General features: G+C 64.1%; 52 protein-coding genes, 1 pseudogene and 1 riboswitch. Of the genes and pseudogenes, 24 read left to right on the plus strand and 29 right to left on the minus strand.

The genetic code is table 11. The features are described from left to right. From BraRD5C2_RS18645 to BraRD5C2_RS18655, 3 genes and pseudogenes are all read right to left on the minus strand, one after another. A pseudogene (locus tag BraRD5C2_RS18645) lies at window positions 1-89 on the minus strand (isoprenylcysteine carboxylmethyltransferase family protein); the annotation flags it as partial. A gap of 153 nt (window positions 90-242) precedes the next feature. Next, window positions 243-686: a hypothetical protein gene (locus BraRD5C2_RS18650; RefSeq protein ID WP_223970351.1), complete on the minus strand. Its 444-nt coding sequence runs from the start codon at window positions 684-686 to the stop codon at window positions 243-245. A gap of 123 nt (window positions 687-809) precedes the next feature. Beyond that, window positions 810-1,127, minus strand: coding sequence for a Kazal-type serine protease inhibitor family protein (locus BraRD5C2_RS18655; RefSeq protein ID WP_223970273.1), 318 nt, complete (start codon window positions 1,125-1,127; stop codon window positions 810-812). A gap of 233 nt (window positions 1,128-1,360) precedes the next feature. On the opposite strand from BraRD5C2_RS18655, the gene BraRD5C2_RS18660 reads away from it, so the two are divergent. Beyond that, a complete protein-coding gene (locus BraRD5C2_RS18660; RefSeq protein WP_223970275.1) occupies window positions 1,361-3,013 on the plus strand; it encodes a fumarate hydratase in 1,653 nt (550 codons plus the stop codon). Continuing rightward, window positions 3,010-3,684, plus strand: a complete 675-nt coding sequence (locus BraRD5C2_RS18665; RefSeq protein ID WP_223970277.1) for a DUF429 domain-containing protein — start codon at window positions 3,010-3,012, stop codon at window positions 3,682-3,684. Before BraRD5C2_RS18660 ends, BraRD5C2_RS18665 begins: the two co-directional genes overlap by 4 nt. Before the next feature lie 10 nt (window positions 3,685-3,694). Here BraRD5C2_RS18665 and BraRD5C2_RS18670 read toward each other — a convergent pair whose 3' ends face one another. The 5 genes from BraRD5C2_RS18670 to BraRD5C2_RS18690 all read right to left on the minus strand — a co-directional run bounded on the left by BraRD5C2_RS18670 (window position 3,695) and on the right by BraRD5C2_RS18690 (window position 7,420). Further along, complete coding sequence (locus BraRD5C2_RS18670; RefSeq protein ID WP_097676020.1) at window positions 3,695-3,991, minus strand: hypothetical protein; 297 nt, start codon at window positions 3,989-3,991, stop codon at window positions 3,695-3,697. A gap of 133 nt (window positions 3,992-4,124) precedes the next feature. Beyond that, window positions 4,125-4,679, minus strand: coding sequence for an inner membrane-spanning protein YciB (locus BraRD5C2_RS18675; RefSeq protein WP_223970279.1), 555 nt, complete (start codon window positions 4,677-4,679; stop codon window positions 4,125-4,127). Window positions 4,680-4,737: 58 nt separating this feature from the next. Beyond that, window positions 4,738-5,313: a hypothetical protein gene (locus tag BraRD5C2_RS18680; protein ID WP_223970281.1), complete on the minus strand. Its 576-nt coding sequence runs from the start codon at window positions 5,311-5,313 to the stop codon at window positions 4,738-4,740. Window positions 5,314-5,455: 142 nt separating this feature from the next. Beyond that, on the minus strand, window positions 5,456-5,869 hold the full coding sequence (locus BraRD5C2_RS18685; protein ID WP_223970283.1) for an MAPEG family protein: 414 nt from the start codon (window positions 5,867-5,869) through the stop codon (window positions 5,456-5,458). Window positions 5,870-6,016: 147 nt separating this feature from the next. Then, window positions 6,017-7,420, minus strand: coding sequence for a carotenoid oxygenase family protein (locus BraRD5C2_RS18690; RefSeq protein WP_223970285.1), 1,404 nt, complete (start codon window positions 7,418-7,420; stop codon window positions 6,017-6,019). 113 nt (window positions 7,421-7,533) lie between these two features. On the opposite strand from BraRD5C2_RS18690, the gene BraRD5C2_RS18695 reads away from it, so the two are divergent. Beyond that, the gene (locus BraRD5C2_RS18695) at window positions 7,534-8,256 is read left to right on the plus strand and encodes a TetR/AcrR family transcriptional regulator (protein ID WP_223970352.1); all 723 of its coding nucleotides are present in this window, start codon (window positions 7,534-7,536) and stop codon (window positions 8,254-8,256) included. Between the two features lie 25 nt (window positions 8,257-8,281). Here the strand turns inward: BraRD5C2_RS18695 and BraRD5C2_RS18700 are convergent, their stop codons facing one another. Then, entirely contained in the window at window positions 8,282-8,884 is a 603-nt protein-coding gene (locus BraRD5C2_RS18700) for a hypothetical protein (RefSeq protein ID WP_223970286.1), read from the minus strand. Window positions 8,885-9,049: 165 nt separating this feature from the next. Between BraRD5C2_RS18700 and BraRD5C2_RS18705 the strand changes: the two genes are divergently transcribed. Further along, window positions 9,050-9,772, plus strand: a complete 723-nt coding sequence (locus tag BraRD5C2_RS18705; RefSeq protein ID WP_223970288.1) for an SET domain-containing protein — start codon at window positions 9,050-9,052, stop codon at window positions 9,770-9,772. Window positions 9,773-9,803: 31 nt separating this feature from the next. Here BraRD5C2_RS18705 and BraRD5C2_RS18710 read toward each other — a convergent pair whose 3' ends face one another. Beyond that, window positions 9,804-10,238, minus strand: coding sequence for an RrF2 family transcriptional regulator (locus BraRD5C2_RS18710; protein ID WP_223970290.1), 435 nt, complete (start codon window positions 10,236-10,238; stop codon window positions 9,804-9,806). 83 nt (window positions 10,239-10,321) lie between these two features. On the opposite strand from BraRD5C2_RS18710, the gene BraRD5C2_RS18715 reads away from it, so the two are divergent. Together BraRD5C2_RS18715 and BraRD5C2_RS18720 are read left to right on the plus strand one after the other, a co-directional pair. Next, window positions 10,322-10,783, plus strand: a complete 462-nt coding sequence (locus BraRD5C2_RS18715) for a group III truncated hemoglobin (RefSeq protein ID WP_223970291.1) — start codon at window positions 10,322-10,324, stop codon at window positions 10,781-10,783. Then, a complete protein-coding gene (locus BraRD5C2_RS18720) occupies window positions 10,780-10,938 on the plus strand; it encodes a hypothetical protein (RefSeq protein WP_223970292.1) in 159 nt (52 codons plus the stop codon). Before BraRD5C2_RS18715 ends, BraRD5C2_RS18720 begins: the two co-directional genes overlap by 4 nt. A gap of 59 nt (window positions 10,939-10,997) precedes the next feature. On the opposite strand, the gene BraRD5C2_RS18725 is transcribed toward BraRD5C2_RS18720, so the two are convergent. Together BraRD5C2_RS18725 and BraRD5C2_RS18730 are read right to left on the minus strand one after the other, a co-directional pair. Next, window positions 10,998-11,396, minus strand: coding sequence for a hypothetical protein (locus BraRD5C2_RS18725; RefSeq protein ID WP_223970293.1), 399 nt, complete (start codon window positions 11,394-11,396; stop codon window positions 10,998-11,000). A gap of 26 nt (window positions 11,397-11,422) precedes the next feature. Further along, window positions 11,423-11,647: a hypothetical protein gene (locus tag BraRD5C2_RS18730; RefSeq protein WP_223970294.1), complete on the minus strand. Its 225-nt coding sequence runs from the start codon at window positions 11,645-11,647 to the stop codon at window positions 11,423-11,425. 94 nt (window positions 11,648-11,741) lie between these two features. Between BraRD5C2_RS18730 and BraRD5C2_RS18735 the strand changes: the two genes are divergently transcribed. From BraRD5C2_RS18735 to BraRD5C2_RS18745, 3 genes are all read left to right on the plus strand, one after another. Beyond that, window positions 11,742-12,566 carry a helix-turn-helix domain-containing protein gene (locus BraRD5C2_RS18735; protein WP_097676035.1) on the plus strand — a complete coding sequence of 275 codons (825 nt, stop codon included), beginning with the start codon at window positions 11,742-11,744 and terminating at the stop codon, window positions 12,564-12,566. A 62-nt stretch (window positions 12,567-12,628) separates the two neighbouring features. Then, window positions 12,629-13,294 (plus strand): DsbA family oxidoreductase, encoded by a 666-nt coding sequence (locus BraRD5C2_RS18740; protein ID WP_223970295.1) that lies wholly within the window; start codon window positions 12,629-12,631, stop codon window positions 13,292-13,294. Between the two features lie 85 nt (window positions 13,295-13,379). Further along, window positions 13,380-14,018 carry an NIPSNAP family protein gene (locus tag BraRD5C2_RS18745; protein WP_223970297.1) on the plus strand — a complete coding sequence of 213 codons (639 nt, stop codon included), beginning with the start codon at window positions 13,380-13,382 and terminating at the stop codon, window positions 14,016-14,018. A gap of 247 nt (window positions 14,019-14,265) precedes the next feature. Here BraRD5C2_RS18745 and BraRD5C2_RS18750 read toward each other — a convergent pair whose 3' ends face one another. The 4 genes from BraRD5C2_RS18750 to BraRD5C2_RS18765 all read right to left on the minus strand — a co-directional run bounded on the left by BraRD5C2_RS18750 (window position 14,266) and on the right by BraRD5C2_RS18765 (window position 18,665). Continuing rightward, window positions 14,266-15,099, minus strand: a complete 834-nt coding sequence (locus tag BraRD5C2_RS18750) for a transglutaminase domain-containing protein (RefSeq protein ID WP_223970299.1) — start codon at window positions 15,097-15,099, stop codon at window positions 14,266-14,268. Window positions 15,100-15,136: 37 nt separating this feature from the next. Next, a complete protein-coding gene (locus BraRD5C2_RS18755) occupies window positions 15,137-16,369 on the minus strand; it encodes a GNAT family N-acetyltransferase (RefSeq protein WP_223970301.1) in 1,233 nt (410 codons plus the stop codon). Window positions 16,370-16,562: 193 nt separating this feature from the next. After that, complete coding sequence (locus BraRD5C2_RS18760) at window positions 16,563-18,134, minus strand: alpha-L-arabinofuranosidase B (RefSeq protein WP_223970303.1); 1,572 nt, start codon at window positions 18,132-18,134, stop codon at window positions 16,563-16,565. Window positions 18,135-18,233: 99 nt separating this feature from the next. Next, the gene (locus BraRD5C2_RS18765; RefSeq protein ID WP_223970305.1) at window positions 18,234-18,665 is read right to left on the minus strand and encodes a hypothetical protein; all 432 of its coding nucleotides are present in this window, start codon (window positions 18,663-18,665) and stop codon (window positions 18,234-18,236) included. A 180-nt stretch (window positions 18,666-18,845) separates the two neighbouring features. On the opposite strand from BraRD5C2_RS18765, the gene BraRD5C2_RS18770 reads away from it, so the two are divergent. The 3 genes from BraRD5C2_RS18770 (at window position 18,846) to BraRD5C2_RS18780 (ending at window position 22,730) form a co-directional block, all read left to right on the plus strand. Next, window positions 18,846-19,073, plus strand: a complete 228-nt coding sequence (locus BraRD5C2_RS18770; protein WP_097676049.1) for a hypothetical protein — start codon at window positions 18,846-18,848, stop codon at window positions 19,071-19,073. A gap of 129 nt (window positions 19,074-19,202) precedes the next feature. Then, window positions 19,203-20,633, plus strand: a complete 1,431-nt coding sequence (locus BraRD5C2_RS18775) for a caspase family protein (protein WP_223970307.1) — start codon at window positions 19,203-19,205, stop codon at window positions 20,631-20,633. A gap of 72 nt (window positions 20,634-20,705) precedes the next feature. Continuing rightward, window positions 20,706-22,730 carry a pyrroloquinoline quinone-dependent dehydrogenase gene (locus BraRD5C2_RS18780; protein ID WP_223970309.1) on the plus strand — a complete coding sequence of 675 codons (2,025 nt, stop codon included), beginning with the start codon at window positions 20,706-20,708 and terminating at the stop codon, window positions 22,728-22,730. 332 nt (window positions 22,731-23,062) lie between these two features. Here the strand turns inward: BraRD5C2_RS18780 and BraRD5C2_RS39410 are convergent, their stop codons facing one another. After that, window positions 23,063-23,287, minus strand: a complete 225-nt coding sequence (locus BraRD5C2_RS39410; RefSeq protein WP_308444434.1) for a DUF1127 domain-containing protein — start codon at window positions 23,285-23,287, stop codon at window positions 23,063-23,065. A 163-nt stretch (window positions 23,288-23,450) separates the two neighbouring features. Between BraRD5C2_RS39410 and BraRD5C2_RS18790 the strand changes: the two genes are divergently transcribed. Continuing rightward, complete coding sequence (locus BraRD5C2_RS18790; RefSeq protein WP_223970313.1) at window positions 23,451-25,010, plus strand: winged helix-turn-helix domain-containing tetratricopeptide repeat protein; 1,560 nt, start codon at window positions 23,451-23,453, stop codon at window positions 25,008-25,010. A 199-nt stretch (window positions 25,011-25,209) separates the two neighbouring features. Next, on the plus strand, window positions 25,210-26,190 hold the full coding sequence (locus BraRD5C2_RS18795) for a catalase family peroxidase (protein ID WP_223970314.1): 981 nt from the start codon (window positions 25,210-25,212) through the stop codon (window positions 26,188-26,190). Between the two features lie 975 nt (window positions 26,191-27,165). On the opposite strand, the gene BraRD5C2_RS18800 is transcribed toward BraRD5C2_RS18795, so the two are convergent. After that, window positions 27,166-28,143, minus strand: a complete 978-nt coding sequence (locus BraRD5C2_RS18800; protein ID WP_223970315.1) for a Bug family tripartite tricarboxylate transporter substrate binding protein — start codon at window positions 28,141-28,143, stop codon at window positions 27,166-27,168. 205 nt (window positions 28,144-28,348) lie between these two features. Beyond that, entirely contained in the window at window positions 28,349-28,828 is a 480-nt protein-coding gene (locus BraRD5C2_RS18805; protein ID WP_223970316.1) for a hypothetical protein, read from the minus strand. Window positions 28,829-29,114: 286 nt separating this feature from the next. Between BraRD5C2_RS18805 and BraRD5C2_RS18810 the strand changes: the two genes are divergently transcribed. After that, window positions 29,115-29,408, plus strand: coding sequence for an HdeA/HdeB family chaperone (locus BraRD5C2_RS18810; protein WP_223970317.1), 294 nt, complete (start codon window positions 29,115-29,117; stop codon window positions 29,406-29,408). A 59-nt stretch (window positions 29,409-29,467) separates the two neighbouring features. Here the strand turns inward: BraRD5C2_RS18810 and BraRD5C2_RS18815 are convergent, their stop codons facing one another. After that, window positions 29,468-29,929, minus strand: coding sequence for a PaaI family thioesterase (locus BraRD5C2_RS18815; protein WP_223970318.1), 462 nt, complete (start codon window positions 29,927-29,929; stop codon window positions 29,468-29,470). 46 nt (window positions 29,930-29,975) lie between these two features. Beyond that, window positions 29,976-31,451 (minus strand): amidase, encoded by a 1,476-nt coding sequence (locus BraRD5C2_RS18820; protein WP_223970319.1) that lies wholly within the window; start codon window positions 31,449-31,451, stop codon window positions 29,976-29,978. Window positions 31,452-31,645: 194 nt separating this feature from the next. Between BraRD5C2_RS18820 and BraRD5C2_RS18825 the strand changes: the two genes are divergently transcribed. From BraRD5C2_RS18825 to BraRD5C2_RS18835, 3 genes are all read left to right on the plus strand, one after another. Next, a complete protein-coding gene (locus tag BraRD5C2_RS18825; protein ID WP_223970320.1) occupies window positions 31,646-31,777 on the plus strand; it encodes a peptidylprolyl isomerase in 132 nt (43 codons plus the stop codon). 72 nt (window positions 31,778-31,849) lie between these two features. Further along, a complete protein-coding gene (locus BraRD5C2_RS18830) occupies window positions 31,850-32,158 on the plus strand; it encodes a hypothetical protein (RefSeq protein WP_223970322.1) in 309 nt (102 codons plus the stop codon). A 99-nt stretch (window positions 32,159-32,257) separates the two neighbouring features. Next, window positions 32,258-32,488, plus strand: coding sequence for a hypothetical protein (locus BraRD5C2_RS18835; RefSeq protein ID WP_223970324.1), 231 nt, complete (start codon window positions 32,258-32,260; stop codon window positions 32,486-32,488). A gap of 22 nt (window positions 32,489-32,510) precedes the next feature. Here BraRD5C2_RS18835 and BraRD5C2_RS18840 read toward each other — a convergent pair whose 3' ends face one another. After that, window positions 32,511-32,717 carry a hypothetical protein gene (locus tag BraRD5C2_RS18840; protein ID WP_097676058.1) on the minus strand — a complete coding sequence of 69 codons (207 nt, stop codon included), beginning with the start codon at window positions 32,715-32,717 and terminating at the stop codon, window positions 32,511-32,513. Between the two features lie 1,593 nt (window positions 32,718-34,310). On the opposite strand from BraRD5C2_RS18840, the gene recA reads away from it, so the two are divergent. The 3 genes from recA (at window position 34,311) to BraRD5C2_RS18860 (ending at window position 37,541) form a co-directional block, all read left to right on the plus strand. Then, window positions 34,311-35,399: a recombinase RecA gene (recA, locus tag BraRD5C2_RS18850; RefSeq protein WP_223970326.1), complete on the plus strand. Its 1,089-nt coding sequence runs from the start codon at window positions 34,311-34,313 to the stop codon at window positions 35,397-35,399. A 157-nt stretch (window positions 35,400-35,556) separates the two neighbouring features. Continuing rightward, window positions 35,557-36,537 carry a hypothetical protein gene (locus BraRD5C2_RS18855; protein WP_223970328.1) on the plus strand — a complete coding sequence of 327 codons (981 nt, stop codon included), beginning with the start codon at window positions 35,557-35,559 and terminating at the stop codon, window positions 36,535-36,537. 17 nt (window positions 36,538-36,554) lie between these two features. After that, window positions 36,555-37,541, plus strand: a complete 987-nt coding sequence (locus tag BraRD5C2_RS18860; RefSeq protein WP_223970330.1) for a hypothetical protein — start codon at window positions 36,555-36,557, stop codon at window positions 37,539-37,541. Window positions 37,542-37,569: 28 nt separating this feature from the next. Here the strand turns inward: BraRD5C2_RS18860 and BraRD5C2_RS18865 are convergent, their stop codons facing one another. From BraRD5C2_RS18865 to gcvT, 4 genes are all read right to left on the minus strand, one after another. Beyond that, complete coding sequence (locus BraRD5C2_RS18865) at window positions 37,570-38,001, minus strand: acyl-CoA thioesterase (protein ID WP_223970332.1); 432 nt, start codon at window positions 37,999-38,001, stop codon at window positions 37,570-37,572. A gap of 181 nt (window positions 38,002-38,182) precedes the next feature. Next, a complete protein-coding gene (gcvP, locus tag BraRD5C2_RS18870) occupies window positions 38,183-41,056 on the minus strand; it encodes an aminomethyl-transferring glycine dehydrogenase (protein ID WP_223970334.1) in 2,874 nt (957 codons plus the stop codon). Between the two features lie 22 nt (window positions 41,057-41,078). Further along, window positions 41,079-41,444, minus strand: coding sequence for a glycine cleavage system protein GcvH (gene gcvH, locus BraRD5C2_RS18875; RefSeq protein ID WP_223970335.1), 366 nt, complete (start codon window positions 41,442-41,444; stop codon window positions 41,079-41,081). A 20-nt stretch (window positions 41,445-41,464) separates the two neighbouring features. Then, complete coding sequence (gene gcvT / locus BraRD5C2_RS18880; protein WP_223970336.1) at window positions 41,465-42,610, minus strand: glycine cleavage system aminomethyltransferase GcvT; 1,146 nt, start codon at window positions 42,608-42,610, stop codon at window positions 41,465-41,467. A gap of 140 nt (window positions 42,611-42,750) precedes the next feature. Next, window positions 42,751-42,839, minus strand: a riboswitch (glycine riboswitch). Window positions 42,840-43,042: 203 nt separating this feature from the next. Between gcvT and alaS the strand changes: the two genes are divergently transcribed. Both alaS and BraRD5C2_RS18890 read left to right on the plus strand, forming a co-directional pair. Then, window positions 43,043-45,715, plus strand: a complete 2,673-nt coding sequence (gene alaS, locus BraRD5C2_RS18885; protein ID WP_223970337.1) for an alanine--tRNA ligase — start codon at window positions 43,043-43,045, stop codon at window positions 45,713-45,715. 11 nt (window positions 45,716-45,726) lie between these two features. Beyond that, window positions 45,727-46,977 (plus strand): cyclic nucleotide-gated ion channel, encoded by a 1,251-nt coding sequence (locus BraRD5C2_RS18890; protein WP_223970355.1) that lies wholly within the window; start codon window positions 45,727-45,729, stop codon window positions 46,975-46,977. 94 nt (window positions 46,978-47,071) lie between these two features. Here the strand turns inward: BraRD5C2_RS18890 and BraRD5C2_RS18895 are convergent, their stop codons facing one another. The 3 genes from BraRD5C2_RS18895 to BraRD5C2_RS18905 form a co-directional block, all read right to left on the minus strand. After that, window positions 47,072-47,572, minus strand: coding sequence for a DUF3455 domain-containing protein (locus tag BraRD5C2_RS18895; protein WP_223970338.1), 501 nt, complete (start codon window positions 47,570-47,572; stop codon window positions 47,072-47,074). A gap of 36 nt (window positions 47,573-47,608) precedes the next feature. Continuing rightward, on the minus strand, window positions 47,609-48,823 hold the full coding sequence (locus tag BraRD5C2_RS18900; RefSeq protein WP_223970339.1) for an NADP-dependent isocitrate dehydrogenase: 1,215 nt from the start codon (window positions 48,821-48,823) through the stop codon (window positions 47,609-47,611). 196 nt (window positions 48,824-49,019) lie between these two features. Next, a complete protein-coding gene (locus BraRD5C2_RS18905; RefSeq protein WP_223970340.1) occupies window positions 49,020-50,747 on the minus strand; it encodes an alpha/beta hydrolase family protein in 1,728 nt (575 codons plus the stop codon). Between the two features lie 306 nt (window positions 50,748-51,053). Here BraRD5C2_RS18905 and BraRD5C2_RS18910 point away from each other — a divergent pair. Continuing rightward, the coding region (locus BraRD5C2_RS18910) for an RNA methyltransferase (protein ID WP_223970341.1) at window positions 51,054-51,981 on the plus strand (928 nt) is incomplete at its 3' end.

The raw sequence follows: 51,981 nt of genomic DNA on the forward strand, positions 1-51,981 counted from the left end.
GGCCAGTGCAGCGTGCCGGCGAAGGCAAACAGCAGCGCGGCCATTGCGACGACGAAGAAAGTATTCTGCAGGAGGAGCTTTGCGATCATGGGCGGGCTCCGTGATTCCAGCCACGATTATCGCACCGTTTTCCGGCAAACATGCGACCGCAATTATCAACTTTCGGAGCGGGAGGAACGTTCCGGTGCGGCCCCTGCGTTGACAATTATATAGGCAACATTGGCGTGCCGTGATGCGGCTGGTCACTCGTTCTTGCCGCGACGCACCGTGATCGAGGCATCGGTCCGGTTGCGCGTACATTCGAGGTTGAGGCGGCGATAGCGCATCGTGATGGTGTTGCCGCGCAGGATGCCCATGCGCTTCAGGCAGCGCGAGGTGCCGGTGGCGGCGTCGTCCTTCGGCACGGTGAAGACCAGTGCGGTGGCGGAGCCGACCAGGTTGAAGAACTCGGGCTTCATTTTGCGATCGGTCTTGGCAAAGAGCTCGATCGAATAATCCTTGCCGCGGCAGCCGAGCGACAATTCCTTCGCCGCCGGATGTGTGAGGTATGTGATGTTGGCGGCGCTGAAATTGACCTTCAGCCCGTCGATCTGGCCGGCGAGCTGCTTGGCGATGTCCTCGCAGGGATCGGCATGCGCCGGCGCGGCAGTGAAGGCTGTCGCCAGCGCGATCAGCGCGGCCGGCATGATGGAGCGGATGCTCAAGGGAAAGCGTCGGCGCAACGGTGCTGTCACGAAATACCCCCGCGGTATGAAAATACGCGAAGTTACATGCAGGCTCCCGCGCAGCGCGTCAATACGGCCGGTCCGTCAGGATGCGCACTTGCCGTCCTGCGCCTTGGAGGCGCCGGCAGCGCGGCGTTCGCAATCATTGCCATAGGTCTTGCCGTCGCAGCCGCACACCGGCTTGAAGATCTTGTTGCAGATCGTCGGCCGGAACGCGCAGCTGCCGGTCTGGTCGGCACGGCCGCATTGTCCCGGCTTGAACTGGCAGAACTGGCCGCTACGGCTGCATTGAACGCCGGCAAGGCCGCCGCACGACTTGCCGAGGCGGGCCGCGTCGGCGCCGGTCGGGACCGCGATCAACAAGGCCAGCGCCGCAAACCAGACGAAAAGCGCTGTCTTCATGATGGTCTCCCGATGACTTTCTTGACCGCTTCGCGGATCGCTGAAGCGTTGTGGCAACCAGAGATTACCGACGGATGAAAGGTAACACATGGATTGCCGGTCCCGTGCATGGCTGGAAGGCGGCCGGCTTCCCTTTCCTTTGGCCGAAAAAGGCTTAGAACGGCTCTACATTCCGGCGGCCGCACGGCCGGACCGGCCCCACGAACCCGACCTGCAAGCCCAAAGAGCAGCTCATGAACGCCCCCTCAGCCTTCCCCGACCAGAAGCCCGTTCCGCCCTACAAGCACACCCCGCTGTTCCCGCTGGGGGCCGATACCACGCCCTACAAGAAAGTGACGAGCGAGGGCGTCCGGGTCGAGAAGGTGTTGGGCAAGGACATGCTGGTGGTGTCGCGCGAGGCGCTGCGGGCGCTGTCAGAGGCCGCCTTCGGCGACATCAACCACTATCTGCGGCCGGGCCATTTGAAACAGCTGCGCTCGATCCTCGAGGACAAGGAAGCCAGCGACAACGACAAGTTCGTCGCCTTCGACTTCCTGAAGAACGCCAACATCGCCGCCGGCGGCGTGCTGCCGATGTGCCAGGACACCGGCACCGCGATCATCATGGGCAAGAAGGGCTGCAACGTCATCACCGACGGCGACGACGAGGCCGCGCTCTCCGAAGGAGCGCGCGACGCCTATCTGCGCCGCAATCTCCGCTATTCGCAGGTCGCTCCCTTGTCGATGTATGAGGAGAAGAACACCGCCAACAACATGCCGGCGCAGTGCGAGATCTACGCCGAGGGCGACGACGCCTACAAGTTCATGTTCATGGCCAAGGGCGGCGGCTCCGCCAACAAGAGTTTTCTGTTCCAGGCGACGCCCTCGGTGCTGACCAAGGACCGGCTGCTGGCGTTCCTGAAGGAGAAGGTGCTGACGCTCGGCACCGCCGCATGTCCGCCGTACCACCTCGCGATCGTGATCGGCGGCACTTCGGCTGAGCTCTGCATGAAGACCGTGAAGCTTGCTTCCGCGCGCTATCTCGATGCGCTGCCGACCCACGGCTCGGCTGACGGCAACGCGTTCCGCGATCTCGAGATGGAGCAGGAAATCCTCAAGATGACGCAAAGCCTGGGGGTCGGCGCGCAGTTCGGCGGCAAGTATTTCTGCCACGACGTGCGCGTGATCCGCATGCCGCGCCACGGCGCCTCGCTGCCGATCGGGCTCGGCGTCTCGTGCTCGGCGGACCGCCAGGTGCTCGGCAAGATCACCAAGGACGGCGTTTATCTCGAGGAGCTCGAGCATAACCCGGCGCAGTATCTGCCCGCGATCGAGCAGTCGCTCGGCGGTGAGGTCGTCAAGATCGACCTCAACAAGCCGATGAAGGAAATCCTCGCGACGCTCTCGCAATATCCGATCAAGACCCGCGTCTCGATGACCGGCACCATGATCGTGGCGCGCGATTCCGCCCACGCCAAGCTGCGCGAGCGGCTGGAGAAGGGCGAGCCGCTGCCGGATTATTTCAAGAACCATCCGGTCTACTATGCCGGCCCGGCCAAGACGCCCGATGGCTACGCCTCCGGCGCGTTCGGCCCGACCACGGCCGGCCGCATGGATTCCTTCGTCGACCAGTTCCAGGCCGCGGGTGGATCGATGGTGATGGTCGCCAAGGGCAACCGCGCGGTCGCGGTGCGCGAGGCCTGCAAGAAGCACGGCGGCTTCTATCTCGGCTCGATCGGTGGTGCTGCGGCGAATCTTGCCGAGCACTGCATCAAGAAGGTCGAGGTGGTCGAGTATCCCGAACTCGGCATGGAAGCGATCTGGCGCATCGAGGTGGTCGACTTCCCGGCCTTCATCATCATCGATGACAAGGGCAACGACTTCTTCAAGGAATTGAATCTGGGTTGATTGCGGTCGGCCTCGACGGATTCTCCAAAGGCTGGGTCGCCGTCAGCATCGACGGCGACCGGCGCACGCTTTCCTTTCACAGCAATATTGCCGACGTGCTGGCGCATCCGTTCGATCGCGCCGGGATCGATATCCCGATCGGCATGACCGAGGACGGCAGGCGCGATTGCGACCTGCTTGCCCGCGCGTGGCTGCGCCCGCACACCTCGCGCGTCTTCACAGGTGCGCGGCGCTGGCTGTGGCAAGAGTTCGACGATCCCGATGCGGCGAACCGTGAAGCGCTGCGCCGCGGCCAAACCCGCGTCTCGCGCCAGCTCTGGCATCTCGGCAACAAGATCATGGAGGTCGACGCGTTCGTCCGCGCGAACGCCGCACGCGATATCCGCGAGGTGCATCCCGAACTGGTGTTCCTGCGGCTGAACGGCGGCGAGCCCTTGCCGCGCAAGAAGTCGGAGGAGGGCGACGCGCTTCGCCGCAAGCTCTTGAAGCGTGCCGGCTTCAGCGAGATCGATCGCTGGCTGACCGAAGCGCGGATCGGCACCGGCGCGAAGCGCGACGATGTGCTGGATGCCTGCGCCGTGGCGCTGGCTGCTCATGAACCAAGCGGCTGCGTTCCCGGGGGACCGCAGCCGCTCGATGCGCATGATCTGCCGATGCAGATCTGGTTCTAGACGGGGACGCTTACGCCCGCGTGCCGGTGAAGGGGAAGCTGCCCATCGGGCCGATGCCCATCTCGCCGGAGATGCCGTCGCCTGCGACCTTGCCGGAGAATTCGAGCGTCAGCGGCATCGGATTGGTGATGGAGACCTTCCAGGCGACGCTGTCGCCGTTCACGGTGCCGTCGAAGATTTCGGTGGAGTTGCCCTCGGCACCCTGCGTGCCGGTGAGCGTCCCGCCGGAGCTTGCCAGCGACAGCGTCGCCTTGCGCTCGCCCATCGGCGTCGTCATCGTGAGATTCCAGTTTCCGTCCACCGCCATTGATGTCTCCCCTCCAGGTGAAAGCGTTTTCAAGCGAAGTGGCTACCGGTTCGCGTGAAGAAAACGCGTCAAACCAGAGCGTGCGCGGGTATAGCCCATCTTGCCGCGCGCGCCTAGTTCGCGGCTGCGGCGATCAGGCGCGGGCGGCGGCGCGCAGCCGGTTGCCGACCAGGAAGCGGAAAGCGACATACTGGATCGCGAAAGCGGCGATCTTGGCGCCGACCAGCACCACCGACACGTAGAACGCCCACAGCTTCATGTCGCCGGTTGCTGCGATCGCGATGGTGCCGGCGGCGAGGATGAACATCAGCCCGGCCCAGGCGTAGCCGGCGAGGGTGGCGTATTCCGGAATGGTCTCGGTCACGATCGGCGGCAGATAGCGCAGCATCCAGCCGCGTTTGAGCATGATCGCGCCGATCGCGATGTGGCCGATCGCGGGTTTCGCCAGCACGAAGCGCGGATCGTTGGTGAGCAGCGTCGCGCCGCCGAGCACGATCACCAGCCCAAGGCTCGCCCAGGTCATGTAGCCGAGCGCCTGTCCCTTCACGCGCGCATAGACCACTTGGGCAATCGCACCCACGATCGCAACAGCGGTGGCGATCAGGACATTGTCGGTGGCGAGATAGACCACCAGGAACACGATGGTGGAGAGGAAGTCGCTCGCGAGCCTGGCAAATACGCTCTTCATCGTCGTGGTTTCCGTTTCGTCGGGCAGGATGATCGTTGTGATGTTGCTATTGCAGCGTCTAGCGTGACGGCAGTGCGCCCGTAGGCGGCGTCCCGTACTTGGCCGCGCGATATTGCGGATACCAGCGGGTGAAGTACACCGCGGCATTGCGCGCGGCGAAGGCGATCAAGAGGCCGGTCCACAGCGGCAGGGCGGGCACATAGAGCACCGTGATGTTGCCGATCAACATCAACAGCGTCGCAGCGGTCCAGGCTCCGGTGATCAGGTAGTTGGCATAGAGGAAGCCCGGCTGCTTCGCGATCTCGGCGTCGACCTGTTCGAGCGCATATTGCCGCGTGAAGGGATGGCCGATCAGGATCGAGGCGAACGACACCAGCAGGATGCCGGCATCGACAGCGATCTTCACCGCGATGGTGCTTGGCGTCGCATCGATGAAGGTGAGGTAGCTGCCGACTGCGGTGAACACGATCACCGAGCCGACGCCGAGGATCTTGATGCTGCGGCCGCGCGCGATATCGAACGCGATGACGGCAAGGCAAATCAGTGCGGCAGCGAGCAGGCTGACCGTGGCCGAGGTCACCAGCATCAGTGTGGCGAAGGCGCCGTAGGGAGCGAGGATCAGGAAGATCGTCATTAGGAGCCTCGAAGGCTGATCTTTACACTGTAAAGATAAGCTAGGGGTGGGCAGGGTAAGCGTCAAGTGAAATCTTTACAGTGTCAAAATCGTGATGGATAGAAGGAAAAATAAGACTTATCAATGAGTTGCTCGCGAGCAATCAATTCATGCCGCCCGAACTGATCCGCGACAGCGTCGTCACGGCACAGGTGATGAGCAGGCCGATGGTGATGAAGATGCCGCCGGCCCGCCCGATCGAGAACCGCAGCGAGCCGGCCGCCGCAGACATCCCGAGCGGATGAATAAGCCGCGACAGCAGCAGCGCCGCCATCAGGAGGTGCACGCGCGACGGCGATGCTCCCGCCATCTCGAGGAATGCGACCATCAGCGTGATGATCGGAACATACTCCATGAAATTGGCATGGACACGGATCGCGTTATGCAGCGCGAGGTTGCCGCCGTCGCTGAACGGCGCTCGGCTGCTTCGCCGCAGCCGGATCACCTGCAAGGCGAGGACCGCGTAGAGCAGGGCGAGGATTGCAAGGTAGCCTGCCGTGATCGAAGGCATGTGCATGCGAACCTCCTCGGTGCGTCGTCTACATGTCCCCCACAACGTCATTCCGGGGCATCGCACAGCGATGAACCCGGGATCTCTTGACCGACAATCTCCGGCTTCCGGGTTCAACTCTGCGGGCTGCCCCGGAATGACGGAGGTGGGACGCTACTCCGCTCCCACCCAATTGCCATGGAATCCATCCGGCACGCGGTGGCCGAGATGAACCAGCGCCGTCGGGCCCGCTTCGACGTCGGTGGCGTTGAAGACGGCGAGGTCGCTGCGGTTTTCGCGGGCGCGCCAGACCACCGCGAGCAGCCAGCCGTCGCCCTCGGCCGCGTCAGCACTACGCTCGACGAACACGGGCTCGGAGATGGTGTCGCCGGCAGGCAGCAGATAGTGGCCGAGCCGCTTGCCGCGGCCGTCGACATGCACGATGCCCGACAGCGCACCGAACATCGGCAGGTCGGGGTTGGCGCAGGCGTACCAGCCGTGATTGCTCGCAAATCCTGCGCGGCGATCGTCGACGCGGGGGAATTCGCCGGTGAGATCGTCGAGATAGGTTTGCGTGAAGCGGTCGGTATTGCCGGAGAGATCGAACGTCCAGCGGCAATAGCGCGCGCGGTTCTTCTTCGGATCGGTCTGCGAGCCGTCGGGATGGTTGAACAGCGGCGCTTCCTCGAACTGCATTACGTCGGCGATGATGCGGTTGCCGTCTTCCCACGCGTTCATGACATGGAAGACGTAGCAGGTCTCGGCGCGGAACCAGACGATGTCCTTCGAGGCGCCGCTGCGCTTCATCACGCCGACATAGGCGCCCTTCTCGGGCTCCCAGGCGTAGGGCGCCTGTCCGCGCATCGCGCGCTGCATGCTGCCGGTGATCGGCAGGATCGGAAACAGCACATGGTTCTCGGTGACGATGAAGTCGTGCACCATGCTGGCGTAGGGCGCCTCGAAGCGTTCGAACCGGGTCACCACGCCCGATGAGCTTACAGCTCCGTACGACAGCGCCGGCGTCAGCGGACCCGCGGCGTTATAGCCGAAGAACACCATCTCGCCGGTGACCGGATCGATCTTGGGATGCGCGGTGACGGGACCTGAGATCGCGCCCTTGTAGTCGCAATAGCCGAGGCGATTGAGCGTGCCGGGCTCGATCTCGGTCGGCAGATGGCTCTCGACGAGCGCCAGCAGCTTGCCGCCGTGGAAGATGATGTTGGTGTTGGCGACACAGCCGTCCGTCGTGATGTCGGCGGGGGCGTCCGGCAGCTTGCGGCCGAAGCCGCCGAACAGCGCGCGGCCGGCGTCATGCTCGGCCTGCCATTTTGCGGTGCGGACCCAGCGGTTGCGGTAGCTAGCGCGGCCGTTCTCGAGATGGAAGGCGTGCAGCATCCCGTCGCCTACGAACCAGTGCGCGCCCGGCGCTTCGAACTGCGGATTGGGACCGTTGCGGTACAGCGTGCCATTCAGCTCGCGCGGCAATTCGCCTGTAATCTTGAGGAACGGCGCATCGGCTTCAAACGGGATCGGCGCCAGATTGGTCCGCGCCGTGTTGGATGTGACCTGGTCGAGCATTCCGCATCTCCCTGCATTATAATCTTTACATCGTAAAGATATCAGTAGGGATGACGTCATCGATCGTCAAGCAAAATCTTTACAGTGTAAAAATTGCGACCTATAACGGCGGCATGGCAAGATTATCCAAAGAAAACAAGGCGACTCGGCCAACACGGCCTCCGACCCGTCGGGTTGCGCGTGCAGCCGATCGTCCGGCACCGCGGCGCCGGACCAATGACACGCCGTATCATCATGGCGATCTGCATGAAGCGCTATTGAAGGCCGCGGAGCGTGTGCTCGAGCGTGATGGACTGGCCGGACTGACACTGCGTGCGGTGGCGCGCGACGCCGGGGTATCGCATGCCGCTCCCACGCATCATTTCGGCGATCTCACCGGATTGCTCAGTGAGCTCGCGGCAATCGGATTCCGGCAATTCGGCCAGGCGATGGCAGCGGCGGACGCTTCAGCGGCGACACCGCCCGAAAAGGGAGCGGCGAGCGCCAAGGCTTATGTCGCCTATGCGCAGGCGCATCCCGGCATGTATGGGTTGATGTTCCGCAGCGAGCGGCTCGATCATGCGCGGCCGTCGCTGCACGAGGCGTCCGAGGCGTCGTTCGCCGGGCTGACCCGCGGTGTCGGCGCCAGCCGACATGAGCAGATTTCCAAGGAGCAGCTCACGTTGGACCAGGCAGCCGCGATCGCGTCCGCCTGGTCGCTGGTGCATGGCTTCACCATGCTGCTGCTCGACGGCCGCCTCAAGACGATTCTGGATCGATCGCCCGAGGGCACATCCGTGGAAGCGTTGTTGACCGCGATGCTGCGTTTGTCCGCGGGCCGCTCAGCACGGCCGTAACCGATATTGCGCCTGGAGCGGCGCTCTAGCGTTTCGTCAGCGACGTGGTCCGGCCGCTCTGCCCGATCGTCTTCACTTGGTCCGCGCCGCATTTGAAATCGCGGGCGAAATCGTCGGCGGCCTGCCGCGCCAGCTCATTGGCGTTGGGGTTGGCGGCGACGTCGACATAGGCGACATGGCAGACTTCGCCCGGCGGCAGCCGCGTCACGGCGAGCATCGCCCGTGAGACGGGGCCGCCTTTCTTGTCCTGCTCGCTGTTGTCGGCGATCTGCCAGCGCTGGATGATCGCGAAGGGCTTGCCGCCGGCGGCACGCCATTCGACCGTATCGCCGGTCGAGCTGAACGGGCCGAACCAGGCCTGCGCCGCCGGTTCCCTGGCTGCCGCCGCGCGGTTTCGGCCCACCGACACCACTTCGCGCAGATCGCCCTCGTTGATCAGCACCACCAGGCCGGATCTCCCCGGGCAGACCCGCGTAGCGCTGCCGTCGTCCTCGTTGGGCTTGCCGATCATCCGGCAGGCCTTCGGCGCGGTCGACGTATGGAAGCTGCTGATCGTTTGGGCGCCAGCCTGACCAGGATTTGCGCTGGCGAGCGCCACAACGATTGTTGCAAAAGCAGGGTATTTCATCGGGGGAAACCTGCGATCCGGACGTTACTTTGTGTCTGACATATGCAATCTGGGGAAGGTTCAACAGACACGCGGGAAACACCTGACAGGCGCGCGGAATCGTCCTAGAAGGGCGGCTTCGCAATTTCTGTCGTGTGCACCTTGCGTGCCGTAATCTCGATCGTCATGACCACATCATTCTCGCACAAGCCCTATCGCGTCGGCCGTTCCCGTACTGGCCTTGGCCTTTTCGCCACCAAGCCGATCAAGAAGGGGACCAAGATCATCCGCTATTTCGGGCCGCTGCTCGACTCGAAGAAGAAGGATGAGGACGCGATCGAGAACAAGTATCTGTTCGAGCTCACCAACCGCTGGACCATCGACGGCTCGATCCGCGAGAATGTCGCCCGCTACATCAACCACGCCTGCCGGCCGAATGCAGAATCCGACGTCAAGCCGCGCAAGCGCAAGGTGTTCATCCGCGCCATCAAGGACATCGAGCCGGGCGACGAAATCAACTACGACTACGGAACCGACTATTTCAAAGCCTATCTGAAGCCGATCGGCTGCAAGTGCGATGCCTGCGAGAAGAAGCGCAAGAAGAAGCGCGCGGAGGCGAGGGCGGAGCGGCTGCGGCTGAAGGAAAAGGCCGAGCGGAAAGCCAAGCGCGAGGCCGAGAAGCTCGCCGAGGCGCGGGCCAGGCAGAGGAAGGCCGGCGCGAAGAAAGCTGCCAAAGCCAACGGCAAGCTCGGCAACGGCACGACGCTGAATGGCACCGCGCTGAATGGCAAGACCCTGAACGGCAAAGCTCTGAACGGCAAGCACCTCAACGGCCACAACCTGATGGCCGCGCCCGGCAAGCGGGCGGCCCCGTCAAAGCGCGGCGCCGCACGCGTGCTGCAGGCCTGAGTTCCGAAACTAATCCTGCTCGCGGCGATCGTCATGATGCGCGTGCCGGATGGCGCGCGGGACGCGGCAGATAGGCGCATTCGGCGAGCGTGGTTCCGTCGAGCTCGCGCATGAAGGCCTCGCGGGCCGCCGCAAGCCTCGCCTTCAGCCGGCAGCGCGGCAGCAGCACGCAATCGCCGCCATCGTCCCTGAAACATTCGACCAGCGCGCTGCCGCCTTCGAGCGCGCGCACCACCTCGCCGAGCGTGATTGCCTGCGGGGCGCGCGCCAGCGAAAATCCGCCGCCGGCGCCGCGCTGGGTCGCGATGAAGCCGGCCTCGGCCAGGTCGCGCACCACCTTGGCGAGGTGATTGCGGGAAATGCCGAACTCAGCCGCGATCTCGCTGGTCGCAAATGAGCGGTCCGGCTCGCCGGCCAGCCGCATCAGCGCGCGCAGCGCAAAATCCGTGAATGATGTCAGGCGCATGGAAGCCCTTCGAAATCAGCACTTGGCGGATCCGCTATAGCAGTCTAAATAGGTATTTGAAATACCTATTTAGGATGTGAGGCATGACAGGAGCAGAGCGCCGCGAGCAGATCACCGCCGAGATCGTTGCGCGAACCGGGATCACCGAGGCCATGATCGAGCAGTTGGTGCACGCCTTCTACGCCAAGGTCCGCAACGACCCAATGATCGGGCCGGTGTTCGAGGTCAGGATCAGCAAGTGGGAGCCGCATCTGGCCCAGATGTGCGCGTTCTGGTCGTCGGTCGCGCTGATGACCGGGCGCTATCACGGCACGCCGATGGTCAAGCACATGAAGCTGCCGGTCGATGCCGCGCACTTCGACCGCTGGCTCGAACTGTTCGAGGCGACGGCGCATGAGCTGTGCCCGCCGGTCGCGGCGCTTCATTTCATCGAGCGCGCGCGGCGCATCGCGGCGAGTCTTGAGATGGGCGTCGCCAGCGGGCAAGGCGTGATGCTTGGGGTTGGGGAACGTTACAGGCGAAGCGAAGCAGGAGCAGTGCAATGAGGAACAGGGCGAAAGCGATCGCGCGTGCAATCGACGGTGCGTGGTTTCAACAGGATCAGGCCGATCCGTTTTCCGGCAGCAGCCTGGTGCCGATGCTGATCATTGGCCTCGCGCTGACCTTCGCGGGCATGATAGTCGCGGTGGTTCTGAGCTGACAGAAGAGAACGGCCGCCGCGTTTGCCGCGACGGCCGCTCGCAACGTTCCGCATTCGCCCTACGCCGCGACCGTCTCGCCGCTGCGGCGCAACCCGACATATTGCAGCTCGGCGAACACGCCGGTGGCGATCGCCTGGGCGAGGATCACGATAGTCCCGAGCAGGTTCGGCGATACGGCGCCCGAGAGTAGCAGCGCGATGCTGGCAAGCGTCCAGGCCGCGTTGCCGGCGACCACGAGGATCACAGGTCCTTTCGGCAGCGAGGTTCGCGCGGCGAGCCAACCGACCAGCGCGGTGTAGGCGATCAGGAACAGCCCGGTCTCGCGCAGCAGCGCTTCCGGCCGGCCGAGCAGCGAGGCCAGGGCTGCGCTGTCGAGCACCATCGCGATGGCGGATACGCCGCTGAAGACCGCATCGGCAAGCAAGGCGCGGCGCAGCAGCTGGGACGAGTGGATCATGGCAGGGTCTCCTCGGGTTGGGGTGGTTAGCGGAACAGGGACTGCAGCTCGCGCCACAGCCGGAACGGGCACAGCGCCTTGCCGACCCTCATCTCGACCGCATAGACCTGCGCGAACACGAACATGCCGGTGTCGTGCACGATCGGCTGGGGCATGTTGAGCGAGCGCGCGACCAGCCAGGTGGCCAGATGGACCAGCCACGGGATCAGGACGGCGAAGGCGCGGATAAGGGACAGCATCAGCATGGTCATCTCCTGTGCCGTGGAAGATGAGCCGGCTCGCGCGCCAATTCGATTACCTCAGGCGTAATGGAACGGGCGAATTTCGCATGGTAGGTTTTGCACCATGAACGCACATGCATCCCTGGCGCGGGCCGAGCCCGCGAAACCCGTCCTGATCGGCGAGCACCTGCGCGAATGGCGGCAGCGCCGCCACCTCAGCCAGCTCGACCTTGCTGTCGATGCCGAGATCTCGGCGCGGCATTTGAGCTTCGTCGAGACCGGCCGCTCGGCGCCGTCGCGCGACATGGTCCTCAAACTGGCGGAGCGCCTCGACGTGCCCTTACGCGAACGCAACGTGCTCCTGGTCGCCGCGGGTTTCGCACCCGCATTCCCGCAACGCTCGCTGGAGGATCCCGCGCTGAAATCGGCGCGCGAGGCGATCAATTTGGTGTTGAAGGCGCATGAGCCCAATCCGGCGCTGGCCTATGACCGGCACTGGAATCTGGTCTCCGCCAACCGCATGGTGGCGCCGCTGCTTGAGGGCGTGCCGCAGCGGCTGCTCGGCCAGCCCTTCAACATCCTGCGGCTGGCCTTCCACCCGGAGGGCCTCGCGCCGCGGACCGTGAACCTGGCGGAATGGGCAGCGCATCTCCTGGAGCGGCTGCATCGGCAGTGCGAGGCAACGGCTGATCCGGAGCTGCTCAAGCTCTATCAGGACCTGAAGTCCTATCCGATCCCGGCGCGGTCGGCCCCGATCACCCCCGACAACAACGTCGCGTTGCCGTTCAAGCTCCGCCTCAATGGCGAGATCCTGAGCTTCATCTCGACCACAATGGTGTTCGGCACCCCGGTCGACATCACGTTGCAGGAACTGGCGCTGGAGACGTTCTTTCCGGCCGACGAGCTGACCGCCGAGCGGATGCGGCAGATGGCAGCCAGTATGAAATAGCGGCTTGTCTCGGGGCGCTTTCGGCCTAATTTTGGGGTTCCAATTCCGCCGGGAACCCTGCCATGAGCGATCTGAAGCCGCTTCGCCTCGATATCGTCTCCGACGTCGTTTGCCCCTGGTGCTACATCGGCAAGCATCGCATCGAGGATGCGCTCAAGCTGGTGCCCGACGTGCCGGTCGAAGTGCACTGGCGGCCGTTCTTCCTCAACAATTGGGTGCCGCGCGAGGGCATCAGCCGCGACGAATATCTCACCGCCAAATTCGGCTCGGTCGACGCCTACAAGGGCATCGCCGGCCGCGTGGTCGCCGCCGCCAATGAGGAGGGGCTGACCTACCATCCCGAGCTCGTCAAGCGGCAGCCCAACACCATCGACTGCCATCGCCTGATTCACTGGGCCGAGGCCAAGGGCAAGGCGGCCGAGATGAAGCAGCGGCTGATGGAGCTGTATTTCCGCGACGGCGGCGATCTCACCGACACCAACGTACTGGTGCAGGCGGCAGCCGATGTCGGGCTCGACGCCGCCGACACGCGCAAGCGTCTTGCCACCGACGAGGATGTGGCGCTGGTCTCCGCGCAAGCGCAGGAAGCCTCCGAAAAGGGCATCTCCGGCGTGCCGACCTTCGTGTTCGCGCAGAAATATGCGGTGTCCGGCGCCCAGCCGGCCGAGCAGCTCGCCCGCGCCATCCGCGAGGTCTCGGCCGAGATCAACGCGCAGGCGGCCGAGTAGTCCGAAGTCCTTCACGAAAGCCCGGCACATGCCGGGCTTTTTCGTTTGCCCACACGATCCATCGGAAACAACCAGGGAGACAATCATGATCTATGAGCTGCGCACCTACACGGTACGTCCAGGGACCGTCGGCGAGATGGTCAAGGCGGCGAGCACGATCTCGCGCGACATCCGCGCCGACAATTTCGGCAAGCTGGAAGGCTACTGGATCACCGAGATCGGGCCGCTTAATCAGGTCATGCACATGTGGAGCTACGCCGACCTCAACGAGCGGGCCCGGCTGCGCGCCGAGCTTGCGAAGAATCCGCGCTGGACCGGCGAGTACATTCCGGCGATCCGTCCGCTCCTGGTGCGCCAGGAGGTCCGGCTGCTGAATGCGATCATTCCGCCGGTGGCGCCGGCCACGACCGGCAACATCTACGAATTCCGCAACTATCGCGCCAAGCCACTCGGCGGCGTCAAGCAATGGCTCGACCTGATCACCGGCGTGCTGCCGGAGCGCGAGAAATATTCCAAGATCGTCGGCCTCTGGCACACCGATGCCGGGCAGCCCAACGAGGTCTGCCACATCTGGGCCTATCCCGATCTCAACGCCCGCGCCGCGGCGCGCGGTGGTGCGATGAAGGATCCGGCCTGGCTGGAATTCCTCGGCAAGGGCACGCAGCTGCTCGAGGAGATGCACTCGACCATCATGCTGCCGGCCCCGCACTCGCCACTGCAGTAAGGCGAGACTCGCCGAGAACGCCGGCAGAAAGCCTCACCCGATGTTTCCATCGGACGAGGCTTTCCAAGCAAGGGCATGCACTGCCTGAGAAACAGCGCGCCGCAACGCTAGAAGGGCTAGCTGACACCAACCTGACGGCGGAAACTTGTTGTTTCCCGATATGTCTGCATGGCTACAAAAAGGTAAACCATAGGCCACGATGAACGAGGCAAGCTCGGCGTGCCGTTGTGCCGGGCCGCCCGCCGCACTACCGAGACCAGGGCGGCACCAAGTTGCGTGATGCCGCTTCGTCCAGCGCGGAGAACCGGTCCGAGCCAGCCTCGAACGCCGTGACGACGTCCGCGAGCCGGTCGAGCTCGGCAAGGGCGTCGACCTTCAAGACCTTGCTCGCCGGCGCCGCGTCGCGCCAGCTATCCCAGGCCGACATTTGCCGGTTCGTGAGCGACAGCAGGTCGCGGTAGACGTTGACGTGAAGAAACCAAAGACCTCTGGCCGCGCCGTGTCCGAACGCTCCGGCAGCCACCGCGTTGCTTCTCGTTATCCGCCACGCCTGCGATGCCGTCAGAAACGCATCGCGTGGCAGGTTCGCGCCGTCGAACCTGATCTGCAACTGTTCAATCTGGAGCGCATCGAGCTGCGCGTCGGCCTGCAGCCAGCGCCGGTCGCCCGGTGACCAATATTCGCAGATCCAATGATCATGATAGATGTCGTCGCCGATGTAGGTCGCAAAGCCGCAGCGGACCCGCGCCGGGATCGATCGGCTTCGGAGCATGCTGCACAGCAGGAGCGCGTAGTCGCGACATGTGCCGAACGTACGGCTGCGTGGCGGGCGTGCCGCGGTGAGCGATCCGGCGAACGACGCCTGGATCAGCTTCAACCGATCTGCGACGGGCTGGGTTTGCCGGACCATCGAGACGTCAGGGGGAATGCCGTACCGCTCAGCCAGCGCAACGTGAATGATCAGTCCCGAGATGACCTCGCACAGTCCGGAGACCGTCTCGGGCAAATCGTCATACGCACCGGCCAGCTCGCCGGGGTCGGTCAACGCGTCCTGCCGGACGTAGCATTCCTGGATCGTCACGTCCCAGCCCGATCATGACGTTACCGGCTCGAAGCCGTCATGCGCAGCCTATCGATCCGCGCGGGCTCGCGTAAAGGGGACCGTGTCGTCCGAGCTTGCCGCGCCGGTTGCGGATGAACCGGACCGCGCCGCGCGCGGTCTCGTAGGCGAGATTGTTCAGGGTCAGCGCGGCATGAACGGCGGTGACCAGCGGATCGCGCCGCCGCAGCGGCAGCAGCACGTCGCCGATCGCGAAGCGGCCGCGCCAGATCGGGTCGATCATGGGGTGGCCGGGCGCCGCGGTGGAATCGGCCGAATTGATCGTGGGATCGGCGCAGAGATGGCGCGTCAGCTCCAGCGTCAATTGTGCGCCCGGCGAATGCTTCGCAAAGCGCTCGTCGATGCCGATCTTGAAGAAGAAGGCGCGGTCCTGGTGCCGCACCACGATGCCGCCTGCAACCGCCGTGCCGCCCGCATGCAGCATGACGATCTCGCAGCGGCCGGTCTCGGCCAGCGCCGAGGTCGCGCGGCGGATGAAGGTTGCGTCGCCGGCATGCTGGCTGAGCGCGGTGCCGCGCTGGCCCTTCCAGCCACCGGCTTCGAGCGTAAGGAAAGTCTCGAGCGCCGCCGCAACCTCGCGCGGCGTGCGCGCGACGTCGAAGCGCACCGCGCCGTGGTCGGACAGGCGATGGCGCTGCCGGCGCAGCTCCTTCAGCTTCTTGGGCCCGAGCGCGTCGCGCAGCAATTCATCGGCATCGCGCGTCGCATCGAGCTGTGCGCGCTGATAGGTGCTCAGCAGGCGTGGTTGCAAACCGTCGCGCGCGAGCACCGCGCGGATCGCCGCCATGGCCGGGCCCTCTAGCGACATGGTGCGCAGGATCAGCGCATGTGCGCCCGCATTGCGCGCCTGCTGCAGCATCTTGCCGGCGGCCTGCTCGGCGGCATCGCGGTCGAGCAGCGGTGTGCACAGCGTGCCGTAGGGTTCGGCGCCGACCAGCGCGGGCAGGGGGATCCGGTAGATTCGCCGCAACGGCACGACCGGCACCAGCCCGATCAATTGCCCGGTATCGCTGGTGGCGCTGAGCAGCAATGCACCGGTGCGGCCGCGCGCGGTGGCATCGACTGCCAATTCCCAGTCGGGCTGGTAGTAGCCATTGGCCTCGATCGCGCGCTCGGCAAGTGCCCGCCATGCGCCGACCGACACCGCCGACAGCGGCGGCAACGCGCGATCGTCCGTGGCATCCTTGCGCGATGCACGGCGGATCATTGCCTGGTCAGCAATATCGGCCACGTCCCATGTTTCCCCGGTTTGCGAGGCTGATCGGCCTTGCGTTCATCGCGGGCGACGCTAGCGGAGAGAGATGGAAAATGCCGTTGAGGCCATCCGGCAATTTAAGCGGTAATGTTAACGGGGCGTTCAGCATATGCCGGTGGTGTTGGTGCGCGCAGTCCGACGCGACCAGCATACCGGCTAGGGACGTACGCTATGGCGACCACGGTGGACCGACGATGAAGCTGACGTCGTCGGTCCAAATCGCCTTGGTGTCCCAGGGATTGGTGCCGTCCCCGTCGCCTGCGACATAGACCTTACCGAAATAGTGGCGGATGTATTTCGTTGGGCAGTTCAGCGCGTGGAATGAATTTCCTTTTCCGTTCTTGCCCGGCTGCGCGCAGAAGGTTGCGTCGGAGCGATTGAGAGCCGTGCCGTCGAACGGCTGCAGATGCAGCGCAGAATTCTGATGCCGGAGGAAGTCGCCCGGATTGCTTTTCGACTCGAAGGAGACGCAGGAGCTGCCGGCGAGGCCGCGCCGGACGATCCATGTCGCGTCGCGCCTGTCCTGCACCGCGCTGCCCGATGTGATCGGTGCGATGACCGCGGCGCCGTTCTCGTTGCGGACATAGTCCCCGGTGCAGCATGCCGTGGTCGCCTGCAACGAGATTTCTGATCCCGGCACCAGCGTTCCGGACAGACCCGTGGGCGCGCCATAGCCCGCGGCGACAATGTTGGACTGGACCGCGTTGTCGGCGGCGTCGGTTGGAAAGCCCGATGTCATCACGCCTTCGAAGAAGGAGCCCGCGGAGGCGTGGCTGTTATCGCCTCCGATGCCGAGGATGATCGCGCCTTCCTGGCGCATCGGCGCATATCCGCTCGGCAGGGCGCCGGAATAGATCGTCCTGAGCCCGCCCGATTGCGCGTCGCCCCACTTCAGCGCAAATCGCGTCTGGCCGTTGTTCTTCAACCAGGCCGAGATGAACGGACGCGGTCCGCCGGCGATTATTGCAGCAGGATTGCAGCTTCGCTTGTCCCAGTGGAAGATTCCGTTCTCCAGGTCCGCGTGCACCCCGGGCCCTGTTTCACCTCGGCAGTTCGGCCATTCCAGATCGCGACTGACGTTGAGCGCATCCATGTGGCCGGCGCCGGTGTCGGTGCTGCTCGTCTCGGCGTTGCCATAGTCGAAACAGCAGCCCGAATTGAAATGGGTTGCGGAGGAAACCATGTACATTCCCTCCGGCTCGCCCTTGACCGCAACGCCAGTCGTCCTGGTGTTGTGATATCCCATTCCGGGCGAAATCGAGACGCCATAGACCTGATGACCGCCGGCCGTGACCGGTAGCGCGTCTGCCGCGGCGCCAAGGTCGGATCCGCCGGGGCCGGGTCCCTTGTAATGTCCGCCGGCGGCGATGACGAGGTCGTTGTGCCGGGGCGACTGATCGTAGATCTTTGTGATGATGCAGGTGGTGTTGGCGCAGAAAGTATCCTGCGTTGCAGCGTTCGCGTAGCCGTCCGCACGCAGGCCGATGTTCTCGGCGGTGTCGTCTGACGCTCGCTTCACCTGATAGAGCGCGCCGGCATATTTGGCGTAGAGCGATCTCACCGTGCTGTGCGCGGCGACGCATGGCGTATGCGCCGCGGCGTAGATGTCGCAGGGCCTCTGCTTGATCGTCTCACTCTGCGCGTCGCGAAGACCGATCAGTCCAACTGCCATCAAACCGACGATCACCGCCAACGCGGCGCGGATTCCCTTGGGCCTCAAGATGGATGGCAATACGCTCATGACCGCTATGATCCTCTCGTCGCCGCGACAACGTAGCTGCGGAGATCGCGAGGGCGCATAACAATACGGTGACGGTGCTGCGGCCGGTGTTGCCGGCTGCTACGGCTTGGGACTTCGCTGCGCTTCGAGCTGAACGGCGCTGTCGACCGGCTCGTAGGTCTCGGTCACGCAATTGTCGTCAGCCTCCACCTGCCGGCGATCGAAGATCGCGCCGTCATTGATGAAGACGCGATAGGTCTGCGTCCCGAGCGGCTTGCCGATCACCGACGTCAGTTCGGCGCGCACGCAGGCGATCCAGCCGGTGCCGCGCGGGTCGTGCAGCGGGGCGGAGACCCGCACATGGGCCGGCTGCGAGCCGGCGGTGAACACCGAATCCAGCTTGCCGGCCACCAGCCGCTTGACATCCGGAGGCGTCTCGAGCGGCGCCGGCTCGGTGGCCTTGACCTTCAGCATGTCAGGCCATACCGCGTGGCTGTCCGCCAGCCCGCAGCCGCTCAACATCAAGGCGGCGCCGGCCAGCAGCGCCGCCACTTGTACCTGTCCCTGTCCCATCCAACTAATTTAATGCGCCGCCGCCCACATTGCGCCCCCCTGGTGGGGCTGAATCCGCATCGCGCGGCGCTTTGTCGATCAACAAATGTCGAGCGACAAGCTATGTTCGCGGTAGAGGTGTTGCCGGATGTTTCTACGGCTGCGGGGAGAGAGACTGACATGAAAAGCTTCACGGTTGCTGCCGTCATTCTGGCGCTGATCGCGACACCGACCCTGGCTCAGGGCCGGCGCGGCGGCGGGGGCGACGACAGGAAGACGGAGAAGAAGCCTCAGATCGACGAGAAGGCCTACAAGGCCGCACTCGATCGTATCCCCGAGCCCAAGGAGAAATACGATCCCTGGGGCGTCACCAAGCCGGCCGCGGATCCAGCGAAGAAGCCGAAATAGCCGGGCCCATCTGATCCCTGCGACAATTCAGGCCCAACAACCGGCGCCGGCGGCAGCAGATTGCCGCACGGCATGAACCTACACCTGACGGCTATCGACCCATCTCCGATGTCATTGTCGGAGGCCGCCATGCTTCGCCGTTCCCTCCTCAGCTTGATCGTTCCGGCTGCGATCCTGTTCGGCGCCGTGCCGGCACTGGCGGAAAGCCGTCTGGCGCTGGTGATCGGGCAGTCCGCCTACAAGTCGGTGCCCGCGCTGCCCAATCCGGCCAACGACGCCAGGGCGATGTCACAGATGCTGACCGATGCCGGCTTTGCGGTGACAACGGCATCGGATCTGTCCCAGGATGAGATGCGCGCAAGGATCAGCGATTTCGCCGGCCAGGTGGCGGCGAAGGGCGCCGACACCGTGGCGCTGGTGTTCTATGCCGGGCATGGCCTGCAGATCGATGGCGAGAACTATCTGGTGCCGGTCGATGTCGACCCGAAGCGCGAGGCCGACATCCCGATCCAGGCGGTTCGCCTCAACGACATCCTGAACACGCTGACCTCGGTGCCGAGCCGGATGCGCATCTTGCTGCTCGACGCCTGCCGCAACAATCCGTTCCCGGAGCTCAGCAAGACCGCCGGGCATGGGCTTGCCATCGTCGATGCCAGGATCGGCGCGCCCGGCACTTTTGTCTCATTCTCGACGTCACCGGGCGCCGAGGCCGAGGACGGCAGCGGCGCCAACAGCCCCTATACGACCGCGTTGCTGGCTTCGGCGAAGGAGCCGGGGATTCCGATCGAGGATACCTTCAAGCGCGTTCGTCTCGCGGTCAACAAGGCGACCGACGGCCGCCAGACGCCGTGGGATTCCTCGTCGCTCACCGACGATTTCCGCTTTATGGCAGGTACGTCAGCGTCGACCGCGGCCATGCCGGCGCCGGCCGCGACCAAACGCAGCGTCGACGAATGGAAGCGCGAATTGCAGGGCAAGCCGATCGAGGTTGCCAACGAACTGATGGTGGTCGCCGGCACCGATGAAGCCTATGAAGCCTTCGCCGCGATCTTCGCCGGCACGCCGCGCGGCCTGCAGGCGCGCGACTGGCTCGACCGGCATCGCCGCATGGTGGCCTGGAACGACGCCATTCTTGCCAACACGGCGGCGGCCTATCGCAGCTTCCTCGTGCTGTACCCCGACAGCGATCTGACGGCGACGGCGCGCAAGATGATCGAACGGTTGCGCTACCGTCCCGATCTGACGCCGGCCGCCGCGCTCAGCGTGCCCGCGACCAACGTCGCGCTGGCGGCGCCGACCTGTCCCTGCAACACCGCGCCGCCGCAGCAGGAGCAGAAGGCGGCCGCGCCTGTGAAGAAGCGTGCCGATCCCGATCCGCCGCCGCGCCGCGCCGGCAAGCGCCCGCCGCGCGTCGTGGTCGAGGACGACGTCGTGGTGGTGCGTCGGCCGCCTCCGGCCGTGGTCTACGAGCCGGTCGGACCGCCGATCGGAATCGGGATTGGCATCGGCGGCGGCTATCGCGGCAACTATGGCGGCGGTTATCGCAGGGGTGGATACTGACGTGCCAATCGCGTAAAGGCTTTCCCCGCATGAGATGCGGCATCCGATGATCGCATCTCGCGGGAGGACGCAATGCGGTCGCTGTTTCGCCTGCTTGCCGCGCTTGTGCTTTACGTGCAGCCGGGGCTCGCCTGGGAGTATTGGGGCGGCGACCGTGGGGGCACGCGCTTCTCACCGCTGACAGAAATCACGACAGACAATGTCGGCACGCTGGTGCGAGGCTGGGAATTCCGCACCGGCGATCTCGACGCGCGTCCGCCCGAGGTGATGAAGCGCACCAAGTTCGAGGTGACGCCGCTGTTCATCGAGGACAGCCTGATCTTCTGCACGCCGTTCAACGAGGTGATCGCGCTCGATCCCGGCACCGGTGCGCAGAAATGGCGGTTCGATCCGAAGATCAGCATGGCGCAGCGGCCGGCCAACCGGTTTGTCTGCCGCGGCGTCGCGCACTGGACCGATGATCGCGCGGCTGAAGGTGCGACCTGCAAGTCGCGCATCTTCACCGGCACCAACGACACGCGCCTGATCGCGCTCGATGCCAGGACCGGCAAGCCCTGCGCCGATTTCGGCAACAACGGCGAGATCAAGATCGACGCCGGCATGAAGCTGGAATGGCCCGGCGAGTTTCAGATCACGTCGGCGCCGGTGACCGGACGCGGCGTGGTCGTGGTCGGGTCCGCGATCGGCGACAACCGGCGGGTCGACGCGCCGGTTGGGGCGGTGCGCGCCTTCGATGCGCGGACCGGCCAACCGCGCTGGACCTTCGACCCGCTGGTGCATGCCGGCGTCGAGGCCGGCCACAGCAATGTCTGGGCGCCGATGTCGGTCGACGAGGAGCGTGGCCTGGTGTTCCTGCCGACGACGTCGCCCAGTCCGGATTTCTGGGGCGGCAAGCGTCCCGGCAATGACGAGCACGCCAATTCCGTCGTCGCGCTGCGCATCGAGAGCGGTGAGCTCGCATGGGCATTCCAGACCGTCCATCACGACGTCTGGGACTACGACCTGCCGGCACAGCCGACGCTGGCGCGGATCGACACCGGCAACGGCATGCGCGACGTCGTGATCCAGCCGACCAAGCAGGGCTTCGTGTTCGTGCTCGATCGCGACACCGGCAAGCCGGTGTGGCCGGTCGAAGAGCGCGCGGTGCCGCAGAACGGCGCCGAGGGCGAGCAACTGTCGCCGACGCAGCCGTTCCCGACCCATGTGCCGCCGCTGCTGACGCAGCGGATGACGGCCGATGATGTCGGCGGCCTCCTGCCGGGCATCGGGAGCGCGGCGTGCGACAAGCTGCTCGCGCAATCCCGCAATGAGGGGCTTTACACGCCGCCGTCGACGCAGGGCACGATCATCTATCCGATGACCGGCGGCGGTGTGAACTGGGGCAGCGCGGCCTTTGATCCCGTCAACCAGATCCTGTTCGCCAATGTCAGTCACGCGGCGCATGTCATCACGCTGATTCCGCGCGATCAGGCCAAGGGCTTCAATCCGCCGCCCGGCCACGATTTCGGCCAGCAGCAGGGCGCGCCATTTGCGATGTCGCGGGCGCTGGCGAGTACGGAGGTTGGGTCGCCGTGCAACAAGCCGCCATGGGGCGAGACGGTGGCGGTCGATCTCAAGGCCGGCAAGATCCTCTGGCATGCGCCGGTCGGCACCAGCGAGGATCTCGCACCGCTCGGCATCGCGCTCAATACCGGCACGCCGCTGCTCAGTGGCGTCGCGATCACCGCGGGCGGACTGGTGTTTACCGGTGCGATGGACGCCTATCTGCGCGCGTTCGATGTCAAGTCGGGCCGGCAGTTGTGGCTCGGCCGGCTTCCGGTGCCGGGCGTCGCCAATCCGATGACCTATCTCTGGAAGGGCGAGCAGTATGTCGTGATCGGCGCCGGCGGCCATTCCGAAGGCGGCACCTCGATCGGCGACAGCGTGGTGGCATTTCGCCTGCCGCGCCAGGGCGAGGGCGTGTCGCTTCTCACGCGCCTGATCGATCGTCCCGGCGGACGGTTTGCTGCGAAGGCGCTCGCGGCCGGTGTGGTGCTCATGGCCCTCATTGCGCTGTTGTGGCGCTGGCGGCACAGCCGTCGCTCGCGATCCGCTTAGGTGCTCCCTGCCGCAGGTGCGCGCCGCCAAAATATCGAAAACAACCCCATGCAAAGTAGCCGGCGGCTGCGGGCGTTCGAAAAGCAACTTGACACGTCGGGCAACTCAAGGGCATTTTCTAATATTCCGAAATTGTGCGAGCGCCGCCTCGCTGCGTCAAGGCGCGATGAATTCAGGTTCTTCGCCGCCTCTGACTGGTCCGGTATTGTGTGCAGTCCGGACTTCTCATCAACGATCCTCGACCGCCGCATTTGACCCCTAGCGGAAGTCGGTGGTCCAATTTGGCCGTCCACTGTTGGCAGGTATCGCAGCCATTCGCTGGATCGGATGCCTCACGGGTCACTATCTCGGTGCGAGGCGACGTAATCGATTTCGCCTCGCGAAATACCGATATCCATTAACTCGCGGTCGCTTAGGTCGGTCAAATCGGCTTGTAGCCTCGCGCGTTTGCGCCACTCTTGAAATGCTGCCCAATATATCTCGAGCGGGCTGAAGACTTGCCGCCTTGCGGTTACCCGTCGCAGCTCAGTGGTCCCATGGATCGTGCTCATTTGCATGTGTCCTGGCTCAACTGTTTCACCACGCAATGGTGTCAGGACACGCGCTGGGCGCTTAACGGGCAGCTTACATTTTTCTCCCCTGCAGCTTATTCTTGCAACTTCCAGCCAGGCCAAAGCGCTACCCGGTTATCGGGGGCTCTCATCCTAGGGGATTCGCATCTTGCGCTATCTCTTCGAGGACTACGCATTCGATCCTGACCGGCGCGAATTGTATCGCGGGGCGGAGGTCGTCCCCATCGCACCGCAGGTCTTCGATCTGCTCGATTACCTGATCCGCAACAGGGAGCGCGTCGTCAGTAAAGACGACCTCATCAATGCCGTTTGGAATGGGCGGAGCGTTTCGGATGCAGCACTGACGACCCGGCTGAATGTCGTCCGAACCACAATTGGCGATTCCGGGGAGGAACAGCGACTGATCAAGACGCTACCGCGTAAGGGATTCCGTTTCGTCGGAACAGTGGTGGAAGTACAGGAGCGGGAATACACGGCAGTCGCCGGCAACGGCGCAGAACCGCCGAACTCAGCCCTCACGCTGCCCGACAAACCCTCCATAGCTGTGTTGCCGTTCCAAAACATGAGCGGTGATCCCAATCAAGATTACTTCGCTGATGGCATCGTGGACGAAATTACCACCGCGTTGTCGCGGTTCAAATCTTTATTCGTGATCGCGCGCAATTCCAGTTTTACTTACAAGGGCAAAGCGGTCGATATCAAGCAGATCGGACGCGAACTCGGCGTCCGCTACGTGCTTGAAGGCAGTGTGCGCAAGGTAGCCGGAAAAGTTCGCATCATCGGCCAATTGATAGATGCCGGGACTGGGGTGCACCTTTGGGCGGATCGATTTGAAGGTGACTTGGGCGATGTCTTCACTCTACAGGACCGGATGACCGAGAGCGTTGTCTCTGCCATTGAACCAAAAGTGTTTCAAACCGAAATCGATTTGGCTAGGCATCGGACGAACAACGCAAATGCCTATGACCTTTGTCTTCGAGCGACACCGCACCTTCATTCATTTACCCGGGGCGAATCGGCGGAGGCCCTTCGGCTTGTCTCTCGAGCGTTGGAGAGCGATCCTCGGTATGCCTTCGCTGCTACCCTTGCGGGGAGCTGCCACTTGCAAAATGTAACTCAAGGATGGGCGGCTGATCCAAAGTCGGAATTTGCAGAAGGACTACGGCTTCTCCAGTTGGCACTTAGTATTGACGGAAACGACCACTTGGCACTGAGCATGCTTGGCTACGCAGCCGGCTGGTCTGGCGATTTCGATACTGCAATAGAGATGGTGGACCGTGCAGTCGCCTCTAATCCTAATGCAGCTTTCGCATGGGGCCTGCGAGGTTGGGCGTACCGAGTAGCCGGGAAGCCAGAAGAGGCGATCCGGAGCTTTGAGCGCGCAGTTCGACTAAGTCCGTTTGACCCATTGCTATTCGTGAGGCTTACAGGAATGGGCGTCGCATTCGTCGGTCTCGGTCGTTTCGACGACGCGGTTGCCGCGGCCAAGAAGGCTCTCAGTCAGAATCGGACTTTTGCGGCGGCCTATCGCTGTCTCACGACGGCCCTGGCTCATCTGGGACGCGAAGCAGAAGCGAGGGAGGCGGCAGCCCGTCTGCTCGAACTCGAACCCGATTTTCGTATTTCTGAATGGGTAGCCCGTAGCGGCCGACGGCACGACGATCAGATGTTTATCGACGGTCTCCGCAAAGCTGGGCTTCCGGCATGACGCGCCATCCCGTCTCGCGGTAACAGGGACTTGATGGCGTGGGCCGCGACCGCGACTTCGGCTATTGGCCCGAAGCGGACGTGCCTCAGAAAGTCGCTTGACCTTGTAGACCTACCGCCCCGGTCGCAACGGTCAGGAAATCGCTCATGCGTCAATTTATGATGCTATGCTGCGATGACCAAAAGGGGAGAAGCCGCTGATGATGAATTGCAAACTCGTCGCCGCGCTGTTCGCGTTCGGTCTGGCCTTGCCCGCCGTCACCAGGGCGCAGGACGCACCGGTCGAGGAGCAGATCGTTAATCAGATGAACAAGGTGTTTGGTGTCCACCCCGGATTCCGTGCCAATCACGCCAAGGGTGTCGTGGCCGAGGGAAAGTTCAAGGCCTCTCCGGAAGCCGCCGGTTTGAGCAAGGCAGTGCTTTTCGGCGGCACTGAGGTTCCGGTGACGGTGCGGTTCTCGGACTCTACGGGAGTGCCGAATCTGCCCGACGGATCCAATGATGCCAATCCGCATGGCATGGCGGTGAAATTTCACCTGCCTGACGGTAGTGACATGGACATCGTGATCAATTCGTTGAAATTCTTCCCCGTCTCGACCAGCGAGGAGTTTCGCGACCTGCTCATCGCGATCGCGCAGAGCCCGCCGGACGCCGCGAAGCCGACGAAGGTGGAGCAGTTCGTGGCAAGTCACCCCACTGTCCCAGCTGCCCTTGCTACCGTTGCCACGCCGGACAGCTTTGCCAACGAAGCCTATTTCGGCATCAACGCGTTCGTGTTCGTTAACAAAGGGGGTGAGCGACAAGCCGTCCGCTACCAGATGATCCCGGAAAAGGTCGTGCACCTGGACATGGCGGAGGCTGCGAAAAAGACGCCTGACTTCCTGATGGAGGAACTGCCCGTACGATTGAAGCAGGGTCCGGTGACTTTCCGTTTAAAGGCGCAAATTGCTGCTGCCGGCGACTCCACCAAAGATCCATCAAAGCCCTGGCCTGATGATCGCAAGGTGGTCGAACTTGGCGTGCTGACGATCGACAAGGCCGTAACGAACAGTGATGAGGCGCAGAAGAAGCTCCTGTTCCTGCCGAGCCAACTCACCGACGGGATCGAGCAGTCCGACGATCCGATGATCGATATTCGCAGCGGCGCTTATGCCATCTCGTTCTCGAGGCGAAATCCCTGATAATCACGGTTAGTTATCAAGTTATCTCCCTGCCGCCGCCGCCCGAATTTCGGTCGACGCAAGCATTGAGGAAATGCCTTGTGTGAACTTCCGCTTCTGACCCAAAGCGGACGGCGGCGCTCGCATGCCGGCGCGGCTTCATCACGCCGGATAGAGCGCGGCGGTGGAGACGTGGCCGCCAGCCGCACGCACTCTGCGCCCGACGGAACTAGTGCGCCCGTCTTGATCGCTTGAGTTCGGCGACTTTAAACTTCCCGGCGATTTGCAGGCTGCTGCAAGTCCAGCGGGCTTTATTTTGGTACTCGCCCAAGAACACTTTGGTCTCGACGCAGTCCACGTAAGATTTGTAGGTGAGGTTGTCTCTGCACGTTATCGAGAAGGGTCCAAGTCCAAGTGACCCTCCAGCCGACTCGCTACACCCAACCCAAGGTAGGTTGCCGTGTGGGCGGCTTGACTCGCAACCACCGTTGCAATTGCTGGCGACCTTCTCCAGCGCGGCAATTCTGGCCAATGGTGGACCTGACCCACCCGTGGGCGTGTTAGCGTCGTCCGACGACGTTTGACGGGCTGACGATCTGCGACGAGACACCACCGTGTGAGCGACCCGCTCGGGCTTGCTCGATCTCGCCACCTGCTTCGGCGCTTCGACCGTGATGGAGGGGAGCGGGGCAGCGGCGCCAGTTTCGGTTTGCGACGCTGCCGGGTCGCACAGCAAGACAATTGACAGGATAGCGACGGCTGAGGGCGCGACAAAGCTTGACGACGATCTCATGACCACGTCCTTTCGGGACGGACATTCCGTCCCATTGCATCACCACGCACTCACAACTAGCCGAAAATCCCGAACTTGGCCACCGGAGACCTTGCCACGTCCGATTTTGGCCCCAAGCAGACCTGAGACCGGCGCGGATAGACTTCAGCTTTTGACCCAAAGCTGACATCCCGCGTGGGTGACGGGCACCGCAGTGAGCAGGATCAGTCTACCTGCAAACCGGCATCCTTGATTGGACCTTCCCAGCGTGTGATCTCCTCAACCACGTAGTTGGCGAGGTATTCCGGCCCACGCCGCTCGGGGGCAACGCCGACTACGCCGATGTCGTTAAATCGTGCCCTGATCGCAGGCGTATCCATTGCCGCATGGGTTGCCTCGTTGAGCTTGACCACAATGTCCTTCGGCGCGCCTTTTGGCAGGAAGAAAGCCGTCCAAGTCACGACATCGACATTGATACCCTGCTCGTGCGCCGTCGCAAGTTCGGGCATCAGCGGCGTGCGCTCGCGAGACAACAGCGCGAGAGGCTTCGATTGCTTTGCGGCCGCACGCACAACAGAAGTCCCCATGTTGCCGCACATGTAATCGATCTGGCCGCCGATTAGGTCGTTGGCGACTGGGCCGCCGCCACGATAGGGAACGTGAGTTACCTCGACGCCGATCCTCGCGTTGAGCAGCGCACAAGCAAGATGCGTGGTCGATCCGACGCCTGCCGAGCCGTACTGCATCTTCGTGCCGTTCTGTTTAAGCAGCGCGATAAACTCTGTGAGGTTGTTGGCAGGCAGATCCTTGCGGCCTTCGAGTACCATCGGCTGGTCAGAAAAGAGAGTGACAGGGGTGAAGTCGCTCACCGCATCATAGCGGCGTTTCCGGTATATCGATTGGTTATAGGCGTGGGTGCCGACAGTCCCGAGCAGTACCGTATAGCCGTCCGGCTTGCCATTGATCACGCGTTGGACGCCGATGATGCCCCCTGCGCCAGTTACGTTCTCGACGATTACCGATTGGCCGAGCAGTTCGCTCATCCGCGCTCCAATAATACGTGCGATGGTATCGAATACGCCACCGGCCGCGTAGGGTACCACCATGGTGATGGAGCGCGCCGGATAGGACTGGGCCTCCGCCGCCGCCGACCAGGCCGCCACTCCGGCAGCCACCAGCAACACAAGACACTGTCGCATCATGCATCACTCCCGGTTTTGGAAAGCTCCGAGCGGTAGAAACTAGCGTATTTTGCACCGCGGCACATCTAACAACGGAGCTTGCCGCCGGAAATGTCAGCTCGCGGCCTCGGAAGCGCCGCGCTGGCTACCGAAAGTCCGGTGTCGGGGAGTGAAGCGGACCTCACAGCTGCGCGGTCCGATTTCCGAGTTCGACCCATAGCCGAAGTTACAGAACGTCGGTTTCAGCACGCCCACGGACCGCAACATACCAGTAGGTGGCGCCTGAGATTAGCCCGGCGCAAACGAACGGCCAAAGTATGCGATCGGGCCATGGCGTCATCAAGCCTTGCCCCAGCCAACCGATCGCCGCGCCGGCCATGACGAATACCCCAACAAACCGGATCCGAAGACCTTCCGTTATCCAAATGACAAGGGCGGCCGGAATAGCTGAAATCAGGGCTATGAACGCTAAGTGTAACAGGCTTAGCACGAAGCCAGCGGTCAAACTGGCGGCGGTGAGTCCATCAGGATGATAGATTTGGTTTGCAAGCCCGACCACGAAAAGGGACGCGGCCGCCGCTAAGCAACTCACCAGCCAACCCTTTAGAACTAACGCGAGCGATTGGTCTCTCATCGACTTACCGTCCAGCCCAACATTTAAGGATCGATTACCGCGCAATGTCGCCTTCTGGCCCTGGGCGGACATTCCCCAAAGCATCGCCGATGTCGGCTTTTGAGAGCGACACGGACTTCGCTATCTCCGCTCGCATACACTGGATTTTGAGTACACGCCCTGTTCTCATCGCGCTTTAGCGCGGCGCCGTCACAAATCAGAAACGCGAATTCTCAATCCGTGCACCGAAACGACGTGCGGGCATGCGCGCACGATGTCGTGCTTGCGTTCGCCGCGACGCTTCGCTTACGAGGTCGCGAGCGGACGAATTGGGCTTCCAGCGCCTGTTCACTTCAGATCATTGCCCATGGAGATTGCGATGAAGATCACTGCCTCGATCATGCTTGCCGCCGCACTCGCGCTGTCGTCCGCGCCGGCCAATGCCACCGTCCTCGATCTCTCGACCATGACCTGCAAGCAGTTCGTCGAAGGCGGCGACGACACCATCAAGATGGTGCTGGTCTGGATGGACGGCTGGTACAAGGGCGATTCCGACGAGGCGATCATCGACACCGACGTGTTCGTCGAGAACGCCAAGAAGTTCGGCACCTATTGCGGGAAGAACCCGACCATCAGCATCGTCAACGCCGCCGAGGCCGTGCTCGGCAAGTAAGCCTCTTGTTTGAGCATGAACTTTTCGGAAAACCGCTACGCACTTTTCCGGATCATGCTCTATCCCGGCAGCATCGCGAATGCGCTCGACACCATCGCCACCGGCTTGTTGTCGGTGGCGGAGGATAGCGTGACGCGGCCGAAGCTCATGGTGCGGCCGAGCCGGACCACGCGCGCGTCGGCGAGCACGTCGGAGGCGGTCGCCGCGCGCATGAAATGCGTGGTCTGGTCGACCGTCGTCATCGGACGATAGCCCTTGTTGGCGGCGAGATTGGCCAGCACCATCGCGGTGTCGGCGAACGCCATCAGCGCCTGGCCGCAGACGATGCCGCCCTGGCGGCACAGCCGCTCGGAAAACGGCAAGCGCAGGATGGCGCCGGGCTGCCAGTCGGCATCGCCGCCCGCGGGCGGCGCGATGTCGAACTGCTCGATCGACAGATTGAGGTCCTGCACCCATGGCGCAAAGACGTCGCCGAGCACGCGTTTGGCGTCGTCGATCCCGAATTCACCGGCCTGCTGCATGACGTTCCGTTCCCTCCGCTGATGTCTTTTGTTTGCTGTTTATTGCCTAGTTGCGCGTGACGTGCACGCGCGGCGTCTTGCCGTCATTCCATTTGCCGCCGATCGCCCGTTCGATCTGGGCGGCGAGCTGCAGCAGCAGGCCGTCATCGGCCTGCTTGCCGATCGCCTGGATGCCGAGCGGCAGGCCGTGCTCGTTGGTCGCGAGCGGCAGCGAGATCGCCGGAATGCCGCAGAGATTGGCGAGCGGCGTGAAGGCGAAGTTGCGCCAGAGATTGCCGAACCAGTCCAGCACCGACGGGTTGTCGCTGATGGTGAGATATTCCGTGGTGCCGATCTTCGGCGTCGGTAGCGCGGTGATCGGCGTCAGGATGATGTCCCAATCCGCGAAGAAGGCGCCGAAGCCGCGCGCTGTGGTGTTGAAGACGGCCTGCATGCGGGCGCGGTCGGCGAAGCTAAAGTCGCGGCCGTGCTCCCAGATGCGGATGTTGATCGGCTCGATCAGGTCCGCCGGCGGCCGCGTCAGTCCGCGCGCCGCGAGCATGTTGCCGATCACGACGGCGAAATTGCTGATGTAGCAGGTGGTCTGCGCCGCGAAGGCTTCCGCGTAGTCGATCGACGGCAGGGCGTAGTCGACCTGATGGCCGAGGCCCTCGAGGAAGCGGCCGACCCGCTCGAGCTCGGCTGCGATGTGCGGTGTCGCGCGATAGTCGCCCCAGGTGTGCGACAGCGCGATTCTGAGCCGGCCGGGGTCGCGCGCGATCATCGCGGTATAAGGCTCCGGCGGTGTCCAGAACGGCATGAACTCGCCAGGCGCCGGGCCACGGCAGGCATCGACGAAGGCTGCGGTGTCGCGCACCGAGCGCGACTGGCAGCCCTGGATCGAGACGAGGCCGGTGAGATCGGACAGATGCGGCGCGAGCGAGAACACGCCGCGCGACACTTTCAGCCCGATATTGCCGTTGACGCCGGCGGGAATCCGGATCGAGCCGCCGCCGTCGGTCGCATGCGCGATCGGGACGGCGCCGGCGGCAACCATCGCTGCGCTGCCGGCTGACGAGCCGCAGGTGGTGTAGTCGGTGTTCCAGGGATTGCGCGTGACATAGACTGCGGGGTTCTCGGCCGAGCTGCAGACCCCGAACTCCGGCGTGGTGGTGCGGCCGATCAGGTTGAGGCCGGCCTTGCGCAGCTTCGTGGTCAGGAAGGTGTCGGCTGCGGCGCGGTTGCCGCGCATCATCAGCGAGCCCATCTCCTGCAGTCGGCCCTTCAGCGTGGGGCCGAGATCCTTCATCAGGGAGGGCAGGCCGGCGAACGGGCCGTTGAGATCGGCGCCGTCGCGCGCGGGATCGGCGATCACGTCGTCGAACAGCTCGACCATGCCGGAGAGCGCGGGATCGACCTTGGCTGTGGCGGCGGCAGCCTGTGCCGCGAGCTCCCGCGGCGTCAGCTCGCCATTCCGGACCCGCTCGGCGAGCGCCGTCCCGTCATGACGCGTCCATTCGTCCCAGCTCATCGCCAAAGTCATTTCGATTCCTTTTCTGCTTTGTTGCGCAGTGTAGTTTGGGGGGCTGCCCGGTCAAACCCATCGCGCGGGCGTTGCACACGGGAGCGCGGGCGCTGCTGTCCGACGCGCTTGCGCGGCGTTGCAAGCGCCGTGCCCGGCTTGAAAATGCCCCAGTTTTGGCCCCCAATCGCCCCTCGTCAGTGGTGGGGGCGTCCATGTTCCGCAGGTTGGTATTGCTGAGCGGCGTGATCGCGATCGGGCTTGCGCTCGGTAGCTGCACGCGATGCGGTCCGATCTGGGACGACTGGATGCAGTCGCCGAAATCCTGCAAGTCAGACCACCTCTAGGGCAGGGACGGGCGCTTGGCGGCGGCTTTCTTGGGGTGATATACCGCTGACGAAAATGCAAGGAGCGTTCTTATGAGAGTTTTGAGCGCAGTTGCGGTTGCGGTGCTGCTGTCGGCGCCGGCCTATGCGCAAATGCCGAATGTCAATCTGATGCCTGAGGTCAAGACCAAGACCCAGGACGAGAAGGATCGGGACGCGGTCAACGACCGGGCCTACAAGGACTCGCTGAGCAAGATTCCGGACGCCAAGGGATCCTCCGATCCCTGGGGCGCGGTGCGCAGCGATGCGCCGCCGAAGGCGGCAGCCCATCCTCCCGCCAAGCCGAAGACCAAGACCGGAAGCTCGGCGCAGCCCGGAAGCTCCGCGCAGCGCAGCCAGTAAGCCCCGTTCCTGCCGGCCTCGCCGGCTTCCCGCAGACTCGGATTCTTGTGGCGCCGCCCCTATATTGGGGGCGTCGTCAGTTGGTCTGGAGTTGCGGCAATGGTGTTGCGTCCGCGCGATCTCGCCAGCCGGATGGCCGCACGGCGCAAGCCGGATGACGGCTATCTGCGCGAGACCTTCAGCCTGCCGCGCGATCAGGCCCGCCTGCGGGCGCGCGACTTTCTCAAGCGCTACCCGAAGGCCGCCTATATGAGCGCGGTCGAGAGCTGGCGCGAGCTGCCCGGCGGCGACATCGAGTTCACGATGCGGCGGCTGGCAAGCGCGGACTGAGGCTTGCCGGACGGACTGCGCCTCAGTCCTGATCGCGGTGCCCGCGACTCCGTCCGAGCCCGAGATTGTTCAGCTCGCGGTCGATCCGCAGCTGCACGCGGCGGATCGCCAACAGGTCGAGTTTTGCTTCGGTCTTGCCCGTGAAGACCCGATCGCCGATCTGGAAACGCCATTTCCAGACGCCGGGCATGAGCTGCGTGACGCTGAATTCGACGCCCTTGTGGATCATCTGGAACGGTTCCGCGAATGGATGGCGGTCGTCGATATTTAAATCAAAGGTTGTAGCAATGATTAACACCCGTCCAAGGATGAAGTGAACTGTCGCGCCCGTTCGGACGTCGTTGTGGATCCCGAAGGGGATCCGTTCGGCGGCGGCGCCGCTTTGCCTCGCGACACGCTATCGGTGCGCTGGGCCGGACTAGCCAATGTTACGAACACTGGCGGAACCCGAGTCTTCCCGTGAAGGCTACGTAGTTTTTGGAGGCGTCAGGAGGGGTACCAAGGTAGTATGCAGATTGTGCCAATCGTGATCCGGCCTCGCCAAATCCTTCGGTAACTCGTTGATTATGCGCTGCAGTCGGGACGAGGGCAGTGCCGCCTGCTCGCGGAACTTTGTTCTGCCCCGGAGAACTACGGATCGCGCCGCGCCGCGGCCCAGACGCTTCGATAATGGCTCCGTCAGCGCGCTCGGATCCGCCCCGGCGCCGCCCGCTTGAAATGCTTGCGGACGGCGCTGGCCCTAGCCCCAGGAAGGTGTGCAAAATCCTGATAGCTGGAAGCCTATACAATTTGTGCCACAGGACATGTCCCAAATTGGCTATCACGGCGATCAATCCGGACCGCGCGGCCTCGGCGCTTCACCGCGTTGCCGTCGCCGTTGGCGCAGACGTCACGCAAAGGCGCGCCGGATAACTTGAACAAAGACCGCCGATTGAGGCGCCCTCGGGAGCCAGTTGAGACCGCCTAAACAAAGCCATGCCGCCCGTTTGAAAATCTTACAGGCGGCATAGGCCTTCCAGCCCGAGAGGGTACGAACAAAATCCCGGATATTCCACGTTTAGAGTGCGATGGCCTCTTTACCTGCGGAGCCTATCCTCTAACGGTATCGGCTCCTCATATCGGCGCTCGCAAACCCGGCGACCGCAGCCAGTCGCTTAACTGTGAGGCGGTTTCGGCAAGACGCGCCTTGCGGATAAGGCGGGAGCGCTCGACGCCCGGGGGAGTTCCCCACGCCTCCTTCCGGAGTCGCTGCGCCTCGATGTTGAGACGCTCTTCAAGTGATTCTGCGTGCGTGAGACGCGGTCGCTTCATGACCATGGCGCGCTCCGTTCCGTTGGAGGAAGGCGGGAGCGCTACCGGGCGATCTCATCACCGATGACAGCCACGAGCGGGGCGGTGATGGACCTACTGTGTACCTGTCTGGAAGGAATAGCGAGCTATCTGTTTCAGGCCTTTTGTCGCAACGCGTGGAACGAATGGCGTTTTAAAGCGGGTGGATGTTGTTCCGGCTGTAAAGCAGGGAAGAACAGATAGCGTCCCATGGAAAATGATGGGGCTAGAACATTTACTATGCCGTCTCGGTAGTCCTACTGAGAACATCAGCTAAGTCATGGTTTCTGTTCGTTTAATCCGCGCAACTATGAATCCGAAATCAAACCAGAACTCCGGGGCTTAAACGCGGTTAGTGCTGACACGTCGGAAAGAACATATTGCGAACATAGAACAAACGTGGTACGAGGTTCCTATCAACAAACGCGTTCCGCCCGATCCCATCGCCCGTTTTTCCCGCTAGCGAATCCCCGCCATAAGGAGCACATCCCAAATGTCCGCTACTGCACTGCGTATCGTCGAAGGATCCTCCATGGACAAGTCCAAGGCCCTCTCAGCCGCGCTCTCCCAGATCGAGCGTCAGTTCGGCAAGGGCTCGGTGATGAAGCTCGGCAAGAACGACCGTTCGATGGATGTCGAGACGGTGTCCTCGGGATCGCTGGGGCTCGACATTGCGCTCGGCGTCGGCGGCCTGCCGAAGGGACGTGTCGTCGAGATCTACGGGCCGGAATCGTCGGGCAAGACCACGCTGGCGCTGCACACCGTGGCGGAAGGCCAGAAGAAGGGCGGCATCTGCGCCTTCATCGACGCCGAACACGCGCTCGATCCGGTCTATGCGCGCAAGCTCGGCGTCAACATCGACGAGCTCCTGATCTCGCAGCCGGACACTGGCGAGCAGGCGCTGGAGATTTGCGACACGCTGGTGCGCTCTGGTGCGGTCGACGTGCTGGTGATCGATTCGGTTGCGGCGCTGGTGCCGAAGGCCGAGCTCGAGGGCGAGATGGGCGATGCGCTGCCGGGCCTGCAGGCGCGCCTGATGAGCCAGGCGCTGCGCAAGCTCACCGCCTCGATCAACAAGTCTCACACCATGGTGATCTTTATCAACCAGATCCGCATGAAGATCGGCGTGATGTACGGCTCGCCGGAGACCACCACCGGCGGCAACGCGCTGAAGTTCTATGCCTCGGTCCGTCTCGACATCCGCCGCATCGGCGCGATCAAGGAGCGCGACGAGGTGGTCGGCAACACCACCCGCGTCAAGGTGGTGAAGAACAAGCTGGCGCCGCCCTTCAAGCAGGTCGAGTTCGACATCATGTACGGTGAGGGCGTCTCCAAGATGGGCGAAATCCTCGACCTCGGCGTCAAGGCCGGCATCGTCGAGAAGTCGGGCGCCTGGTTCTCCTATGACAGCCAGCGGCTCGGCCAGGGACGCGAGAACTCCAAGGCGTTCCTGAAGGCGAATCCCGACATCACCGCCAAGATCGAAACTGCGATCCGCCAGAACTCCGGCCTGATCGCCGAGCAGATCCTCGCCGGTACGCCCGAGCGCGATGCCGAAGGCGAAGAGCCCGCCGAGGAGTAAGCCGCAAGCATGATCCGGAAAAGTGCGAAGCGGTTTTCCGAAAGATCATGCTCAAACGATCAAATCATTTCGCTGCAAGCGGGCGCTGAGGACGTTGAGTTGCCGACGTCTTCGGCGCCTGTTTGGTTTTGTAGCCGGTGTTCAGTGAGTTGAAGCGGTGAAGCGCCTGATCTTGGGTAATCCATCCGGGCTCGACCTGAAACGCGCAGGTCTGGGCGACGCGGTGCTTCCGCTTTCATTTCGCTTCGCCTGGGGCGTGTTGCCTTCGCCACAAGAGCTGGCGGCCTATTTCAGCCTGCGAACGCGCCAGAAGCCGGGGAAACATTGGTCGGATTGGATTTCCCCGTCTGCGAAGCGCGCGACTTTGAAGGACCTCGCGTTCAACGATTATTGCCAGTCGTTCGACATCATCGAATTGTGGTTTGACCCTGATCCAAACGACCAGCTACAGTTGATCTGGATGCTCGACCACTTTCATGCTGGGCCGGACATGTTAGCGAAGCTGAAATTGCGTCTCGTCGGCTTCAGCCTGCTAACGATGGACCCGGCATGGCGCGGTTGGAACGAGGTCCCGCTGGCTAACATCCGACCCGCGGATATCGAGACGGCTAGCATGTGCTGGCAAGCGTACCGGGCAACAACTCCGGAGGTGTGCTTCGATGCGGTGCACCGCGATCTGAGTGCGTTTCCGTTGCTGAGGCCGGCTCTGCTTGATCTGCTCTGCGAACTGCCGTGGAGCGGATCGGGACTTGGTGCGACCGAGATACGGCTGCTTGAGCTGATCGCTGCGGGTTTCATGGGCACGAACGCGCTGCTCTATCTTCGCGGCTTTCGCCAGCGTGGCGTCTTCAACGACATGGAAATTGGCGGGCTGCTCGAAGGCCTTGCGCATGGACCGCAGCCGGTGATCGCTGGGCTCGACGATGACTTGCGTGTCATCGAACCCGGGAATGCACGGGTGCGTCTTGAGGCCTACCAGCGAAGCCGCTTGTCGATCACCGAGTTTGGCAAGGCAGTCCTCGCCCACGAGGCAGACTTCACCGATCACAATCCGATCAATCGCTGGTGGGGCGGCACGCATCTCACCAACGACAACCTCTGGCGCTGGAATCCGGCATTGACTGGCCATCGCACGTAGCGGGAGCCGCGCGCACCGTGACGAGTCTGATCCTAGCGACAAACGACCTTGCGAGCTACCGCCTGAGACAGGCGGGAAGGGCGGACATCGTCGTCGGCTTGAGGCCGCGCTTCGTTTGGGGGAAAATGCCCTCGTCAGATGACCTCGCGACCCTCCTGGAGGCGCGCTCCGCAAAGCATGTCGATTTCGACACGCACTGGCTCGACTTCGTCAGTTCAAGATGGACTGGCTCTGTAGGCAAGGACGTCGGTCTCGTCGAGCTCTGCGAGCGTTGCGACAGTGTCGAGCTTTGGGCTGATCCTCGGCCGAATGACCAGCTGGTGCTGGTCTGGCTGCTCGACGTGCTCCGTCCGCACCGGCACATCGTCGCGAAGCTCCGTCTGGTCCAGACCGATGTCGAGATCGGCAGCTACCGAGGCGAAAGCTCGGCGAAATGGCGATTGCCGGCACTTGCGGCGACCGATGATCGGTCGGAATTGGCCAGTCGCGCCTGGAGCGCCTTTTGCGCTCCGACTGCCGAGCCCTGTTTCGAGCTTCTCATGCAGGATCTGTCGGCGATACCGCAGCTCCGGGCGGCTCTCATCGCGCTGCTTGAGGAGCTTCCCGGGCGTGACACCGGCCTCGGCGCGTCCGAACTGCGGTTGCTGGATCTCGTCGCCGACGGCGAGGCGAAGCCACAGGTCCTTTCAAGCGAGTTGAACAGGCAACGCGGCGTGTTCGATTTTCAGGAGGCGGAGCTGATCCTGGACCGGCTCGCTTATTGTCCATCGCCGGTCCTGACCGGCTTCCCTGCCGAGATCGAGGGGCCAGACGATTTGGAGGCCCGGCGAGAACGGCTGCTGTACAGCCGGCTGTCGCTCACCGATTTCGGCCAGGAAGTGTCGGATCGCGCGCGCGACTTCAGTCAGGACAACCCGATCCATCGCTGGTGGGGCGGCACTGAATTGACCAATGACCGGCTGTGGCGCTGGGACTCCGAAGGCCGCGCCCTGGTTGCCCCGTAGGCCTGACAGCGGGTGTGCGCAGATCAGCCTACGACAGCGCTTTTTCCCGGCTCGCGATCAGCGCGCGCAGGTCCTCGGTCACGGCGACCGATTGATGGGTCTTCTGGTCGGTCGCGACCCAGATGATTTCTCCGGTCGCGCGCAGGTCCTCGGAGCCCTTGGCGAAGATCGCGAGGTTAAGCACGATCGAGGAACGGCCGATCCGTGCCACGCGGACGCAAACCTCGATGTCTTCGTCGAACCGGATCGGCGCCTTGTACTCGACGACTGATTTCACGGTGTGAAAGTCGATGCCGGTCCGCGTCACCTCGCCGAGATAGTCGTAGCCGAGTGCACGGAAATATTCCGTTATCGCGGTGTCGAAATAGGTCAGGTAGTGGGCGTTGAACACCACGGCCTGGGCGTCGACTTCGGAGTAGCGGACGCGAAACGGGAAATGAAACCAGAATTCCTCGCGCATGTTTCCTCCTGCCGCAGGCGGCCCTTGCCATCGTTGGTCTCGCGTCCGCTTCGACCGGTGCAGGTCGAGGACGAGCGAAACGCCGAATTCTTATCGTTGTAGATGCCAGGTTGAGCCGGAGGGCTCAACCTGCGCTTTGATATCCGGGCGACGCGAGCGCCTCCCGAGACACGTCGCCCGACTACTCCGCCGCCTGCGCGTAATCCTCGATCGGCGGGCACGAACACACCAGATTGCGGTCGCCGTAGACATTGTCGACGCGGCCGACCGGGCTCCAGTATTTGTCGGACCGCGACACGCCCGCCGGGAAGCAGCCCTCGGCGCGGGTGTAGGCCCGGCTCCAGGCGTCGTCGGCGATGTCGTGGACGGTGTGCGGCGCGTGGCGCAACGGCGACGCCTCGATCTTCCAGCGGCCCTTCTCGATCTCCGCGATCTCGCCCCGGATCGCAATCATGGCATCGCAGAAGCGGTCGATCTCGAACTTCGATTCGGATTCCGTCGGCTCGATCATTAGCGTGCCCGCCACCGGGAAGCTCATGGTGGGCGCGTGGAAGCCGTAGTCGATCAGCCGCTTGGCGATGTCGTCCACGGTGACGCCGCTGGTCGTCTTCAGCGCGCGCGGGTCGACGATGCATTCATGCGCGACGCGATCCCGGGCATTGCGGTACAGCACCGGGAAGTGCGGCTGTAGCCGCGCGGCGATGTAGTTGGCATTGAGGATCGCGATCTCGGTGGCGCGCGTGAGGCCTTCACCACCCATCATCAGGATGTAGATGTAGGAGATGGTCAGGATCGACGCCGAGCCGAACGGCGCGGCCGACACCGGGCCGATGGCGTGTGCTGTCGCGCCGTCAGTTGCGGGATGACCCGGCAGATAAGGCGCAAGATGCGCCTTCACACCGATCGGGCCCATGCCGGGGCCGCCGCCGCCATGCGGGATGCAGAAGGTCTTGTGCAGATTGAGATGGCTGACATCGGCGCCATAATCGCCGGGCCGCGACAGCCCGACCTGCGCGTTCATGTTGGCGCCGTCGAGATAGACCTGTCCGCCATGCGCATGCACGATGTCGCAGATCTCGCTGATATGCTCCTCGAACACGCCGTGGGTCGACGGATAGGTGATCATCACGGCGGCGAGATTGGCCGAATGCTTCTCGGCCTTGGCGCGGAGATCGTTGACGTCGACGTCGCCGCGCGTGTCGCAGGCGACAACCACGACGTCCATGCCGACCATCGCGGCCGAGGCCGGATTGGTGCCGTGCGCGGAGGAGGGGATCAGGCAGACCTTGCGGTGCGGCTCGCCGCGAGCGAGGTGATAGCCACGGATCGCCAGAAGCCCGGCATATTCGCCCTGCGCGCCGGAGTTCGGCTGCAGCGAGATCGCGTCATAGCCGGTGATGTCGCAAAGCCACTGCTCCAGCCGCTTGAACAGCGCGTGATAGCCCTTGGCCTGATCTGAGGGGGCGAACGGATGCAGATTGCCGAACGCCGGCCAGGTCAGCGGTATCATCTCGGTGGTGGCGTTGAGCTTCATCGTGCAAGAGCCGAGCGGGATCATCGCGCGGTCGAGCGCGAGGTCGCGATCGCTGAGCTTGCGCATGTAGCGCAGCAGCTCGGTCTCCGAGCGGTGGGTGTTGAACACCGGGTGGGTGAGGAAGGCGCTGGTGCGCCGCAGCTCCTTCGGCAGCGCCTCGCGCGCGGCCGCCTCGATCTCGGCAAAGCTGAGCTTGCCGCCGAACACGCGCCATACCGCCTCGACGGTCTCCGGCGTCGTGGTCTCGTCGAGCGCGATGCCGAGCGTGGTCGCACCGATGCGCAGATTGATCCGCTCCGCCTGCGCGCGGGAGACGATCTCGATCTGCTTCGCTCCGGCCTCGACCGTCACGGTGTCGAAGAACGCTTCGCTGGTCGGCGCAAAGCCGAGCTTGCGCAGGCCTGCGGCGAGCACGGTGGCGCGGCGATGCACGCTGCGTGCGATATGGGTCAGGCCTTCGGGTCCATGATACACCGCATACATCGAGGCGATCACGGCGAGCAGCACCTGCGCGGTGCAGATGTTGGAGGTCGCCTTCTCGCGGCGGATATGCTGCTCGCGGGTCTGCAGCGCCAGCCGATAGGCCGGTGCACCGCGCGAATCCACCGAAAGCCCGACGATGCGGCCGGGCAGCGAGCGTTTCAGCGTGTCGCGCACCGCCATGTAGGCGGCGTGCGGTCCGCCGTAACCCATCGGCACGCCGAACCGCTGCGCCGAGCCGATTGCAATGTCGGCGCCGAGCTCGCCGGGCGAGGTCAGCAGGGCCAGCGACAGCAGGTCCGCGGCCACGATCGCAAGCGCACCCTTGGCGCGCAGCGATGCGATCGCCGGCCGCAGGTCGCGCACCGCGCCCGTCGTGCCCGGATATTGCAGCAGCGCGCCGAGCACGTCGGCCTTGTCGAGCTCGGTCAGGGGATCGCCGACCACCAGTGCCCAGCCCAGCGGTGCGGCGCGCGTGCGCATCACCGCCAGCGTCTGCGGATGAACTTCCTTGTCGACGAAGAACACCTTCGCTTTCACCTGCGAGTGGCGCTCGGCGAGCGCCATCGCTTCGGCCGCCGCGGTCGCCTCGTCGAGCAGCGAGGCGTTGGCGACGTCGAGACCGGTGAGATCGCAGATCATGGTCTGGAAGTTGAACAGGGCTTCGAGCCGGCCCTGGCTGATCTCCGGCTGATACGGCGTATAGGCGGTGTACCAGGCCGGGTTCTCCAGGATGTTGCGCTGGATCACCGCGGGCAGGATGGTGCCGGAATAGCCCTGGCCGATCAGCGAGGTGAACACCTGGTTCTGCGCGGCGAGTTCGCTCATATGCGCGAGCGCTTCGGTCTCGCTCAGCGCCCGGCCGAGATCGAGCGGCGCCTTCTGAAGGATCGACGCTGGCAACGTCTCATTCATCAGCGCCTGCAGGCTCGCGGCGCCGACCGTTTCCAGCATCGCGTTGACGTCGCGCGGTGATGGTCCGATGTGGCGGCGGGCGAAATCGGTGGCAGCTTCGTTGATCGGCTTGAAGGGCGCGTTCATGACGTGGTCCTCGGCTTGATCCTCAGGCGGTGTGCGCGGCGTAGGCGGCCTCATCCATCAGGCCGCCGAGTTCGCTCTTGTCGGCAATCTTCAGCTTGAAGAACCAGGCCTTGCCGCCGGCATCCGAATTGACCAGCGCGGGCTCGGCGGCGAGCGCCTCGTTGACCTCGACCACGTCGCCGGTGATCGGCGCGTAGACGTCCGAGGCGGCCTTGACGGATTCGACGACGGCGGCGGCCTCGGCCTTCTTCAGGCTGCGGCCGACCTTGGGCAGTTCGACGAACACGACGTCGCCGAGCTGCGATTGCGCGTAATCGGTGATCCCGATCGTGGCGACGTCGCCCTCGATGCGGAGCCATTCGTGGTCGGACGTGTACAGCGTCGTCATGGGGATCGATCCTTTGGCGTTTAGCGTTTGTAGGTATTGGGAACGAAGGGCGTGGCGGCGACCTTCAGCGGTAGCCGTTGGCCGCGCACTTCGGCGAAAACGGTGGTGTCGAGTGCGGAAAGCGATGTCGGCAGGTAGCCCATCGCAACCGGTGCATTGAGGCTCGGGCCGAAGCCGCCCGAGGTCACCTTGCCGATTGGCTCGGTCGAGGTCGGATCGGCAAACAGCATGGCGCCTTCGCGCACCGGCGCGCGGCCGTCGGGCTTCAACCCGACGCGGCGGCGGGCAGCGCCTTGTGCGAACTGGCCGAGAATCTTGTCGGCGCCCGGAAAACCGCCGGCGCGGGCGCCGCCGCTCCGGCGTACCTTTTGCACCGACCATTCCAGCGCGCCTTCGACTGGCGTCGTCGTGGTGTCGATATCGTGGCCATAGAGGCAAAGCCCGGCCTCGAGGCGCAGGCTGTCGCGCGCGCCGAGCCCGATCGGCAGCACGTCGGGATTGTCCAGCAGCGCGGTGACCAGGGCTTCCGCCTTGTCTGCGGGCACGGAAATCTCAAAGCCGTCCTCGCCGGTATAGCCGGAGCGCGAGACGAAGCAGTCGATGTCGGCGACGCGGCGCGGTCCGGCGTCCATGAATTTCATCGAACTGACATCTGGGCAAAGTTTCGCCAGCGCCGATTCGGCTTTCGGCCCCTGCAGCGCGATCAGCGCGCGGTCGGCCAGCGGCACGATCTCGCAAGCTTCGGAGAGATGCGCGCGCAGATGCGCCTCGTCCTCGGCCTTGCAGGCGGCGTTGACGACCAGGAACAAATGATCGCCGAAATTCGCGACCATCAGGTCGTCGAGCAGGCCGCCGTCGTCGTTGGTGAATTGCGCGTAGCGCTGCCGTCCCGGCGCGATGCCGACGATGTCCTGCGGCACCAGTCTTTCCAGCGCGAGCGCCGCGTCACCGACCTTGCCGGATTTGGCCTTGAGCACCAGCTGGCCCATGTGAGACACGTCGAACAGGCCCACATTGCTGCGGGTGTGCAGATGCTCCTTCAGCACGCCGGCGGTGTATTGCACCGGCATGTCGTAGCCGGCGAAGGGCACCATCTTGGCGCCGCGCGCCAGATGCAACGCGTGCAGCGGGGTCTGTTTCAGCGGGGAGGTTTCGCGCGCAACCATCACAGGGCCCTCGCGGTTCCCGCGGGGACCTATTTCCCCTTGAGAAACCTGCAGAAAGCCCCATCTGTCGCTGTGCCTGAGAGTATTATCCCGTCGGCGGGCGCGTCGGGGAGAACCCCAGCGCCTCTTTCCAGATGTCAGACGTCACGCGGTCCTTTTGCCTGAGAGTTTCCGGGGCGGTTGCTCCTTCGGCGCCGGCGGTAAGGCCGGTCTCTCCCGACGTGACGGGGTAACAGGTAGGTAGAAAACACGGCGCCACCAAGACTGTCAACGCAGCTGCAACAACTATCCAATGGGCTTTGTGCTGCCGCGGCAAGCCCATGATCTGCCTGCACAGTTTCTGGACACCGCAGCTGGCAATGTCTAAAAGCGTTCGGCCGGAAAATGACGCCTTTTTGCGGCTGGCCGGCCCCTTTTTCCGATTGGATGAACATGAGCAGCGTCAACGACATCAGGTCGACATTTCTGAACTTCTTCAAGGAGAACGGCCACGAGATCGTGGCGTCGTCGCCGCTGGTTCCGCGCAACGACCCGACCCTGATGTTCACCAATGCCGGCATGGTGCAGTTCAAGAACGTCTTCACCGGCGTCGAGAAGCGCGGCTATCAGCGCGCCACGACGTCGCAGAAGTGCGTCCGCGCCGGCGGCAAGCATAACGACCTCGACAATGTCGGCTATACCGCGCGCCATCTCACCTTCTTCGAGATGCTCGGCAACTTCTCGTTCGGCGACTACTTCAAGGAGCGCGCGATCGAGCTCGCCTGGAATCTGATCACCAAGGATTTCGGACTGAAGAAGGACAAGCTGCTCGTCACCGTCTACCACACCGACGACGAGGCGGCCGGCTTTTGGAAGAAGATCGCGGGCTTCTCGGACGATCGCATCATCCGCATCCCGACCTCGGACAATTTCTGGGCGATGGGCGATACCGGCCCGTGCGGTCCTTGCTCGGAGATATTTATCGATCGCGGCGAGCATATCTGGGGCGGACCTCCCGGCAGCCCGGAGGAGGATGGCGATCGCTTTCTCGAGTTCTGGAACCTGGTGTTCATGCAGTACGAGCAGGTGACGAAGGAGGAGCGCGTGGCGCTGCCGCGTCCCTCGATCGACACCGGCATGGGGCTGGAGCGCATGGCCTGCATCCTGCAGGGCGTCGAGAGCGTGTTCGAGACCGACCTGTTCCGCCATCTGATCGATGCGGCCGCTTCGGCCCTCGGCCATGGGCCGAACGAGCAGAACGTGGCGTCGTACCGGGTGATGGCCGACCATCTGCGCTCCTCGGCGTTCCTGATCGCCGATGGTGTGCTGCCGTCGAACGAGGGCCGCGGCTATGTGCTGCGCCGGATCATGCGCCGCGCGATGCGCCACGCGCAGCTCTTGGGCGCGAGCGAGCCGCTGATGCATCGCCTGGTCTGGGCGCTGGTCCGCGAGATGGGCCAGGCCTATCCGGACCTGGTCCGCGCGGAGAAGCTGATCGAGGAGACACTGCAGCTGGAAGAGACCCGCTTCCGCAAGACGCTGGTGCGCGGCTTGTCGATCCTCGACGAGAAGAGCGCCGGCCTCAAGAAGGGCGACATGTTCGACGGCGACACCGCGTTCACGCTGTACGACACTTATGGCTTCCCGCTGGACCTGACGCAGGACGCACTGAAGTCGCGCGGCATCAGCGTCGACCAGGCATCGTTCACCGACGCGATGAACCGCCAGCGCGAGAAGGCGCGCGCCTCCTGGGCAGGCTCCGGCGAGGCGGCGACCGAGACGATCTGGTTCCCGCTGCGCGAGAAGCTCGGCGCGACCGAATTCCTCGGCTATGAGACCGAGAGCGCGGAAGGCGTGGTAACGGCGCTGGTCAAGGACGGCGCCGAGGCCGATGGCCTCAAGGCTGGTGAGAGCGGCGCGATCGTGCTGAACCAGACGCCGTTCTATGCGGAGTCCGGTGGTCAGGTCGGCGACGTCGGCATCCTCACGGGCGAGGGCGTCAAATTCCGCGTCACCGACATGCAGAAGAAGGCCGGCGACCTGTTCGTACATGTCGGCACGGTGGAGCAGGGCACGCTGAGTGTCGGAACCGCGCTGCAGCTCGAAGTCGACCACAACAGGCGTTCGTCGATCCGCGCCAACCACTCGGCGACGCATCTGCTGCACGAGGCGCTGCGCCAGGTGCTCGGCGATCACATCGCGCAGCGCGGTTCACTGGTCGCGCCCGATCGCCTTCGCTTCGATTTCGTGCATCCGAAGCCGATCACGCCTGAAGAACTCGCCCGGGTCGAGGACATCGCCAACGATGTCGTGCTCGAGAATGACGAGGTCACGACCCGCATCATGGGTGTCGACGATGCCCGCGAGGCCGGTGCGCGCGCGCTGTTCGGCGAGAAATACGGTGACGAGGTTCGGGTCGTCTCGATGGGCAAGAGCGCCCGCGAGCATGGCCAGAACGCGCTTGGCTGGTCGGTCGAGCTCTGTGGCGGCACCCATGTTCGCCGCACCGGCGACATCGGCCTGATTTCGGTGACCGGCGAGAGCGCGGTCGCCTCCGGCGTCCGCCGCATCGAGGCGCTGACCGGGCATCATGCGCGCAAGCACGCCAATGACACGATGACGCTGGCGAAGACCGCGGCGGCCGAGCTGCGCACCTCGATCGAGGACGTGCCGGCGCGCATCGCAGCCCTGATGGAGGAGCGCAAGAAGCTCGAGCGCGACCTGTCGGACGCCCGCAAGAAGCTCGCGATGGGCGGCGGTTCGTCGTCGAACGGTGCCGCCTCCGGCGTGCGCGAGGTCGGCAACGTCAAGCTGCTCGCTCGCGCGGTCGAGGGCGTCGAGACCAAGGACCTGAAGAGCCTGGTCGACGACGGCAAGAAGCAGATCGGCTCGGGGGTGGTCGCGATCGTCGGCGTCACCGAGGACGGCAAGGCCGGCATCGTGGTCGGCGTCACCGCCGACCTCACCTCGCGCTTCAACGCGGTCGAGCTGGTGCGCAAGGGCTCCGAGGTGCTCGGCGGCAAGGGCGGCGGCGGCCGGCCCGACATGGCGCAGGCCGGCGGCCCCGACGGCGCCAAGGCGGACGCCGCGCTGTCGGCAATTGAACAAGCGATGGCCGGCGCCTGACGGAGAGGCTGATCGTGGCGACGGCTCCGCTCAAGCCCACGATCAGCGATCCCGGGCTGCGCGAGCGTCTCTACGAGCTGCTTGAGCAGGACCACCTGCCATATTCGGTCGGCTTGCGCTTCGTCCGGCTTGTTGTCGCGATCATCACCGTCGATGTGCTGGCGGCGATCCTGGCGTCGGTGCCGGAGATCGATGCGCAGTTCGGGTGGCTGTTCACAGCGATCGAGATCGCCGCCGTGATCGCCTTCGCGCTGGAATATGCCGCGCGGCTCTGGAGTGTGGTCGGCCGCTCGCTGCGCGACATGACACCGTTGCAGGCGCGGCTGGAATACGCCTTCTCGGCGCTCGGCGTCATCGACCTGCTCGCCTTCCTGCCATCGGCCATCGCGCTTGCGATCGGTGACAAGACCGCGCTGGTGTTGTTCGGCATGCTGCCGTTCCTGAAGCTCGTGCGGTATTCGACCGCGATGCGCTCGCTGCTTGCGGCCCTGCATGCCGAGCGACGCACGCTGTTCGGCTGCGTCGTGATCCTGACCGGCGCGGTGCTGCTGTTCGCCGCGCTGCTCTATGCCATCGAGCACAAGGTGCAGCCGGACAAGTTCGGCACCATGCCGCAGGCGATGTGGTGGGCAATCGTGACGCTCGGCACCGTCGGTTACGGCGACGTCGTGCCGGTGACGCCGCTCGGCCGTATCGTCACGGTGGTTGCGATCGTGGTCGGCTTTGCGATGATCGCGCTGCCGGTCGCGATCGTCTCGACTGCGTTCGCCGACGAGGTGCGGCGCCGCGACTTCGTCGTCACCTGGGGCATGCTGGCGCGGGTGCCGCTGTTCTCGCACCTCAACGCCGCCGACATCGCCGACATCATGCGGCTGTTGCGGTCACAGACCATCGAGGCAGGCGAGGTGCTGGTGCGGCGCGGCGATGCGGCGTCGTCGATGTATTTCATCACCGCCGGCGAGGTCGAGATCGACCTGCCGAGCCAGCGGGTGCGGCTTGCCGACGGCGCGTTCTTCGGCGAGATCGCGCTGCTCCGGCGGACCAACCGTTCCGGCACGGTGACGGCGATGCGGAAGACCAAGCTGCTGCTGCTCGATGCGCAGGACTTCCATGCCCTGATCGAGCGGATGCCGGCGCTCGCCGCCCATGTCAGGGAGACGGCGGAGGCGCGGCTCGCCGATCCGCTCACCGCCGGTGGTGACCTTGCCGCCAGCGAGATCGCCCAGGCGCCGCACGAGACCGACGGCGGCATCCGCGACTAAAGCCTCGTTCCGATCAAATCGGAACGAGGCTTTAGATTCCTCTTTTGACGCGTTTTCTTCACGCGAACCGGTACCCACTTCGCTTGAAAACGCTCTAGTCGCGGCGCAGGAACACGTAGTCCGCCGAATACGCCGCGCTCTTCAACGCGCCTGATTTGTCGCAGGCGCCGTTGAGTTCACCGCCCGAGGTGTTGATCCGCTGCACGGTGGCGACGCTCGACAGCAGGCCGTTGCCGCGATGGGCGATCACCTCGAGCTTCAGCCAGGGAATGTCAGCTGACGTTGCGCCGGGCGCGCTGCCCGCGGTGCGGGCGGTCACGGCGCTGCCGTCGACATGCTCCCAGTTCGGCCCCGCATAGTGCCGGCCGACGGTGCGGCCACCGGCAATCAGGGTGGCGACCGGTTCGCGGAACGACCAGGCAAGCTTGCCGTCGGTGACCGGCTTGCACTCATAGACCTGCACGCCCTCGGCATGGACGGTGAGGACCGCGGTCTCGTCGGGCGCCGCGACGGCGTCCGGCAGGGGATCGGCAGCGAGTGCCGCCGATCCGGTCAGCAACAAGGACGCGAGCGTCACCCGGCCGAGAAGGGTCATGGTCACGCTCGCTATTGTGTCTGGAAACAGCGGCCGTCAGGCCGCCATCGCCTTCCCGAGATTGTCGGCGACCTTGTCGAGGAAGCCGGTGGTCGAGAGCCAGCGCTGGTCGGCGCCGACCAGGAGCGCGAGGTCCTTGGTCATGTAGCCCTCTTCGACGGTCGCGACGCAGACCTTCTCCAGCGTGGTGGCGAACTTCGCCAGCGCCTCGTTGTTGTCGAGCTTGGCGCGATGGGCGAGGCCACGGGTCCAGGCGAAGATCGACGCGATCGAGTTGGTCGAGGTCTCCTTGCCCTTCTGGTGCTCGCGGTAGTGGCGGGTCACGGTGCCGTGGGCGGCTTCGGCTTCCACCGTCTTGCCGTCCGGGGTGAGCAGCACCGAGGTCATCAGGCCGAGCGAGCCGTAGCCCTGGGCCACGGTGTCGGACTGCACGTCGCCGTCATAGTTCTTGCAGGCCCAGACATAGCCGCCGGACCATTTCAGCGCCGAGGCCACCATGTCGTCGATCAGGCGGTGCTCGTAGGTCAGGCCCTTGGCCTCGAATTCCTTCTTGAACTCGCGGTCGTAGATGTCCTGGAAGATGTCCTTGAAGCGGCCGTCATAGACCTTCAGAATCGTGTTCTTGGTCGAGAGGTAGACCGGGTAGTTGCGCAGCAGGCCGTAATTGAGCGAGGCGCGGGCGAAATCGATGATGGAGTCGTCGAGATTGTACATCTCCATCGCGACGCCGGCGCCGGGCGCCTTGAACACTTCCCGCTCGATCACGGTGCCGTCCTCGCCGACGAACTTCATCGACAGCGTGCCCTTGCCCGGGAACTTGATGTCGGTGGCGCGGTACTGGTCACCATAGGCGTGGCGGCCGATGATGATCGGCTTGGTCCAGCCGGGAACCAGGCGCGGCACGTTCTTGCAGATGATCGGCTCGCGGAAGATCACGCCGCCGAGGATGTTGCGGATGGTGCCGTTCGGCGACTTCCACATCTGCTTCAGGCCGAACTCCTTCACCCGGGCCTCATCGGGGGTGATGGTGGCGCATTTGACGCCGACGCCGACCTTCTTGATGGCTTCGGCGGCGTCGATGGTCACCTGGTCATTGGTCTCATCGCGGTATTCCATGCCCAGATCGAAATAGAGCAGTTCGACATCCAGGAACGGGTTGATCAGCTTGTCCTTGATGTACTGCCAGATGATCCGGGTCATCTCGTCGCCATCGAGCTCGACGACGGGGTTGGATACCTTGATTTTAGCCATGACGGGGAGGCCCTCTTGGGAACGGCGCGCTTTTGACGGCGGGGGGTGGAAAATACGCCTGCGCTATAGCACCGCCCGCGGACGGGCGGAAGCGCACCGGTTATGCACTTTCAGCCCATCTTTTGACCGAGAACCGCCATTCTGAAGGGCGGCTCTCGCTCCTTGTCCTGGGCGAGTTTTCCTCGCCTGAACCCCTCTAAAACGGGACCTGCGTCGCGGTCCCGGCCACGATGTACCAGGTCACGAACAGGCCCGCGATCAGAGCCCCCGGCAAGCTCGATCCGGTCCGCCGCCAGGTGAAGGTCGCGATCACGCCGACGATCGCCAGCAGCGGCACGAACTGGATCGCGACGATGGTCGAGAGCGGCACGAATCCAGGGTCCGGGATCGGGTTGAACAGCTTACCGGTCAGCCACAGCGTGCCGTATTGCAGCACCAGCAACACGATGAAACCGAGCGTCAGCGCCAGGATGTTGGTCAGATAGAGCGCGCCGCGCGGCGCGCCCATGGTCGAGAAATTTCGGTGCAGCACGTGCAGCGCCACCACGAAAAACGCCGTGAACGGAATCAGATAGATCAGGAAGATGAGGAATTGCTTCGCGCTCATCAATTTGAGTGCGACGATCCAGAATCTGAAGTCGATCTTGAAGGCGAGGTCGGCGAGCCAGAGCGCAGCGTAGCCCACCACAACCGAGGTCACCGCGATCACGACGGATTGACCGACGAGGCCGGCCCGACTGGCGCGCTTAGGGGCGAACCACATCAGGGCCAGCGTGATCAGGCCGTTGATGATGGCCCAGACCAGGATCTGGTTGGTGATGCCCTGCGGCAGGAACGCGCTCGGGGTGACAACAGTGCCGCCCAGCGCAAAGGCCGGGTAGTAAGTCAGCGCCGGGATGAAGGCGGACAGGATGAACGCCGTGGTCCAGCGCCGGCCTTTGGCGGCCTCGTGCGGCGGCATGGTGCCGTCGGCAACCGCCGGCAGCCGCAGGCGGGAGAACATCGGCGCCTCCAGCAACCCGTCGAATGTCCCGATCACCAGCGCCACGAAGCCGATCAGCGCGATCAGGGTGCCGATCTCCTTGCGGAACCAGATCTGGTCGTCGGCTGGACGCGGGGTGCCGCCCTTCAATGTCTTGGCGAACCAGTCGAGGCTGTAGCCGATCGCCTCATGCGAGAGGTGCTCGGCCGGATGGGTCATCGCGGGGGTGTGCAGCACTCGCGCGGTGCCGTTGGCCGGATCGCCATAGACCTTGCCCGGCTCGACCGCGCCTTGCGTGCCGAACAGCGCCCAGAGTTTCGGGCTCTTGGTGACGTCGCGGGCGAGGTCGACGCCCCACATCAGCTCGGGGAATTCCTCGTACTGGGCGAACACCAGCGCAGTGTTGCGCGGCCATGTCGCGGTGCCCTCGGCGGCGAACGGCTTGCCGGTCGACGAGCCCTCCAGCACCATCGATTTGTAGTCATTGGGCATCGCGGTGGCGGCCGCCAGCACGGTCCAGCCACCCATCGAATGGCCCTCGAGCCCGATGTTGTCCTTGTCGACGAATGGCAGGCTGCGCAGATAGGCAAGGCCGTCAGGTCCGCCAAAACCGTTGGCGAAGGAGGGCGGGTCGCTATAGCCGTGGCCGGTCTGGTCGAGCGCCAGCACCACATAGCCGCGGCGCGCGAACTCGATGGCGAAGCCGTCCTGGGTCTCGCGCGAATTGATGTAGCCGTGCACCGCGAGGATGCCGGGGGCCGGGATTTGCGGCGTCGCGTTCGGCGGGACGTAGAGCAGGGCGCTCATGGTGTTGCCCTTGGCGCCCTTGAATCTGACATCCTCGATCCGGATGCCGCCTGCGGTCTGCGTGAGGTGGGCGAGCAGGCCCCCCGCCACGATCAAGACCACGCCGACAATCGCCAGCGTCCATCTGCCCCGCATCGTCGTCCCCCCACTGCTTCGACCCAAGTGCCTCGCCGTTCAAGCGGCGTCTCAAGCGTGCCTTTACAGCTTCGCTTTGGTTGTGGTTGATAGCCTATCCGAAGGCCAAGCGCGCGCAAGCGGCAGTCTTCGCTCCGTGCGATTGGGACTCCGATTGAGGATTCGCAAACGCTGCTAACCCTGTTATCTCCTTGGAGAAAATGGTCCCGCGCAAAACCGGTTGCGGCGCTCCGCATGAGAGTTTGAATCAGCTGCTTCGGAAGCTGATTCAAAATCTTCAGACGTTGAATCAGAAAGTGAAGTGAGATGTCCGGCACCGACAAGACCAAGGCAGGGCACGACCTTGCCGGTCCCGTTGTCATCCTGGTCGAGCCGCAGCTTGGCGAGAACATCGGCATGGCCGCGCGCGCGATGGGCAACTTCGCGCTGACCCGGATGCGCATCGTCAATCCGCGTGACGGCTGGCCGAACGTCGCCGCGCAACGCGCCGCCGCCGGCGCCGACCACATCATCGGTTCCGTCGAGTTGTTCGACACGGTCGAGCAGGCGATCGCCGATCTCACGCTGGTGTTTGCGACCACCGCGCGCGCCCACGATCAGGCCAAGCCGGTGGTCGGGCCCGAAGGCGCGGCGAACGAGATCGTCGGCCATGTCGCATCCGGCGGCGGAGCCGGCATCCTGTTCGGGCGGGAGCGCTCCGGCCTGACCAATGACGAGGTCGCGCTCGCCAACCGCATCATCACCTTCCCGGTCAACCCGGGCTTCGCCTCGCTCAACCTCGCGCAGGCGGTGCTGCTGATGGGGTACGAATGGTTCAAGCTCTCGACCGCGGGCGCGCTGCCCTTCGCGATGCCGGAGCGGTCCGAACCGGCCTCCCAGCACCAGATGCAAGCGTTCTTCGACAACCTCGTCGCCGAGCTCGACAAGGTCGAGTTCCTGCGGCCGGCAGAGAAGCGCGACACCATGCTGGTGAACCTGCGCAACATCTTCACCCGGATGGACCCGACCAAGCAGGACATGCACACGCTGCACGGCGTGGTGATGGCGATCGCCGAGGGCCGCAAGGGTCCGGCCAAGGGCGGCGTGCTCGACGGCGCGCAGGCGACGCGTCTGCGGGCGCTGCTCGCCGAGCAGGGGCAGGGCGGCGCTGCCGCCGACAACTCCAGCACGGTGCGCGGCCTTGCCCGGCTGCTCCGCCGCAACCCGACCGACGCCGAGCGGATCCTGTGGCAGG

The organism is Bradyrhizobium sp. RD5-C2 (genome assembly GCF_019972155.1).
Classification (GTDB): domain Bacteria; phylum Pseudomonadota; class Alphaproteobacteria; order Rhizobiales; family Xanthobacteraceae; genus Bradyrhizobium.

Coding starts and splice junctions, on each gene's coding strand:
- BraRD5C2_RS18650 (WP_223970351.1), bottom strand. CDS start 686: ATGCCGGCCGCGCTGATCGCGCTGGCGACAGCCTTCACTGCCGCGCCG.
- BraRD5C2_RS18655 (WP_223970273.1), bottom strand. CDS start 1,127: ATGAAGACAGCGCTTTTCGTCTGGTTTGCGGCGCTGGCCTTGTTGATC.
- BraRD5C2_RS18660 (WP_223970275.1), top strand. CDS start 1,361: ATGAACGCCCCCTCAGCCTTCCCCGACCAGAAGCCCGTTCCGCCCTAC.
- BraRD5C2_RS18670 (WP_097676020.1), bottom strand. CDS start 3,991: ATGGCGGTGGACGGAAACTGGAATCTCACGATGACGACGCCGATGGGC.
- BraRD5C2_RS18675 (WP_223970279.1), bottom strand. CDS start 4,679: ATGAAGAGCGTATTTGCCAGGCTCGCGAGCGACTTCCTCTCCACCATC.
- BraRD5C2_RS18680 (WP_223970281.1), bottom strand. CDS start 5,313: ATGACGATCTTCCTGATCCTCGCTCCCTACGGCGCCTTCGCCACACTG.
- BraRD5C2_RS18685 (WP_223970283.1), bottom strand. CDS start 5,869: ATGCACATGCCTTCGATCACGGCAGGCTACCTTGCAATCCTCGCCCTG.
- BraRD5C2_RS18690 (WP_223970285.1), bottom strand. CDS start 7,420: ATGCTCGACCAGGTCACATCCAACACGGCGCGGACCAATCTGGCGCCG.
- BraRD5C2_RS18695 (WP_223970352.1), top strand. CDS start 7,534: ATGGCAAGATTATCCAAAGAAAACAAGGCGACTCGGCCAACACGGCCT.
- BraRD5C2_RS18700 (WP_223970286.1), bottom strand. CDS start 8,884: ATGAAATACCCTGCTTTTGCAACAATCGTTGTGGCGCTCGCCAGCGCA.
- BraRD5C2_RS18705 (WP_223970288.1), top strand. CDS start 9,050: ATGACCACATCATTCTCGCACAAGCCCTATCGCGTCGGCCGTTCCCGT.
- BraRD5C2_RS18710 (WP_223970290.1), bottom strand. CDS start 10,238: ATGCGCCTGACATCATTCACGGATTTTGCGCTGCGCGCGCTGATGCGG.
- BraRD5C2_RS18715 (WP_223970291.1), top strand. CDS start 10,322: ATGACAGGAGCAGAGCGCCGCGAGCAGATCACCGCCGAGATCGTTGCG.
- BraRD5C2_RS18720 (WP_223970292.1), top strand. CDS start 10,780: ATGAGGAACAGGGCGAAAGCGATCGCGCGTGCAATCGACGGTGCGTGG.
- BraRD5C2_RS18725 (WP_223970293.1), bottom strand. CDS start 11,396: ATGATCCACTCGTCCCAGCTGCTGCGCCGCGCCTTGCTTGCCGATGCG.
- BraRD5C2_RS18730 (WP_223970294.1), bottom strand. CDS start 11,647: ATGACCATGCTGATGCTGTCCCTTATCCGCGCCTTCGCCGTCCTGATC.
- BraRD5C2_RS18735 (WP_097676035.1), top strand. CDS start 11,742: ATGAACGCACATGCATCCCTGGCGCGGGCCGAGCCCGCGAAACCCGTC.
- BraRD5C2_RS18740 (WP_223970295.1), top strand. CDS start 12,629: ATGAGCGATCTGAAGCCGCTTCGCCTCGATATCGTCTCCGACGTCGTT.
- BraRD5C2_RS18745 (WP_223970297.1), top strand. CDS start 13,380: ATGATCTATGAGCTGCGCACCTACACGGTACGTCCAGGGACCGTCGGC.
- BraRD5C2_RS18760 (WP_223970303.1), bottom strand. CDS start 18,134: ATGAGCGTATTGCCATCCATCTTGAGGCCCAAGGGAATCCGCGCCGCG.
- BraRD5C2_RS18770 (WP_097676049.1), top strand. CDS start 18,846: ATGAAAAGCTTCACGGTTGCTGCCGTCATTCTGGCGCTGATCGCGACA.
- BraRD5C2_RS18775 (WP_223970307.1), top strand. CDS start 19,203: ATGCTTCGCCGTTCCCTCCTCAGCTTGATCGTTCCGGCTGCGATCCTG.
- BraRD5C2_RS18780 (WP_223970309.1), top strand. CDS start 20,706: ATGCGGTCGCTGTTTCGCCTGCTTGCCGCGCTTGTGCTTTACGTGCAG.
- BraRD5C2_RS39410 (WP_308444434.1), bottom strand. CDS start 23,287: ATGCAAATGAGCACGATCCATGGGACCACTGAGCTGCGACGGGTAACC.
- BraRD5C2_RS18795 (WP_223970314.1), top strand. CDS start 25,210: ATGATGAATTGCAAACTCGTCGCCGCGCTGTTCGCGTTCGGTCTGGCC.
- BraRD5C2_RS18800 (WP_223970315.1), bottom strand. CDS start 28,143: ATGATGCGACAGTGTCTTGTGTTGCTGGTGGCTGCCGGAGTGGCGGCC.
- BraRD5C2_RS18805 (WP_223970316.1), bottom strand. CDS start 28,828: ATGTCCGCCCAGGGCCAGAAGGCGACATTGCGCGGTAATCGATCCTTA.
- BraRD5C2_RS18810 (WP_223970317.1), top strand. CDS start 29,115: ATGAAGATCACTGCCTCGATCATGCTTGCCGCCGCACTCGCGCTGTCG.
- BraRD5C2_RS18815 (WP_223970318.1), bottom strand. CDS start 29,929: ATGCAGCAGGCCGGTGAATTCGGGATCGACGACGCCAAACGCGTGCTC.
- BraRD5C2_RS18820 (WP_223970319.1), bottom strand. CDS start 31,451: ATGACTTTGGCGATGAGCTGGGACGAATGGACGCGTCATGACGGGACG.
- BraRD5C2_RS18825 (WP_223970320.1), top strand. CDS start 31,646: ATGTTCCGCAGGTTGGTATTGCTGAGCGGCGTGATCGCGATCGGGCTT.
- BraRD5C2_RS18830 (WP_223970322.1), top strand. CDS start 31,850: ATGAGAGTTTTGAGCGCAGTTGCGGTTGCGGTGCTGCTGTCGGCGCCG.
- BraRD5C2_RS18835 (WP_223970324.1), top strand. CDS start 32,258: ATGGTGTTGCGTCCGCGCGATCTCGCCAGCCGGATGGCCGCACGGCGC.
- BraRD5C2_RS18840 (WP_097676058.1), bottom strand. CDS start 32,717: ATGATCCACAAGGGCGTCGAATTCAGCGTCACGCAGCTCATGCCCGGC.
- recA (WP_223970326.1), top strand. CDS start 34,311: ATGTCCGCTACTGCACTGCGTATCGTCGAAGGATCCTCCATGGACAAG.
- BraRD5C2_RS18865 (WP_223970332.1), bottom strand. CDS start 38,001: ATGCGCGAGGAATTCTGGTTTCATTTCCCGTTTCGCGTCCGCTACTCC.
- gcvP (WP_223970334.1), bottom strand. CDS start 41,056: ATGAACGCGCCCTTCAAGCCGATCAACGAAGCTGCCACCGATTTCGCC.
- gcvH (WP_223970335.1), bottom strand. CDS start 41,444: ATGACGACGCTGTACACGTCCGACCACGAATGGCTCCGCATCGAGGGC.
- gcvT (WP_223970336.1), bottom strand. CDS start 42,610: ATGGTTGCGCGCGAAACCTCCCCGCTGAAACAGACCCCGCTGCACGCG.
- alaS (WP_223970337.1), top strand. CDS start 43,043: ATGAGCAGCGTCAACGACATCAGGTCGACATTTCTGAACTTCTTCAAG.
- BraRD5C2_RS18895 (WP_223970338.1), bottom strand. CDS start 47,572: ATGACCCTTCTCGGCCGGGTGACGCTCGCGTCCTTGTTGCTGACCGGA.
- BraRD5C2_RS18900 (WP_223970339.1), bottom strand. CDS start 48,823: ATGGCTAAAATCAAGGTATCCAACCCCGTCGTCGAGCTCGATGGCGAC.
- BraRD5C2_RS18905 (WP_223970340.1), bottom strand. CDS start 50,747: ATGCGGGGCAGATGGACGCTGGCGATTGTCGGCGTGGTCTTGATCGTG.